This is a genomic window from Leeia aquatica (assembly GCF_012641365.1).
Lineage (GTDB): Bacteria > Pseudomonadota > Gammaproteobacteria > Burkholderiales > Leeiaceae > Leeia > Leeia aquatica.
In genome coordinates this window covers 455,612-512,587 of sequence record NZ_JABAIM010000002.1, presented here as the reverse complement: position 1 = coordinate 512,587, position 56,976 = coordinate 455,612, and the positions used below count along the sequence as shown (strand labels likewise).

Genomic DNA, 56,976 nt, shown 5'->3' with positions numbered 1-56,976 from the left:
ATCGAGAAGGATGAGATGCGCATTGATGAGCTGATTGATGGCTTGGTGGACCCCAATGCCGAAGCCCTCAATGAGGAGCTGGCCGAGCTCGCCATGCAGGAAGCGGCGGACGCGGTGGACGTGAACGAAGACGAAGAAGACGAAGAGGGTGGCGAAGACAGCACACCGGGCGTGGACCTGGAAAAGCTGAAGGCCGACGCCATGGTCCACTTTGTCGAGATTCGTGAACAGTACGCCCGTATGGTGGCAGCACTGGGCAAGAGTGGTTTTGGCTCGGCGGACTTCGTCACCGCTCAGCAAGCTATCTCGGAAAAGCTTACCCTGATCCGCTTCTCCGCCAAGCAGGTGGACGCGCTGTGCGACAGCCTGCGCAAGCTGGTGGACGAGATTCGCAATCAGGAGCGCGAAATTCAGGACATCGTGGTGCTGAAAGCGCAAATGCCGCGCCCGCACTTCATCAAGCTGTTCCCCGGCAATGAGAACAACCCGCAGTGGGTGCACGATGAAATCGGCGCAGGCAAGCCGCACAGTGATGCGCTGTCCCGCTTCAAGCACGCTATTTTTGAACGCCAGGGCAAGCTGTCCGACATTCAAAAGCGGGTGCTGATCCCGATCAAGGACCTGAAAGAGATCAACCGCCAGATGTCCACCGGCGAAGCCCGCTCCCGCCGCGCCAAGCGCGAGATGATCGAGGCCAACCTGCGTCTGGTGATCTCCATTGCCAAGAAGTACACTAACCGTGGCCTGCAATTCCTGGATCTGATTCAGGAAGGCAACATCGGTCTGATGAAGGCGGTGGACAAGTTCGAATACCGCCGTGGCTACAAGTTCTCTACCTACGCCACCTGGTGGATCCGTCAGGCCATTACCCGCTCGATTGCCGATCAGGCCCGCACCATCCGTATCCCGGTGCACATGATCGAAACCATCAACAAGATGAACCGCATCCAGCGGCAAATCCTGCAGGAAACCGGCCTGGAGCCGACGCCGGAAGAGCTGGCCGCCCGCATGGAAATGCCGGAAGAGAAGATTCGCAAGATCCTGAAGATTTCCAAGGAGCCCATCTCCATGGAAACCCCGATCGGTGACGACGATGACTCCCACCTGGGCGACTTCATTGAAGATGCCGTCACCATGGCGCCGGTCGAGGCTGCGGTCTACGCCAGCCTGAAGGACGCCACCAAGGAAGTGCTGGACACCCTCACCCCGCGTGAGGCCAAGGTGCTCCGCATGCGCTTCGGCATCGAAATGAACACCGACCACACGCTGGAAGAAGTCGGCAAACAGTTTGATGTTACCCGCGAGCGTATCCGCCAGATCGAAGCCAAAGCCCTGCGCAAACTGCGCCACCCGACCCGCTCGGAACGCCTGCGCAGCTTCCTTGACGGCGAAGGTAACCCGCAGTAAGCTGGCGTCCCTTTCCAGCCGGTGCCCCGCACCGGCTGCGGGCCTCTAGCTCATGCCTGGTTAGAGCAGCGGACTCATAATCCGTTGGTGCCGGGTTCGACTCCCGGGGGGCCCACCAGTATCTGAAAATAGCCTGCAGTGATGCAGGCTGTTTTTCATTCTTTCCGCAATTCTTGAAAATTTTCGCAATCACTACTTTGTCGGGTGCAGGGCCGACTCTCAGTTATTCAACATATGCAAAATGGCCTGATGGCTTGCTGTTGTGTCGGCATGCAATGGCGCAGGGTGCCTTGTGTGCTGCATGTGGGCGCAATAAAGTGATGACAGCTTGACCTGTGCATAACTGGACCTGTAGTTGTTTTAATATATAATCGGACGCTTTGCCCTTGCTGGAACTTTTCCATGAAAGCGCTGTCGACCGCACCCCTTTTGCTGTTTGCAACCATAGCCATGGCGGCGGACATTCCTGGCATCTTGCAGGGCCAGTTTGGCGTTGGCAATGCAGGGGCTGCCCGCTACACCCTGCCCATTGATGTTCCAGTGGGGGTGGCAGGCATGAAGCCGGACCTCGCGCTTGTATACAACAGTCAGGCTGGCAATGGCCCGGTTGGAACAGGCTGGGGGCTGGCAGGCCTTTCCAGTATTACACGCTGCCCCAAAACCATGGCGCAAGACAATGTGCGCGGCAGTGTGAACTTTGATGCCAATGACCGGTTTTGCCTGGATGGCAATCGCTTGATGCTGGTGGCGGGGAGCTACGGGGCGGACGGCAGTGAATACCGGACTGAGTTGGAAAGCTTCAGCAAGGTGGTGGCGCATGGTTCCTTCGGGAGTGGGCCAGCATGGTTCGAGGTCTGGGGCAAGGATGGTCGGCGTCATGAGTATGGCAAAAGCCCGGATAGCCGCCTGGAGATGCAAGGGCTGACTGCGGCTGGTCTGGTCTGGTCCATCAGCAGAACCGAGGACCGCAAGGGTAACTACCTTACTTACAGCTACCTGAAAGACGATACGAAAGGCAGCCAACTGCCAGACCGTATCAGCTATGGAGGTAATGCCACACAAAATACTGCCGCTGATTTGAGCGTCAGCTTCGCTTATGAAAATCGTGCAGATGTTTCGACGGTATGGCAAGCCGGAAAGTCATTTGCGCAAGACAAACGCTTGATCAGCATCAGCAGCAATAGTGGTGTGTACAAGCTGACCTACAATAGCGACATGCCTGCCACAGCACCGTATTTCAGCGCCCTGAAAAAGGTGCAGCGCTGCCTGCCTAATGGTGACTGTCTGCCTGCAGTTACCATGTCACTCAGCTCTACTGATAAAGCCTACAGCCCTATGGCACCTCTTGGGTGGAGCAATGCTCAAGGGGCCAAGAACTTTACCAGCAATCCCGAGACCTACCCGTTGATCAGTGGTGACTGGGATGGCGATGGCCGCACCGATTTTGCCAGAAGTGAGCCTGTCGGGCTGACATTCTACCGCGCCACCGGCAATGGCTTTGAAAGCTTTTGTGCACCCATGACCGCCTGGGGGAATAATGCCGGGCTGACATCCAGTGATGTCTATCCCTTAATTACGGGCGACTGGAACGGGGATGGCAAAACAGACTGGGCTCGGGTGACGCAAACAGGCCTTTCATTTTATGTTTCAACCGGGTCTGGTTTTAATGCTTACGATGTTCAACCCTATGGAGTAAGTCAAGGGTTTAGCTCTTACGATAAATACCCCATCATCACGGGCGACTGGAATGGGGATGGAAGGACAGACTGGGCAAGGCAAGATCAAACCAGTATGCGATTCTTTGTCAGCAATGGTACGGGATTCTCTGTTTATGTTGTATATGAGGGCTTTGCGACTGCCAACGGTTATTACTCAGTTACTCCTTATCCACTTGTGACGGGTGACTGGAATGGCGATGGAAAAACAGATTGGGGTCGAGTACACGCTAACGGTATGCTCTTCTATGTATCAAATGGCCAGGGCTTTTCATATTATGGGGGCATGAGTACTTGGAGTGTTAATGCAGGTTATACAAACTCGGTGACGAACCCCATTATTACGGGTGACTGGAATGGCGATGGCTTAACGGATGTCGCACGCCAAGGCAGTTCAAGTATGGAGTTTTTGGTAAGCAATGGTGTTGGCTTTTCTTCGTTTACCAATGTTAATAGCTGGGGAACACAATCTGGTTTTAATTCCTCGGTGACGTATCCTATTATCACGGGGGACTGGAACGGGGACGGCAAGACCGATTGGGCACGTGTCCAACAGGCTGAAATGACCTTTTTCATGTCTAATGGGCAAGGGTTTGTGCGCCATTTTGGTGAAGGGCGTTGGAGTGTGGCCAATGGCTTTACATCCAGCACCACCTATCCCTTATTAACTGGGGACTGGAATGGCGACGGTCGGGATGATTGGGCGCGGGTGCAAGATGCCACTTTCAGTTTCTTTACCTCAGAAGGGCCGCAGCCGCGGGTTACTGTTTTCGACAACACGGGCAGCCGTATTGGGTTGACCTATGCGCCCTACACCGGTAGTACCTGCGTGCAGGAACCTGCCAGTTATCCGCTAAAGAATATCTGCACCTCATTCCCGGTTGTCACCGAGTCGCGGCAACAGCCTGGCATCACCAGCAACTACCGCTATGGTGGCATGAAGGCCGAGCAGGGTACTGGGCGGGGGAACTTCGGTTTCCGCTGGGTGGAAGCCACCAACAGCAGCACCGGTATTACAGCACGGCAGGAATTCGGCCAGAGCTGGCCACTGATTGGCGCACCGCTGCTGAGCCGTAGTAGCAAGGCAGGTTCTGGCAATGCCGGCATACTGTCGGAAACCCAGTACAGCTACACCACGATTGCACTCGGTAATGGTCGCCAGTTTGTAGCGCCAGCCAGCCAGTCGCTTCTGCGCTGGGATTTGAATGGTGCCAGCTTACCAGGTGTGACTACCAGCAACAGCTATGACTGTGATGCGGTCAGCACCTGCTATGGCAACTTACTGCAGACCAACGAGCAAACCAGTGATGGCTTCAGTAAAACCGTCACCACCATCTACCTCAATCAGCCTGATACCTGGCTGATTGGCCGTCCGCTGCGTAGCCAAGTGCAGCGCACTGTACCCGATTCGCCAGTGGTAACCCCGCCCAGCGGGGATACCCGGGTGTTCCTGGTGGCTGAATACCAGAACAAACGGCTGGATAGCGGTAACAACACCGGGCAAGGCTACAGCAAAGGCGGCATCTTGCGCTGGGCACGGGCCGATCAGAACTATCAGGTCAGCGGTAACTGGCAAGAGATCGATCTCGGCGGAGCGGCAGACCAACCCGCCAGTGGTGACCCGGATGCCGGTCTAAAATGCCTGCGTGATCGTAGTCAGGCAGGCTGCCCGGAGCTGGCCAAAGACCTGCGCACCTTGATGAGTGAGCAAGGGGCCTTTGGCTTACAACTGAGCTACCTGCGCCCCCGGCAGATGGCGGTAGACCTCAACAACACCCCGCGCATGCGTTATGACATCAGCAGCCGCAGCTTGAACTATCAAGGGTGCGGTAAGCCCACCTACCGCAGTGTCGGCAGTGTGACTTATCAGTTCATGGAACGCACCGACCGCTACCGGCTTTTGCCGGTAGCAGGCGAGCTGCGCATGTCTGTGGTTGACATCCGCACGGATGAAGTCAGCAGCCCCGCCCAAGGTTTCGACATCAGCAAGGTGCTGGAATTTGCCCAAGGTAGCCAGCTCAAGCAAGGCGCCACCCTGTTTGCCGACCCCCTGCAAGGCCAGGCTCTGGTCGATAAGGACAGCCGCTATGTCGGTGCATGGCCTGCGTTGGCCCTGACCCAGAACACCGATCTGTACTTCCGCAGTACCGGGCAGGTGATGCATAGCACCTCGGTGGGCGCCTTGGCCCGTTGTGAGGATGGTCAGTTGACCTTTATCGCAGGCTTCGGACGCGATGGTGACCGCAATCGCTTCAGCCATGCGGCATTTGCCCGCTTTACTCCAGGCGTGACCGGCAGCAGCACCTTCTCCACCAAGGAAGACCAGCAGTGGAATGCCTGCCCGAACGTGGCAAATTACAACGGCGGGAATCGGATTACGATCAGCGGGGCGACCAACTCGGGCAGTTGTCAGTTTGTAGAGTTGTTGGCAAACAATTATCGCAACGTAATGCAAGCTGTATGCACGCAAGGAGAATTGGGAGCGGTCCAGCAGTGTAGTGGCGAAAACAGCAAGGGGCGTCCTACCGGTTGTACCGTTACAGAGTATGCCTGCATTAGCTCTACCACACGAAGATCATGCGGTACAGGTAAAGACAAGGATTGCAGTGATGTCACCACAGTGACAAAGACTCCCCCTAACTATGTTGTGCAGTGGTAAGCCCCATGAAAAACACTATGCATAAGATGCCGATAATCCGTACCCTGCCACTGCTGCTAGCTACGCTGTGGTCCGCCGCTGACGCCGCCAGCCTCACCCGAACTGTGAGCTACAGCTATGACGCACAAGGGGCGCTCAAGCAGGAAGTCGTTGAGCCGGATAATCCCGCGCTGCGCCTGCAGACAGACTACACGCTAGATGGTTGGGGCAATGTGACCAATACCACGGTCTCCGGCCAGGGCGTCACCAGCCGTACCCGCAAGACCACCTACGACACCCAAGGCCGTCTGCCGGTCAGCACCGAGAACGCCAAAGGACAGCAGACCAGTCTGGTCTTGGATCCGGTGTGGGGGCAGATTAAAACCTCCACCGATGGCAATCAGTTAAGCGTCAGCTATGAGTACGATGGGCTGGGCCGCAAGATCAAGTCCACCAGTGTCGATGGGATCGTCACCAGCTGGACCTATGCCTTCTGCAGCGAGCTGGCCGGGTGCAGCTACAAGCTCTCCCGCCACACCAATGGCCAGCCGGATGTGACGGACTATATTGACGGCCTGGGGCGCACCCTGCGCTCCAGCGTTGTCGGCTTCGATGGCCGTACCTCCCTGGTGGACACCGAATACGACGAACTCGGCCGCGTCAAACGCAAGAGCGACCCCTACTACCCGGGAGACACGCCGCGCTGGACGGTGTACGAATACGACGCCCTCAGCCGGGTCACCAAAGAAACCCGGCCGGATGCAGGCTACAACCAGTACAGCTACAACGGCCTCGACACCACGCTAACCAACGCCAAGCTGCAGACCAACGTCAAGACCGTCAACAGCCAGGGTCAATTGGTCAAAGTGGTCGATGCCGCCGGCAAGAGCCTGCGCTACGACTACGACCCCTTCGGCAATCTGGTACAGACCATAGATAGTCAGGGCAACCGCATCGCACTGGAATACGACCTGCGCGGCCGCAAGACCCGCATGAGCGACCCCGACCTCGGTGCCTGGAACTACAGCTACAACGTCTACGGCGAACTCACCGGCCAGACCGACGCCCGAGGCAACAGCACCACCCTCAGCTACGACAGCCTCGGCCGCCTGATTGCCCGCACCGAAGCCGACTTCAACTCCGCCTGGGAATACGACACCGCCAGCAAAGGCATCGGCAAGCTCGCCAAAGCCACCGCCACCAATGGCTACGTCCGCGAATACCAATACGACGCCTACGGCCGCGAACAAGAAGTCCGCTACACCATCGACCAGCCCACCCCCTACGTCAAGCAAACCCGCTACGACAGCCTGGGCCGGGTCAGCGGCTACAGCTACCCCACCGGCGTACAGGTCGACTACCTCTACAACGCCCAAGGCTACGCCTACCAGCTCAAGAACAGCCAGAGCGGCCGCGTCTACTGGACCGCCAACACCCTGAGCGCCAGCGGCAAAGTCCTGCAAGACACCCTCGGCAACGGCGTCACCACCCAACGCCAGTACGACGAACTCGACCGCCTCAAGCAAACCGAAGCCAGCCTCTCCGGCGACCTCCGCTTCCGCGAAGTCTACAGCTGGGACAAAGTCGGCAACCTGCTCGAGCGCAACAGCCAATACGCCAACGGCAACCTCGCCACCGACCGCTTCACCTACGACGCCCTCAACCGGCTCACCCTCAGCAGCGGCGACGCCCCGGTCAGCACCCAGGAAGTCCAGTACGACGAACTCGGCAACATCCTCTACAAAACCGCCGTCGGCAGCTACAGCTACCCCGCCCCCGGCACAGCCCGCCCGCACGCCGTCAGCAGCATTAACAACGGCAGCAGCATCCGCAGCTTCAACTACGACGCCAACGGCAACCTGCTGAACGACGGCCAGCGCACCCTAAGCTGGACCAGCTTCAACCTGCCCGCCACCATCCAGGGCTATGGCCAAAGCGAAACCTACAGCTACGACGCCGAACACGAACGGGTTAAGCAAGTATCCAGCGTCTGGGGCACCCAGATCTACATCAACCCCGCTGCCGGAGCCGGCCTGTTCTACGAAAAGACCAGCAAGGACGGCAAGACCGAACACCACCACTACCTCACCGCCAACGGAGATGTGGTTGGAGACTACCTCACCCGCGACAACCCCGGCGTGGGCGAACTCCCCGCAGAAGAGCGCTACTGGCTGAAAGACCACCTCGGCAGCAACCGCGCCGTACTCAACGCCAGCGGCGGCCTGCTGGAAAGCCTCGGCTTCGACGCCTGGGGCAAACGCCGCTTTGCATCGGGCAACGCCAACGGCCAGACCGACCCCAACCTGCCGCCGAACAACCTGATCGGCATCACCACCGACCGCGGCTACACCGGGCACGAACACCTGGACGAACTGGGTCTGATCCACATGAACGGGCGGATTTATGATCCGACGATTGCTCGGTTTATGAGCGGGGATCCCAATCTTACTTTCTCTGAAGAACTTCAAGGCTATAACCGCTATGCCTATGTCACCAACAACCCGCTGACCTACACCGACCCGGATGGCTATGACCGTTGGGGTGATGGTGGCTGGGGGGGCGGGCCTGGCGGCGGCAATACGAACCCTGATGGTTCTGCTGCGGGGTCGAAAGACACCCGGGGTTGGGGGAGTGAGCCGCGTGAGCATGGTGATAAGTCAACGCGAGCATATGATACTCAGCCAAGTGTCGAGCGCCATATCGAGGCGTATGCACGTGAGATATACAAGAATGCGATGCTGCTTACGAGCAAGACGCCTCTGCAGGCTGGGATGACCCCAGCAGAGTGGGAGTATAGAGTTGCCTCATACATGCAACTACTTGGCTACGATATTCAATACAATCCAAATAAACCGAGGCGTTTGACGAATGAGCTGGTCAACATGGTAGACAAGTTGACTGGGCGCTATCAAATGATTGATGGGGAGTATACTCTCCTGAGTGTTACTAATATTGGGGCGATATTTATTGCTCGAAGTGGATTGTTTCTTAGTAAAGTTGCGCAAGAAGAATTAGCTGCTGCAAATGCGGCAGGTAAAAAATTTCCATGCCGCTGTTTTGTTGCAGGAACATTGGTACAGACGCCGGGTGGGCTGCGTGAGATACAGGATATCGCACTGGGCGACCAGGTTCTGTCGCGCAATGATGAAACAGGAGAAGTGGCATATAAGGCGATTAGTCACATTTATCGCCGGTATGGCCGGCCTATCCTTAATCTGGAACTGCAGGACCAAGCTAGCAATCAGCTGGAAAAGCTAGGGGTGACCGACGAGCATCCATTCTTTGTAGTAGGAAAGGGCTGGACCCCAGCTGAACAGCTTGCTGTAGGTGACAGGCTTCACAGTGAGCGGCAAGGTTCATTGGTTGTTGTGAAGGCCATCACCAAAGATGCTTTCAAGCAGAGCACATTCAATTTCACTGTAGATGGTTATCACACATACTTCGTTGGGAAATTCTCGACTTGGGTGCACAATAATGATTGTGTAACTAATGTTGATGAAAAAAGGAAAAATGCTACAGGGAAGAGCGATGCACATGGTGATCCTAATGCATTATCAAAAGCTGAAAAGCAAATTGAGGCATTAAGGGAGAAGCTGAATGAGCCAGGCCTTGGTCGTAGAGATAGAATTAAAATTGAACAAAAGATAAAAAATATTCGTGAAACCGCAGAGTCTAGAAGGAAAGGTGAAACGCATTGGACGAAAGGTTGATGAAATGATTATTGTTTATCCTTTAATTGGCGTGGATGATATTAAGTTCGGAATGTGTGTCAATGAAATAGAGGGGTTGGGGTATTTGGAGGATATGGCGGGGGTGGATGATATTACAAATTGGCGGACTTTTCAAAAGGAGGACGGAAAAAAATGCTACGTAAGGAATGATGCTGTGGTTTGTGTCTATTGTTTTGGGGACGCTCTTGTTGATGATTTTCAGCTAATTGGAAGGAAAAGCGAGGATTTTAATAAGAAATTTGGGGCTCCAGATGAAGTTGGTGATTTGGTTTGTGTTTATGATGATACATACCAAACCCCATATGAATATTATTCGCTAGGCTTGCAGGTATGGTTTGAAAATGATGTGTCGGTTGCAGTCTTTTGTAATGAAGAATATGCTGATGAATTGTAGGGTTTTAGACTTGGCATTGACCGTTTTAATCAGTAATAAGGTGAATATTGCCTGGCACTAGCTCAACGTTGAGCACAATAACCATAGATATGCGTATAGGTGCCGTTTATGTGAGACCGGCACTGGCTACCCTGTAATGGGTTGCTGATGTCATCCCTCACCCATGCTACCGGGTATCGTTAAGACGACCAAGATAAGCCGATCCAGCAATTTAGAGAGCTCGTGAAAGCTGACTACTTGCTGTGTATCAGTGAATGCCGCTACGCAAGCATTGTAGACATCCAGCACCCGCGCGGCTTGCCACCCTCCCGTATAGCAGGGATTTGCGGAGCAAATTGATAGTCATGTTAATGATATGACTGAATCTTTGCGAGGACTCATAATCCGTTGGTGCCGGGTTCGACTCCCGGGGGGCCCACCAGTACCTGAAAACAGCCTGCAGTGATGCAGGCTGTTTTGCTTTGCTGGCATCTCCTGTGAGATCAAGCGTTTCTTTTTTGAATGAGCAGACACGCGGCTAGACAGGGTTGCCATGGTGGCGTGTGCTCGTGTACAAGGTGATGCTTACGGGTTTTAAAGCAATCAAACATGTCTACTCTTCCGGCTTTGATCATCATCGACATGCAGCAGGGTATGAGCTGGCCTGCGCCGGATGTGCGCAATAACCTTGGTGCGGAGGCGGTGATTGCCGCGCTGTTGGCGGAGTGGCGCCAGCGTGGGGCGCCGATTGTGCATGTGCGTCACATTTCGCGTACACCGGGTTCACCATTCTGGCCGGGGCAGCTGGGGGTGGAGTTTCAGCCGGCTTTGCAGCCTTTGCCGCATGAGCATGTGGTGGAGAAGAATGTGCCGGATGCTTTTGTGCATAGCGGGCTGGAGCGCTGGCTGCATGTACGCGGTATCGACCGTATCGTGATTGTCGGGGTCAGTACCAATAACTCGGTGGAGTCGACCGCGCGCAGTGGTGGCAATCTGGGTTTCAAGACCTTTGTGATTGCGGATGCCTGCTTTGCGTTCAAAGGGCAGGATCATGACGGCGTCCCGCGCACTGCGCAGGAGGTGCATGCCATGGCCTTGGCGAACCTGCATGGTGAGTACGCTACCGTGTTGACCTCTGCTGAGTGGTTAAGCCTCAGTCACCAAGCACACTGAATGATCGCTGCGGATTGAGGCATGTGACACCCGGCATCGCTGTGCATGAGTTCGAAGCATGCACCTCCTTGGTGTCATTTTTTGCTACCCTGTACGTGCTGTGTCTCGTTGTCTTGTCATACTGAAATGGGCGTGACATGATGGGCTCACCTATCGCATGGCCCTGAGTCTGGGGCTTGCGGTGCCAACAACAGGGAGATCAGGCATGTCCGTACAATACCAACGACCTTCAGCGGCATTTATCGGCGCATCATGGCTCGCGCTGTTTGCCGGTGTGCTGACCTACTGCTATGGGCTGTGGAATGCCGATGAAAAGGCAATGATGCTGAACGAACGTGGGTATTACTTTACGGTGCTGATGTATGGTCTGTTTTCCGCCGTATCGCTGCAAAAGAGCGTGCGCGACCGGCTGGAGGATATTCCGGTGACGGGCCTGTACCTCGGGCTGTGCTGGGTATCACTGGGGATGGCCTTGCTGTTGCTGGGCGTGGGTTTGTGGAATGCTTCATTGGCACCGAGCGAGAAGGGTTTTTACGCCATTGCCTATGTGCTGAGCCTGTTTGCTGCGATTGCGGTGCAGAAAAATACACGTGACATGAAGGCGGCGGATGAGGCCGGTGCCTGATGCCTTAACTGCGTATATGCATGAAAAAGGGGCAGCCTGTGCTGCCCCTTTTTCATGGGTGTGATGTGACCTCAGGCTTTGCCGGTGCTGCCAAAGCCGCCTTCACCGCGTTCGCTGGCGGTGAAGTCATCCACGATGTTGAAGCCCACTTGCAAGACCGGCACCACTACCAGCTGGGCGATACGCTCCAGCGGGGAGAGGGTGAACGGGGTGCTGCCCCGGTTCCACAGTGAGACGAAGATCTGCCCCTGATAATCCGAGTCAATCAGCCCGACCAGATTGCCGAGTACGATGCCATGCTTGTGGCCGAGGCCGGAGCGCGGCAGGATCATGGCCGCCAGGCCCGGATCGGCCAGGTGCAGGGCGATGCCGGTGGGCACCAGTTCAGTCTGGCCGGGGGCGAGGATCAGGGTATGTTCGATGCAGGCGCGTAGGTCCAGCCCGGCGGCGCCGGGGGTAGCATAGGCAGGGAGCTGCTCGCGCAGGCGGTTGTCCAGAATCTTCAGGTCAATCTGTGGTGTGCTCATGTTTCGATCAGTGTGGGTGGTCATGGATCAGGCGCGGCATTCGGTCAGGTAGCGACGCAGGGTTTCTTCCAGCCCCAAGTAGAGGGCGTCACACACCAGCGCGTGGCCGATGGAGACTTCCTGCAGGCCAGGGATATGCCTCTGGAAGTAGCGCAGGTTATCCAGGTTCAGGTCATGCCCGGCGTTCAGGCCCAGGCCCAGCTGCTGCACACGCTCAGCGGTGGCCAGATAGGGTGCCAGCGCGGCAGCGGGGTCGCTGCTGAACTGGCGGGCATAGGCCTCGGTATACAGCTCTACCCGGTCGGCACCGCAGGCCAGTGCGCCATCGGCCATTGCTGGTTGCGGGTCGATGAACAGGGAGGTGCGGATGCCGTGCTGCTTGAACTCCGCCACCACCTCCTTCAGAAAGCCCTGATGCTGGATGGTATCCCACCCCGCGTTGGAGGTCAGCGCATCGGGCGCATCCGGCACCAGCGTCACTTGTGCCGGGCAGACGGCCAGCACGGCGTCGATGAAGGCGCGGGTCGGGTTGCCTTCCACGTTCAGCTCGGTGCGCAGGTGCTGCTTCATCAGCGGCAAGTCATCATAGCGGGCATGGCGTTGGTCCGGGCGAGGGTGCAGGGTAATGCCTTCGGCGCCAAAGCGCTCGCAGTCCAGCGCCACCTGCAGCAGGTCTGGCTGGTTATGGCCGCGCGAGTTGCGGATCAGGGCGACCTTGTTCAGGTTGACGGAAAGGCGGGTACTCACGGTCGGTTCCTCAGGGTTCAGGCTTTACGGTCAAGGGTGCGGGCCGCAGGCGCAGGGCTGCCGCCAGCATGGTAGAGGCGGGCGGCATGGGCGATCAGTTGCCGGGCCTGGTCCAGTTTGTCGGTACGCGGCAGCGGGGTACGGCCGTGATCATCCAGCAGCACCAGTTCATTGTCGTCACTGTTAAAAGCATTCTGTACCAGATTGGCAGCCAGTAGCGGCAGGCGCTTGCGCTTGCGCTTCTGCTCGGCGTAGTCCAGCAGGTTCTGACTCTCGGCGGCAAAGCCCACGCAGAACGGCGGGCGCGGCAGGCTGGCAACGCTGGCCAGGATGTCGACCGTCGGCGCCAGTTCGATCTGCATGATCTGTGCGTCTTTTTTCAGCTTTTGCTCATGCTGCTGCAGCGGGTGATAGTCCGCCACAGCGGCGACAGCAATGAACAAGTCCTGCACGCTGATATGCGCGTTTACCGCCTGCTGCATCTGCTGCGCGCTTTCCACATCAATGCGTTTGACACCGTAAGGGGTGGGCTGGCTGACGAGGCCAGCCACCAGAATCACCTCGGCTCCAGCTTCCTGTGCTGCGCGGGCGACGGCAAAGCCCATCTTTCCTGAGCTCTGATTGGTGATGCCGCGCACCGCGTCGATGCGTTCAAAGGTGGGGCCGGCGGTGACCAATACCTTGCAGCCCTTCAGCGGCTTGGGCTGGAAGTGGCCTTCCAGCATCGCCATCAGCGCCTCAGGCTCCAGCATGCGGCCCATGCCATTCTCTCCACAAGCCTGTTCGCCAGCATCCGGGCCAAACAGCGTGATACCGTCGGCTTTCAACTGCCGCACATTGCGCTGGGTAGCCGGGTTTTCCCACATCTGGCGGTTCATGGCCGGGGCCAGCAAGAGCGGGCAATCTCGCGCCAGGCACAGGGTGGACAGCAGGTCGTCGGCAGTGCCGTGTACCAGCTTGGCCATGAAGTCGGCACTGGCCGGGGCGATCAGGATGGCATCGGCTTCCCGCGACAGGTCGATGTGCGCCATGCCATTGGGTACCCGGTTATCCCACAGGTCGGTAAACACATGCCGACCGCTGAGGGCCTGAAAAGTATGCGGGGTGACAAAACGGCTGCCCCCTTCGGTGAGCACCACACGCACGCCGACACCGGCCTTGACCAGCAAGCGGGTCAGCTCTGCGGCCTTGTACGCGGCTACGCCACCGGTCACACCCAGGACCAGATGCTTGATCGGAAACGCCATGCAGGAACTCCAATAAAACAAGCGCTGCCCGGCTGGGCAGGTCAAAGGCACATTATCGCACCAGCGACTCCCCTTGCGCAGTGGCCTGCGGAAATATTGCAGACTGGCGGGATTGGTCCTTGACGCGCTACCGACCGGGTCGCAGGATGGAAGATCGGCCTTGGAGAGATGGTTTGGATACGCAGGTATTGCTGTGGGTACTGTTTGCCGCCTTGATGCACGCCAGCTGGAATGCGATGGTCAAATCGGCGGGGAACAAGCTGATGATGACCACCCTGGTGGCGGGTGCCTCCGGCGTGTTGTCCGGCGTCGGCCTGCTGTTCCTGCCGATGATGGCGGCAGCGGCCTGGCCGCATGTGCTGCTGTCGATCGTGCTGCAAGTGTTTTACTTTGCCTTGCTGGCAGCTGCTTACCATCATGCCGACATGAGCCAGACCTACCCGATCATGCGCGGCAGTGCGCCAATGCTGGTGGCGCTGGTGTCTCGTCCCCTGACTGGGGAGAGCCTGGGCGCAACCGGCTGGCTGGCGGTGCTGCTGATCTGTGGCGGGGTGTTTGGTCTGCTGGGCTCCTGGCGGGTGTTGCGCCAGCAGGGCAAGGGGGCGCGCTATGCCCTGCTCAATGCCGTGGTGATTGCGATCTACACCCTCAATGATGGCATGGGGGTACGGGCATCCGGCCATGCACTGGTGTACACGCTGTGGATTTTCTTTGTCGCTGCGGTACCGATCCTGCTCTGGGCCTGGTATGCACAGCGGGAGCCTTTGCTGTTGCAGATGCGGCAGCAGGGTGGGCGGGCATTGGTGGGGGGCGCGTTTACGCTGGGCTCCTATGGGGTGGCGTTGTGGGCGATGACACGGGCACCGGTCGCCATGGTGTCAGCCTTGCGCGAGACCTCCATCCTGTTTGCCTGTTTGATCTCGGCATGGGTGCTCAAAGAGCCGATGTCGCGGCGGCGCTGGCTGGCAGTGGGTCTGATCGGTGCCGGGGCGGTGACCATGCGTCTGGCGTAAGAGGAGGGCAGGGTGCGGATTACCGATTGGCCGGCGGACGAGCGTCCGCGCGAAAAACTGCTACAGCGCGGGGCGGAGAGTTTGTCGGATGCCGAGTTGCTGGCGATCTTCCTGCGGGTAGGGGTGACCGGCGTGTCCGCCGTGGACCTGGCGCGGCAGCTGCTGCAACGCTTTGGCTCACTGAATGCCTTGTTCGCTGCGTCGCAGGACGAGGTGTCCAGCGTACGCGGTCTGGGCGCGGCCAAGTATGCGCAACTGCAGGCGGTGCTGGAGATGGCGCGGCGTGCGCTGCTGGAAGACATGCAGCAGCAGCCGGTGCTGGGCAGTGTGAAGACGGTGAAGCAATACCTGGGCTTGCGACTGGGGCGCCTGCCACGCGAGGTGGTGCTGGGTCTGTTTCTGGATAGCCAGCACCGGCTGATCCAGTCGGCCGAGCTGGCGCGGGGTACCCTGGACCAGTGCGTGATTTACCCGCGTGAAGTCGCCCAGCAGGCGCTGGCATGCCATGCTGCCTCCTTGATTCTGGCGCACAATCACCCATCAGGCCGGCCTGATGCGAGTCCGGCTGACCATCAGCTGACCCGCAAGCTGCAACGCGCACTGCACTTGCTGGACATCCGTTTGCTGGATCATGTGATTGTGGCGGGAAACCAGAGTCTCTCCTTCGCCGAGCAGGGTTGGCTGTTGTCAAATGACACCCTTCATAGCGAAGAAAACGCACGCGGGGCTTGAGTTAGTTTGGCGTGCATGGTATAAATCACGCTTTTCCGAAATCCGCTATACGAAACTGGAGTCAGGGCCATGGCGCGAGTATGTCAGGTCACCGGCAAAGCGCCGATGACGGGGAACAACGTTTCCCATGCCAACAACAAAACCAAACGTCGTTTTCTGCCGAACCTGCAATATCGTCGGTTCTGGGTGGAAAGTGAGAACCGCTGGGTTCGTCTGCGCGTGAGCAACGCCGGTCTGCGTCTGATCGACAAGAAGGGTATCGATGTCGTTCTGGCTGATCTGCGTGCAGCAGGTGCGCTGTAATCCACGGTAACAGGGGCCTCATGGAGGCCCCAGCGATGAAAGGTTTGAATCATGCGTGAAAAGATCAAGCTGGAATCCACTGCGGGTACCGGCCACTTCTACACCACCACCAAGAACAAGCGTACCATGCCGGAAAAGATGGAGATCAAGAAGTTTGATCCCGTTGTCCGCAAGCACGTGATCTACAAGGAAATCAAGCTGAAGTAAGCTTCGGCGATTTTCACTGAAAAGCCCGCTCCCTGAGTGGGCTTTTTGTTTTGGTGCTTCTGCCCTCTGGGGTCAGCGATGGAACTATCAGGTCAGTGTCAATGTGGGGCTAGCCGTTACCGGGTGATGGGTGAGCCTTTGCTGGTGTTTGCCTGCCACTGCAAGGAGTGCCAGCGGCAGTCTGCCAGCGCATTTGGCATGGGTTTGTGGTGTCGGGTGCAGACGCGTGAGGTCAGCGGCGAACTCGCTACCTGGACCCGTCAGACGCCCAGTGGGCGCACCATGGACTGCTTGTTCTGCCCGCAGTGTGGCTCGCGGCTGTTCCATCAGCTACGGGACCAGCCCGCCATTCTCAGCATCAAACCCGGTACGCTGGATGACACCCGCTGGTTGCGCCCGGGCGCGCACATCTGGACCGATAGCGCGCAATGCTGGTTTGAGCTGGATCCTGGGGTGCCTGCCAGCCCCGGCAACCCGCCAGACTTCGCACCCCTGATCGAAGCCTGGCAGCGCCAGCAGGGCCTGCGCTGACTCAGCTGGCGCGAGCAGCCAGCGCGCGGGCGACGCGGGACTGGCTGGGGCGGCCCAGTGCATCACAGATGTACTGGCCTGCTGCGCACAGCGCGGTCATGTCCACGCCGGTGTGGATCTCCAGCCCGTTGAGCAGATAGAGCAGGTCTTCGGTGGCCAGGTTGCCGGTGGCGCCTTTGGCATAAGGGCAGCCGCCCAGACCGGACACCGAAGCGTCAAATACTGATACCCCGACCTCCAGCGCGGCGTAGACATTGCTCAGGGCCTGGCCATAGGTATCGTGAAAATGTCCGGCCAATTGTGGCAGTGGCACCTTGCGGCTTACCTGTTCAAACAAGGCGCGGGCCTTGCCTGCGGTGCCAACGCCAATGGTATCCCCCAGTGAAATCTCGTAGCAGCCCATCTGGTGCAGGCTGTCTGCCACGCTGACCACCTGCGAGGCGGCAATGTCCCCCTCATAGGGACAGCCCAATACACAGGAGACATAGCCCCGTACTGGCACGCCGGCTGCACGCGCACCTTCCACCACGGCGGCGACCCGCTCCAGGCTCTCTGCAATGCTGCAGTTGATGTTTTTCTGCGAGAATGCCTCGCTGGCGGCCACGAAAACGGCGATTTCATCCACCCCGGCGGCCAGCGCGCCTTCCAGCCCTTTGAGGTTAGGCACCAGTACCGGGTAGCGGACACCAGGCTTGCGCTTTAGTCCTGCGACAATCTCTGCATGGTCCGCCATTTGCGGTACCCACTTCGGGCTGACAAAGCTGGTGGCTTCAATCGTGCTGAGGCCAGCCTCTGCCAGGCGGTGGATCAGGCCCAGCTTGGTCTCGGTTGCGACCGGTTGTTTCTCGTTCTGCAACCCGTCGCGCGGGCCAACTTCGACAATACGTACAGCGGTGGGCAAGGTCATGCCGGGATCTCCGGGTCAACGCTTGAGCAGGCTGGCCAGCTTTCCGAGGCCCGCAATATCCTGCTCGGTTTTCAACAAGGCGCCCAGCAAGGGTACCCGCCCTTGTGAGGCATGGGCTTGCAGGGTCGCCGCTTCGATCTGTTTGGCTTGCAGCAGATGCAGCCAGTCCAGCAGTTCGGAGGTGGATGGCTTTTTCTTGAGCGACGGCAGCTCACGCAGCCCCAGGAACAGGGTCAGCGCCTCATGCAGTAATTCATCGCGCAGTGTGGGGTAGTGAACCCGGACAATCTGTGCCAGCGTGTCCCGATCCGGAAAACGGATGTAATGAAAGAAGCAGCGGCGCAAAAAGGCGTCCGGCAGCTCTTTCTCGTTATTGCTGGTGATGATGACGATAGGGCGCTGGCGGGCGGTAATGGTTTGCCGCGTCTCATAGACATCAAACGCCATGCGGTCCAGCTCACGCAGCAAATCGTTGGGGAACTCGATATCCGCTTTGTCGATTTCGTCGATTAGCAGTACACAGCGATCATCGCGATCAAAGGCCTCCCACAGCTTGCCCCGCACAATGTAATGGCCAATGTCGGAGACGCGAGGATCCCCCAGCTGTGAGTCCCGCAGGCGGGAAACAGCATCATATTCATACAGGCCATGCTGCGCCTTGGTGGTGGACTTGATGTGCCAGGCCAGCAAGGGCAGCTGCAGGGCGCGGGCCATTTCTTCGGCCAGCAGGGTTTTGCCGGTGCCGGGCTCCCCCTTGATCAGCAGTGGCCGTTCCAGCGTGATGGCGGCATTGACGGCCAGCATCAGCTCCGGCGGCGCGACATAGCGGTCACTACCGGCAAAGCGCAGCTCGGACATGCTTACAGCTCCGACATCGCAGACTGGATGTCATCCAGTGTGATGTGCCAGTGAGCGAGTATGTGTTGAAATACGGCAATTTCCACTTCTGACAGGTCGTGATCGCTCTTGCTGATATCCAGCAGTATGGCAGCGGTCAGCAAGCGCTTCTTCGGGTCGGTGACGCAGTCCAGCATCTCGTCGAGCCGCGCGCTGGATACCAGCTGGACGTGACCCTCGGCATCCATTTCGTCCGACAGGTCGCCCAGGTAGTCATGGAACACCTGGGTAAAACTTTCCCGGCTGATGCCGATCACATCATAAATGTTCAGCTCGTCCAGCAGCTCGATTTCATGGGGGTGCACATCGGCATCGGTGATGATCATCATCGCCAGGATGCGTGCCATGGCTTCCGGGCTGTTCAAGGCGTAATGTTTCATTCAGGCAGTCTCCAACGGGGGGAACAGGGCTTGGAAGTCAGCAGGCAGGCGCAGGGGCTTGCGGCTGGTGTAGTCAAAGCAGACCATGGTGGTTCGTGCACGGGCCACTGGCTGTCGGCTCGCGGCATGGCTGACCTGATACGTCAACTCAAAGCCATGCGGGTGCCATTCGGTAACGGCCAGTTGAAAGCGCAGCAGGTCGCCATGGAAGGCTTCAGCCAGATATTGCACGGCGAGGTCACGCAGGATCAGCCCGGCGTCACCGATTTTCAGCTCGGTGTGGCCGAGGCTGTGCAGAAAGCGGACTCGCGCCTCATGCAGCAGCGAGACCAGTGCATCATGCCCCAAGTGCTTGCCATAGTTGACATGCTGGATGCAGACCGGCATCTCGGTCTGAAAGTCATGTCGGGTCAGGGCAGGCAAGGTCAGTTTGGGCATGGAAACCACGGGTAATCCGGATAGCTGCCAGTGTAGCATCCTGCGGGTGCTTGGCAATCTTTGCTTGCTTTTCCTGGCGGGGTAACCTGTACTGAGATATGGGCATCTCCTCGCTGGACGTGGTTTCGGCTGACCTGGATCAAGACATGAAGTCGAGGGCAGGCATAGGCTGGAATGGTCAATGTGTGAACAGGAGGTCGATATGTATCAGCGTATCTTTGTACCGGTAGATGACAGCACCACCTCTGCAGCAGCCCTGAAGGAGGCAGTGCGCTTTGCGCAGGACCAGCATGCCGTGGTGCGCCTGGTACACGTGGTGGATCTGGCACAGTTTTTCTGGGGGGGCGCAGAGTTCATTGATACCTCCGAGTTGCAGAAAAGCTTGCTGGAGGCCGGGCGCAAGGTCTTGGCCACGGCGGAAGCTGAAGTCAAGGCAGCCGGTGTGCAAGTGGACAGCGAACTGCATCAAACCTATGGCGAACGGATTTCCCGTGTGATCGTGGACGATGCCAAGGCCTGGAATGCGGATATTGTGGTGATGGGTACCCATGGCAAACGTGGCTTTGATCATTTGCTGCTGGGGAGCGTGGCCGAGGGGGTGATGCGCATGGCCGTGACGCCGATCCTGATGATCCGCGCCGAATGATCATGCGGCAGCACTGATCGGGCTGCCGCAGAAGGGAGTGGGGTTGGACTGGAACCATTTGCTGGTGCTGGATGCGGCAGGTCTGCAGGATTTCCGTGAAGGATTGGCGGATCATGCCACCACCATTGAGCGTGAAGTGGCACGGCTTAAGCGCAACCCTGCAGAACCCATGCCTTTGGTCGAGCTGTTCCGCGCCTTCCATAACATCAAAGGCGATGCGGCGCTGTGCCGGGTGGAGTGGGCGGTGGAGCTGGCGCACCCGATCGAATCCGTGCTGGCGCGCTTGCGCAGTGGCGAGCTGCTGTTCAGTGAGCTGCTGGGTGAGGCCATCCTGCTGGCGGTGGACCGAATGGAAATGGCGGTGGAAGCGCTGCTGCAGCGCAAGCCGCTGGAAAGCCTGCGGCTGGCCGCCTTGCTGCAAGCGTTGCAGCGACTGGCCGCGCAAACTGCGGGGCAGATGGACCTTGCCGCGGCCGGGCTGATTGAAGCGGTCACCGGCTTTCGGCCAACCCAGGTCAGCCTGCCGTCACGGGGTGGCTCGGTCATCCCCAAGAGTGCGGAGCGGGTGGCGGAGGACCTGCGTTTCTTCCGCAGTCTGGCTTTGCAGCTGGAGAGCCGCTCGCCTTTGCTGCGCGGGCGCACGGCCCGCAACCTGCGTCTGGCGCAGGATACCAACCGCGAGGCAGGCAACCTGATTGATCCGGTGCAGCTGGAGGCTGCGGTGTATATCCACGATATCGGCATGATGTTCCTGCCGGAATCGGTATGGCTGAAGGTGGAGCGGCTGACCGACGCGGACCGGCAGGCGCTGCACACTCACCCGGGGTTTGCCGCTGAGTGGTTGGCCCGGGTAGAAGGCTGGCAGGATGCGGCACAAATGGTGTTGCAGCATCATGAGATGCCGGATGGTGCCGGCTATCCGAACCGGCTGCCGCATGAAGCCATTTGCAATGGCGCCCGGCTGCTGGCGATTGTCGATGCCTTCGAGGCCGTGATGCAGAAGCACCGGCACCGCGGGCAAAATCGCTCGGCCTTGCGTGCCATTGCCGAGATCAATGCCTGTGACAATCAGTTTGCCCCCGAGTGGATTGGGCCGTTCAATCAGGTGATCCGGCGCGCGCTGGAAGCCTGACCCCTGTTCCTTGGTCCAGATTGTGGACCGGCTGTCGGTCATCTCCTTGAGCTTGACGGAGGCTTGCCTAGGCTGAAGGCGGGCACCCCCGCCCTCACTCAGGAGCATCCTCATGGCGACCACCCTGCGCGCAAGTGCGCCCACCAACCCGGCAGCCGATCCGCTAGGCCTGCTGGCCGAACTGGCCGGTACCTGGATCGGCAATGGCTTTAACCTGATTGCCCTGCCCAACAAGGCGGGCAATAGCATTTTCCGGCTGAAGATCAATGCCACCAAAGAATCGCTGGTGTTTACCCCGGTGGGGGCACCGATCCCGAACCGGGGTTCCCTGCAAGGGGACATCGAGATGGGCTGTTTGACCTATTTCCAGCGGGTCAACGATGCCAGCAGCAATGAGCTGCTGCATCTGGAGCCGGGGCTGTGGCTGAATGTGCCTTCCACCACCGCACCGGCGGAGCCGCCTACTGTGGTGCGTCAGGCCACCATTCCCCATGGGGATTCCATGCTGGTGGTCGGCAATGCGCTGAGCCATGCCGGGCCGCCGCAGATTCAGCCGGTCAGCACCACGCCCACCGGACCTACCCCTTTTCCGCTGGGTTATCTGGACCCTTACCAGACGGCACCGGTCCCGCCAGGCTTTCAGGTTAGCAACCCGAATGCCTCGCTGGTAGATGCCATCAAGGAGCAGAACATCGTCAGCACCACCACCCTCAGCCTGAGCAGCACCCAGCAGGGTGGGGTGGTGAATATTCCCTTTATTGTCAGCAATGCCAATGCCAACCGGGTGGATACCATTTTCTGGATTGAGACGGTGGAGCAGCCGGATGGCAAGCGCTTCATGCAGCTGCAGTACACCCAGACCGTGATCCTCCACTTTGCGGGCATCGACTGGCCGCATGTCTCAGTAGGGACGCTGCTGAAGCAGTAAGTACAAAGCACAACGCCCTGCAGGGCAGGGCGTTGTGGCATGAGTGCGACAGGGGCGTACTCAGGCGGTTTCGTCGAAGCTCTCTTCGATGCGGTGAATGGCATCCGCACGCTTGGCGGCAGTATCACCGATCGGCGGGCCCTTGAAGCGGTTACGCTCACCCAGCGCCCACCAGAACACCAGCATCACGGCGCACAGGCCCAGGGTCAGATACAACACCTTGTCGTTCGGCGGCTGTACGCCGACAAACACCAGGGTTGCGCCACCCAAAGTAGCCAGTACCGCGATCGGCTTGGACCAGCTGCCCAGGTTGAACGGGCCTTTGGTGGTCCAGGTTTTGCCTTCAGCAAAAATGCCTGCCGCAACCGGCATTACGTAGGAGATGTACAGGAACACGGCGCAGCCGGTGGACAGTACCACGAAGGCATCGCCATACAGGGTAGCCACAAACGCCAGCGCTGCGCTGACCCAGATGGCGGTCACCGGAGTGCGATAGTGGTGGTGTACCTGCTTCAGGGTATGCGACGCTGGCAGGCCGCCATCACGGGCAAAAGCGTACATCATGCGCGAGGTGGAGGTCAGGCAGGCCAGGCCGCAGATGTAGTTGACCACGAACAGGCCAATGCCCAGCGCCACCTTGAGGCCGTGCGGCACGGTATCCAGCAGCGAGCTGAGGAAGCCTGCACCTTGTGCCACACCCTTCGGAATGTCCGGCATCACCAGCACAAACGAGCAGATCATGATGTAACCGAACAGCGCTGACCACATCACCGAGCGCAAAATACCCTTAGGCACGTTTGCCGAGGCGTTATGGGTTTCTTCGGACGTATGAGCTGAGGCATCGAAGCCGGTAATGGTATAGATGGTCAGCAGCAGGCCGGAGAGGAACACCATGCCACTGTTGGCATTCTGCGGCCACCAGCTACCCTCAGTGCCAGACAGATTGGTGAAGGTGAACAGGCGCGAGAAGTCCAGCGGCGTCTTGGAGAAGGCCAGCAGCGACACGGTCAGCACCAGTGCCACTACAAAGATCAGGTAACCGGACAGGTCGGTGAGCTTGGTGGTGATCTTGATGCCCATGTGATTGAGCAGCGCCTGGCTGGCGGTCACCGCAGCAATGAAGCCGGTCTGGAACAGATTGATCTTCCAGCTGCCCAATTGCAGCACGTGCCCGGTCAGGGTTTCACTGCTGATGCCGAGAAGTGGGGCAATGAAGGTGGTGAAGAAGGGGTCATAGACACCGAAATTCACCGAGGCCACCACAAAAATCAGGCCCAGCAGGTTGAACCAGGCCGTCGCCCAGCCATAACCCTTGCCGCCCAGGATGGAGCCCCAGTGATACAGGCCACCGGAGGTGGGGTAGGAGGAGGAAATTTGCGCCATGGCGGCCGCCACCACCAGCGCAAACAGCGCGCCGACCGGCCAGCCGATACCAATAGAGGCACCGCCTCCGGCACTCAGGCCCCCCTGGAAGGCGGTAATGCCACCGGCCAGGATACAGATGATGGAAAAGGAAATGGCGAAGTTGGAAAAACCACTCATGGTGCGTGCCAGTTCTTGCGCATACCCCATGCTGTGAAGCAGCTTGACGTCGTCGTCGGCTGCGGCTGCAGCACCTGACTTGTGTTCTGTACTCATGGTCATCCTCTTGTTGCTGTTGCTTGACGTGGGCAGATGGGTCTCTTGGTGATCCTTTACTGCGGGAACGCTGCAGGGCTTGCCGCCTGCTTGGCGCTCCGGTGCAACTCGCGGGCTGATGTCTCCCTGATTTCTCCCTTGCTGCAAATGTTGAGTCTTTTGATGGCAACGGATACCGGCACGCGGCCGATTTCGCAGGGCAAGTGTGCAAGGGGTACCAACGGCTGACAATGAACATTAATTGCGTTAATGCCCGACATAAGAGTCGGCGATGATGCTGCTGAGCAACATGAATAGCCAGCCATGCTGTCGGGATTAGGGCGGCTAATGACCTCAATTAGAGGGCACGATACTTGTTGGCGGCCCATTCTTGCGCTGACTAACATGCCCTCCAACAGCCCGAACAAGGGGCGACCCCCACACCAATCAAAACCGGTGGATGCCAAAGGAAGAGTGAGCAATGCAAGCACGTGAAGTCAAAACCGCAGAAGATGCAATCCGGCTGATCGAAGCGCGTGGCCTGACCCACGTCAAGGTGGGCCTGTCGGATATCGACGGCATCATGCGCGGCAAATACCTGGCCAAGGACAAATTCATTTCTGCCCTCAAGTCCGGCTTTGGGTTCTGTAATGTGGTGTTGGGCTGGGATTTGAACGACCAGCTGTACGACAACGTCCAGTACACCGGCTGGCACACCGCCTACCCGGATGCCATGGTACGCATCCTGCCGGAAACCTGCCGCGAGCTGCCGCTGGAGCAGGTCAACGGCCAGAACATGCTGTTCTTCCTGTGCGAGTTTGTGGAAGAAGCGGCTACAGTGTGCCCGCGTAACCTGCTGCAGCGGGTGCTCAAGCGCGCTGAAGACATGGGCTATGACGCCTACTCCGCGCTGGAGTACGAATTCTTCATGTTCAAGGAAACCCCGGAGTCGGTGCGGGCCAAGAATTACCAGAACCTGACGCCGTGGACCCCGGGCTACTTTGGTTATTCCGTCCTGCGCAGCACCGTGGAAAGCGATTTCTATCACCAGCTGCTCAAGCTGAGTGAAGACATGGACATGTCGATTGAAGGGCTGCATACCGAAACCGGCCCGGGCGTGCTGGAAGCGGCCATCGGCGTGGATGAAGCCGGTGCGGCCGCCGACAAGGCCTTCCTGTTCAAGACCTTCTGCAAGGTACTGGCGCAGCGCAACGACCTGATGGCCACCTTCATGGCCAAATGGTCGCACAACTACCCGGGGCAGAGCGGTCACATCCACCTCTCGCTGCGCGATCGCAACAGTGGCAAGTCGGCCTTCTACGATCCGAGCCAGCAGTACGGCATGAGCAAGACCCAGCGCCACTTCATGGCAGGCGTGCAGCGTTACCTGCCGGAGTTCATGTCCATGTTCGCGGCCACCGTCAACAGCTACTCCCGCCTGGTACCGGGCTACTGGGCCCCGCTGGATTCCACCTGGTCGCTCGACAACCGTACCACCGCTTTGCGGCTGATTCCGGGTTCCGACAAGTCGCAGCGCATGGAAGTGCGGATCGGCTCGGCGGACGCCAACCCGTATATCGCGTTGTCTGCCGCACTGGGCGCGGGGCTGTACGGTATTGAACAACAACTGGAACCGGAACCGATGGTGGTGGGCAATGCCTATACCCAACAGTTCCCCGATCACCTCAAGCTGCCAAATACCCTGTGGGAAGCCGCGCAACGCTTCAAGGGCAGTGAAGCCGCCCGCGTGCTGTTCGGTGATGCGTTTGTGGACCACTTTGCCGCTACCCGCGAATGGGAAGAGCGCGAGTTCCGCCGCCACGTGACCGACTGGGAACTGCAGCGTTATTTTGAAATCATCTGAGCATCGCCACCCAGCCGGGTGGCCAGACTCAGCAGACCGGCAGCACGGTGTTGCCGGTCCGTTTTGTTGATCGAGGAAAGCATGACGACAGAATTCACCACCATCAATCCGGCGGACGGCAGTGTGGCCGTTCAGCGTGCCTATGCCACCGCCGCCCAGTTGCACAGTGCGCTGCAGCGTGCGGTGCAAGCCCAGGCAGCCTGGAAACAGGCCTCTGTGGCAGATCGCGCCAGCAAGGTCGGCAAGGGCGTGGATGCCTTTGTGGCCCGCAAGGATGAGATTGCCGCCGAGTTGACCCGGCAGATGGGCCGCCCGATCCGCTATACCCCGGGCGAGGTGGCCGGATTCGAGGCCCGTGCCCGCCACATGATCTCAATCGCCGATTCCGCGCTGCAGGATGTCAAGCCTGCTGCCATCGACGGGTTTAACCGCTTCATCCGCCGCGAGCCGGTCGGGGTGGTGCTGGTGATTGCGCCCTGGAACTATCCGCTGCTGACCGCAGTGAATGCCATCGTCCCGGCACTGATGGCCGGTAACGCGGTGATCCTCAAGCATTCGGCGCAGACGCCGCTGGCGGCTGAGCGCATTGTTGAAGCCTTTGCCAACGTGGGGCTGCCGGATGGCTTGCTGCAATTCGTGCATACCGATCACGCCGGTACGCAAAGCCTGATCAAGGCCAAGGAGGTCAATGCCGTCTGCTTTACCGGCTCGGTGGCCGGGGGCGAGGCGGTGGAGCAGGCGGCTGCCGGTCGCTTCATTCACGTCGGTCTGGAGCTGGGTGGAAATGACCCGGCCTATGTGCGGGCGGATGCCAATCTGGATCACGCCGTAGAAACCCTGGTAGACGGTGCTTTCTTCAATTCCGGGCAAAGCTGCTGCGGCATTCAGCGCATCTATGTCCACCAGTCGCTGTTCCAGCAGTTTGTCGACAAGGCGGTCGCCCTGACCCGCACCTATGTGCTGGGCGACCCAATGGACCCAAACACCACGCTGGGTCCGGTGGTGCGTGTATCTGCAGCCAATGCCGTTCGTGCGGTGACGGCAGATGCGCTGGCCAAGGGGGCCAAGGCGCTGATTGACCCGCGTGAATTCCCGAAAGATCAGGAAGGTACGGCGTTTGTCGCGCCGCAAGTGTTCGTCAATGTCGACCACACCATGCAGCTGATGAACGACGAGTGCTTTGGCCCGGTGGTGGGCATCATGGCCGTCAGCACGGATGACGAAGCCGTGCATCTGATGAACGACAGCCCCTACGGCCTGACGGCGTCCATCTTCACCCAGGACGAAGCCACCGCGCTGGCACTGGGCGACCGGCTGGAGACCGGCACGGTGTTCATGAACCGTTGTGACTATCTGGACCCGGCGCTGGCCTGGACCGGGGTGAAGAACACCGGTCGTGGCGCGACGCTCTCCGCGGTGGGCTATGAGCACCTGACCCGGCCGAAGTCCTTCCACCTGAAAGCCCTGTAATGATCCCGCGCACGGCTGCGGCCGTGCGCCTAGCTGGAGTTGAACACGATGACTGACATGAACGCTTACCGCGCTAACTGGAACTACCCGACCGCCGTCAAGGTGGGGGCCGGGCGCATTGCCGAGCTGGCCGACTGGTGCAAGTCGCTGGGCATGAAGAACCCCTTGCTGATTACCGACCCGGGCTTGGCCAGTTTGCCGATGATTGCCCGCTCGGTGGACATCTGCAAGCAAGGTGGCTTGGGCTGTGCGGTGTTCAGCGGCGTGAAGGGTAACCCGACCGGCCAGAACGTGATGGACGGTGTGGCGGCGTACAAGGCGGGTCAGCACGATGGCGTGATCGCCTTCGGTGGCGGCTCGGCACTGGATGCCGCCAAGGCAGTGGCGCTGATGGTGGGGCAGGACCGTCCGCTGTGGGATTTTGAGGACGTGGGTGACAACTACCTGCGCGTCAACGTGGCAGGCATGGCGCCAGTGGTGGCGGTGCCGACCACGGCGGGTACCGGCTCGGAAGTGGGCCGCGCTTCGGTGATTACCGACGATGCCGCCCACATCAAGCGCATCATTTTCCACGCCCGCATGCTGCCCGCAGTGGTGATTCTGGACCCGGAGCTGAGTACCGGTCTGCCTGCCAAGCTGACGGCGGCCACCGGCATGGATGCCCTGAGCCACAGCCTGGAAGCCTATTGCTCACCGTTCTATCACCCGATGGCCGCCGGGATCGCCATTGAAAGCATGCGTCTGGTGAAGGATTACCTGCCGCGCGCGGTCAAGGATGGCAACGATCTGGAAGCCCGCATGCAGATGCTGGTGGCCAGCAGCATGGGAGCGACGGCGTTCCAGCGCGGGCTGGGTGGCATGCACGCGCTGGCACATCCGCTGGGTGCGCTATACGACGCGCACCACGGCATGCTGAACGCCATCCTGATGCCGTATGTGCTGAAAGCTAACCAGTCGGTGATCGAAGAGCGCATCACCGCGCTGGCCCGCTATCTGGACCTGCCGAACCCTTCGTTTACCGCCTTCCTCGACTGGGTGCTGCGCCTGCGCGAGGAGCTGGGTATTCCGCACACGCTGGCGGCCTTGGGCATTGGCGAAGACCGCCTGGCCCAAGTGGGTGAAATGGCAGTGGTGGATGGCTCGAGTGGTACCAACCCGATTGCTTTCACCGCTGCGGAATATAGCGAAATTGCACGCCGCGCCGTCGTCGGCATGTTGTAAGACGGTGCCCCGGTGGTCCAGCACCGGGGCCTTGCTGTTTGATGATTTTGGATTCGCCACAGGCGAAGGAGTAAAGGCATGGCACGTATCGGGGTGGCCGGGCTGCAGCATGAGACCAATACTTTTGCAGCGAGTCGCGCCCGTTTCCGCAATTTTGTCGAGGCCGATGCCTGGCCAGGCTTGCTGTGCGGGGAAGAGATGCTTCCGGCGCTGCGCGGGGTCAATCTGCCCGCGTCCGGCATGATTGCGGCGGCACAGGCGGTAGGGCATCAGGTGGTGCCGCTCAGCTGGGCCAGCGCCAATCCATGCGGGCCGGTGACGGACGATGCCTTCGAGGCCTTGTGGTGGATTTTCGAGCGTCAGTTGCGTGCCGCAGGCCCGCTGGACGCCTTGCTGCTGGAGCTGCACGGCGCGATGGTGACCGAGTCGCAGTTCTCGGGGGATGAAGGTTGGCTGGCACGGGTGCGTGAGGTGGTCGGGCCGGAGCTGCCCATTGTGGTGGTGCTGGATTTCCACGCCAACATCACCCCGCGCATGACCGAGCTGGCTGACCTGATTCTGGTCTACCGGACCTATCCCCATGTGGACATGGCGGAGTGCGGCGAACGCGCGGTGAGTCTGTTGCCTGCGCTATTGGCGGGGCGTCGCTACGCCCATGCGTTCCGGCAACTGCCTTACCTGATTCCGATGCCGTGGCAGAGCACGCTGGCCGAGCCGATGGCCAGTCTGATGCGCGAGGCAGAAGCCTTGAGCGACCGTGTCAGCTACGCCTCACTGGCTGCCGGTTTCCCGCTGGCTGATGTGCCGGACAGCGCGCCCTCGGTGTTGGTGTACGCCGAGACGCAAGCGGCTGCCGATGCGGGCGCCGCGCAGTTGTATGACGCCTTGCAGCGTGCACGCGGACAGTTTGCCGGGCGCTTGTGGCAAGCGAATGAGGCGGTGGCGTATGCCATGAAGCAGGTGGGCACGCAGCCCATCATTCTGGCCGATACGCAGGATAATCCGGGCGGCGGAGGCGACAGCGATACCGCAGACCTGATCCATGCCTTGCTGGCAGCGGATGCGCAGGGGGCCTGCCTGGGTCTACTGTGCGATCCACAGGCGGCAGCGGCGGCGCATGCCGCAGGGGTGGGGGCGGTACTGAATATCGCCATTGGCGCGGCCGCATCTGCCGGGGGCGCAGCACCGGGCCCATGGCAGGTGGAGCAGCTCGGCAATGGTCAGTTTACGGGTACCGGGCCGTTTTATGCAGGGTGCCATATGGACTTGGGGCCCATGGCCCGCCTGCGGTGCAACGGCGTAACGGTACTGGTCAGCAGCCGCAAGCAGCAGGCTGCTGATCAGGCGATGTTCCGCCATTTGGGGGTGGAGCCTGCCCGACAGGCCATTCTGGTATTGAAGAGCTCGGTGCATTTCCGCGCGGATTTTGCCGAGCTGGCGCAAGAGATTCTGGTGGTGGCAGCCTCAGGCAGTAACGTGGCCGACCTGCACCAGCTGCAGTATCGCCATTGCCAGCGCCCGGCTGCAGGATAGCAGCTCGCCGTTCCGCAAGGTGGACGGACGACATCATGCTGATGGTGGCTTTTTGGCCGGCCTGCCTCACAAGGGATGGGCTGGCATGGTCCTTTGTCAGAGGGGAAGTCATGAAAGCGTTGCGTCTGTTGTTGCTGTGCGGTATGTCCTTGTGCATGACGGCGGTGTTGGCCCGGCCTATCCGGGTCGGCATGATTCACTGGATTGCGTTCTCACCGCTGAATGTGGCGGAAAGCAAGGGGTTCTGGAAAGAACAGGGGCTGGAGGTTCAGGTCACCAACTTTCCGGACAATCAGTCACTGAATGCGGCGCTGCAAAGCAAGAAGATTGATATTGCGCTCGACATGATCGGCAGCTGGGTTGGCCTGCACCAGCAAGGGGTGCCGATTGTCATCCTCGGTGAAACCGACTGGTCACACGGTGGTGACAAAATCATTGGGCGGAACGGGGTGGATGTCAAAGCCCTGAAAGGCAAAACCATCGGCATTTACCTCAACCAGCCGTCGGTGACTTATTTTCTCAATCAGTACCTGAAGCAAAACGGTCTGCGTCTCGCGGATGTGAAGGCGGTGGAGGCCACGCCGGAGAAGATGACGGACGAATTCATCCAGGGGCGCTTCCCGCTGATCGTCAATTATGACCCGCAGGCCTTGCGCGCGCGTCGGCAGGGTAATGGGGTCGAGGTGGCCAACAGCAGCAACTGGCCGGGTGTGATTCCAGAAGGGTTTGTGGGTAATGCGGAAACGCTGAAAGAGATCCCGGCAGATGATCTGCGCCGATTCTTCGTGGGCTGGGTGCACGCGGTGCGCTGGGTGAAAAACGATGCGGCTTGGGCGGAGTATCAAAAGATCCTCAACGGCATGACTTTTGCAGGTGAAAAACCCTATACCGCGTTTGACCTGATCGGCATGCTGAACTCGGTGCGGATTCACAATGGAAATGAGCTGCTGCGGCGTAACCGCCCGGAAGGCGGGTTGATCGGCTATTTGCGGGACCTGAAGCAATTCCTGCAGGACAACCAGCAGTTGAAGCGCCCCTTTGAGCCTGAACAGCTGGTGGATACGTCAGCGCTGCTGGCCGCACTCAAGACTGCACAGTGAGGTGGGGGTCGGCAAAAATACTTACACAGACTGTAAGCATTGGGGAGGTTCCGGAGAATAGGCTATAATAGCGGTCACAACGCTCAAGTCAAATATCCAGATCAAGTTTGCCCATGTTTTGTAATCCGTATGAAATCATCATTCAGGGTGTGACCAGTAACGGTCGCCCGTTCCGCCCCAGCGACTGGGCGGAGCGGCTGTCCGGCATCCTGTCCACCTTTGGGTGGGACCAGAAAATGTCCTACTCACCCTATGTCCGTCCAATGAACCTGGACGATATCCGTTGCGTGGCGGTAGACCGTCAACTCGAAGCCATCAACCCCCGTGTATTCGCTTTCATCATGGCCTTTGCCAAGGACAATGATCTGAAAGTGATGGATTGCCGCGCCTTGATTCATGAGTATGAAGAAAGTGGCCGTCCGTTGCCGGAAGGGGAAGCTTCCCCCCCACAAGCGGCTTAAGCCGGCCTTGTAAAACAGCCCGCAATGCGGGCTGTTTTTTTTGTGCTTGGTTTGATTGTCCTGCATATGGAACGGTGCATGTCGATCGTGCTGGCTGGTGCGACAACAGCGGGGCGATTACACTGGGTCCATCTCAACTTGATACGGAGTCAGAATATGAAACAAGTCAGCAGTCAGCATGGCATGCTGTCCCAGCACTGGGTTGGTGATGGCTTCCCGGTTCGCACCTTGTTGCTGCCCAACACTGCAGACGGGGTGCTCAATCCCTTCCTGATGCTGGACTATGCGGGGCCGACCTACTTCCCGCCCGCCACGCAGCCACGCGGTGTCGGTGAGCACCCGCACCGTGGATTTGAAACCGTAACCCTGGTGTATCAGGGTGAGGTGTCGCACCGAGACTCTTCCGGCGGTGGCGGAACCATTGGTCCGGGCGATGTGCAGTGGATGACGGCTGCGTCCGGCGTGGTGCACGATGAGTTTCACAGTGAAGCCTTCACCCGCCAGGGTGGCATGATGGAGATGGTGCAACTGTGGGTGAATCTGCCCGCAGCTCAGAAGATGCGCCAACCCGGTTACCAGACGTTGCTGGACGCCCAATTCCCACGTGTGACCTTGCCGGGTGGGCAGGGTGAGGTGCGGGTGATAGCCGGGGAATGGTCCGACGCCCATGGTGTGCTGACCGGGCCCGCGCATCACTATAGCGAGCTGAATCTGTGGGACGCACGCCTTCAGGCGGGGGCAGATCTGCTGGCACCCGTGCCGGACGGACAAGCGCTGGCCGTGGTAGTGCTGGAAGGGGAGGTGACGGTTGCCGATGTGACCGTGCAAGGCCCACAAGTGGTGGTTTTGTCTGCCGCTGGTGCCGGGGTACGCTTGCAGGCGCGCAGTGCAAGCAAGGTGGTGCTGCTGGCTGGGGTGACCTTGCAGGAGCCCATCGCCAGCCATGGACCGTTTGTGATGAATACTCAACAAGAGATCCGGCAGGCCATCATGGATTACCAGCAAGGTAAATTTGGTCAGTTACCCATAGCGGAGTATGCATCCAGCGCAGGGTAAGCATGATGACCTAATGCAGGACCATGCGGGTGGTTGATCAATTCAGCCACCCGCGCGTGCGCTTACTCACTGCCCGCCTGCTCAATCACCAGAATGCGGGCTTCGCCTTGCGGGTGGGCGACATGCTCACAGCCCACCCCAGCATGGAAAATGTCCCCAGTCTGCAGCATGAGTTGACGGACCTCACCCTCTTCTCGATAGTGCATGCAGACCACCCCATCCAACACGGCAAACACCTCTTCCCCCTCATTCACATGCCAGTGATAGGGCTGGTCAGTCCAGTGCAGGCGGACACTGATACCGTTTAACTGTGCAATATCCAGCGCCCCCCAGGCACGGCTGGCGGTGAAGTCACGGCTACGGTAGTGCGGCATGGCTAGGCTCCGTGATGAAGAAATAAACGGAGTATGCGCGGACAGCGTGCATGCAGCCAGCCCGATTCCGGTCAAAAAGCGGACCCATCATGCCGATACTGGCAGCAGGCTGGCCTATACTCAAAGCAACATTCACCAAGGAGTTTGCGATGGCCTTTCCGCAAACAATCAATACTTTGCTCAAACCGCTGCTCAGCATCATGGTGTGTCTTGGCATACTTGGCCTGTGGCCAGCCCGTGCTACGGCAGAAGAGATCGTCCGGATGGCCATAGGTGATTGGCCACCCTATACATCGGAGAGCAATGCACAAGCCAAGCTGGTCGAGAAAATTGTGGGTGAGGCGTTTCGTCTGGAAGGGGTGAAGGTCGTCAACGAATACTTCCCGTGGAAGCGCAGCTACGTGTATGTACAAACTGGACAGTATGATGCCACCTATCCTTGGAACCGGACGCCGGAACGCGAGGCGGAATTTATTATTAACAAGATTCCACTGGTCAAGGATGAGGGGGTCTTCTTCCACCTCAAGACCACGCCGTTTGACTGGCGCGACTGGACTGATCTTAAGCACTATCGGCTTGGCGTGACCCTCGGTTACAAGCAGGAGATCGAGTACAAGGAAAAAGGCCTGCAAACTGAAGTATCCCCGACGGCAGAGATCAATTTCAAGCGCTTGCTGGCAGGCAGGATCGATGCCTATCAGACCTCCAAGGTTGTCGGCTATGGCATCATCCGCGAGCTGTTCAGTCCCGAAGAGCAGAAGCGGTTTACCCATCACCCTAAAGCAGTGGAAACCAATGTCTATTACGTGATGTTCTCCCGGAAAACACCGAATGGCGAGCAAATGGCCGCCAAGCTGGACCGGGGCTTGAAGAAGTTGAAAGACAGCGGAGCCTATGTCCGGATTGTGGCGGAGTATCTGGGGAGTGGCGCGGATTGAGTGCTGGCTTGGGCTGCTTAGCCCAGGGTGTCTCAAGTTACTGGACAGCAGGTTAGTTATTTATTAATATAGCTCACTATATTATAGCGAGTTTATTTGAATGCCTGACCTGATCCTGCACCACTACGACGCCTCGCCATACTCCGAGAAAATCCGCCTGCTGTTGGGCTACAAGCAGCTCACCTGGCATTCGGTGCAGATGCCGCCGGTGTTGCCCAAGCCGGATCTGATGAAGCTGACCCACGGCTACCGTCGCGCGCCGGTGTTGCAGATCGGGGCTGATCTGTTCTGCGACTCCAGCCTGATTGCGCAAGAGCTGGAACAGCGCTTCCCCACACCCGCACTGGCCAGCGGTGCGCCCGCAGCGCAAGCTGCCTTGCTCTCGCAGCTGGTGGATGTGACCCTGTTCTGGCAAGGAATACATCTGCTCATGGGCAAGCGAGCAGCACAAATCCCGCAAGCCCTGCTGGATGATCGTATTCGCATGCACCCGCAGATGGATCTTGATCGTGATCATCTGGCGGCCAATGTGCCGCACCTGTCGTCACAGCTCACGCCAGTACTGTCCATGCTGGACCAGGCCCTGTCCGCCTCGCCCTGGCTGGGCGGGGATCTGCCTGCGATTGGGGATTTCGGGGTCTACCAGCTGTGCTGGTTCCTGCACAAAGCCGGCTGGCTGGACGAGCTGCTACCCGCAGCTCGCCACCTGCCAGACTGGATGGCGCGCATGGCCGCTTGGGGGCAAGGACAACGCAGTGAGCTGACCGCCGATGCCGCGCTGGCCATAGCCCTGGCGGCGACTCCGCAAGCGCTGCCGACAGGAGGTGACGAGGGTGAGCTGCGCATTGGCAATATGGTCAGCGTGATGCCGGAGCATTACCCGCAGGAGGCGGTGCAGGGCCAGCTGCGCTATCTGGACACGCAACGCGTCACCCTGCAACTGGAGCATACCGATACCGGCATCCTGCACATCCATTTCCCACGGCTGGGCTACCAGATTCAGTCCCAAGCCTGATTGACCTCACAATGAAGGACGCATCATGACGCAATCCACCCACCACAATCGTCAGATCTTGCTGAACCGTCGCCCGGTGGGCGCGCCGACGCTGGAAGACTTCCGGCTGGAACAGCAAGCCATTCCGCAACCGGCGGAAGGTCAGGTACTGCTGCGTACCCTGTGGCTGTCGCTCGACCCCTATATGCGGGGCCGTATGAGCGACCGTCCCTCCTATGCCGCGCCGGTGCCCTTGGGCGGGGTGATGGTGGGCGGTACGGTGGCACAGGTGGTCAGCTCGCGCCACCCCGGTTTTGCTGCTGGTGAGCTGGTGCTGTCGATGAGTGGCTGGCAGGACTACGCGCTGTCTGACGGTACCGGCCTGAACAAGCTCACCGGGCTGGCTCAACCCTCGCAAGCGCTCAATGTGCTCGGCATGCCCGGCTTCACCGCCTATATGGGCCTGCTGGACATTGGTCAGCCCAAGGCGGGGGAAACCGTGGTGGTGGCGGCGGCCAGCGGTGCGGTCGGTTCGCTGGTCGGGCAGATCGCCAAGCTGCAGGGCTGCCGGGTGGTGGGGATTGCCGGTGGCGAAACCAAATGTCGTTACGTGGAGGAGGAGCTGGGCTTTGATGCCTGCATCGACCACCGCGCGGCCGATTTTCCGGCACAACTGGCCATGGCCTGCCCGGCCGGCATCGACGTCTATTTCGAGAACGTCGGCGGTGCGGTGTTTGATGCCGTGATGCCACTGCTCAATACCGGCGCACGTATTCCGCTGTGCGGCCTGATCGCCAACTACAACGCCACCAAGTTGCCGGACGGTCCGGATCGCCTCGGTGTACTGGCCGGTACTCTGCTGACCAAGCGCATCCGTATGCAAGGCTTCATCATTTTTGATGACTACGGCCACCGCTACGGCGAATTCTTTGCTCAGATGAGCCGCTGGCTGCAAGAGGGCAAGATCAAGTCTCGCGAGGACGTGGTCGACGGGCTGGAGCAAGCCCCGCAAGCCTTGATCGGCCTGCTGGAAGGCAAGAACTTCGGCAAACTGGTGGTGAAAGTGGCGGAAGCCTGAGCCGGGTTTGACGGTATAGCCGCAGTTTGGAATACTCACCCGCTTTACCGGCGGAGTGAGTATTCATGGATATGCAAGCCCTGCATGCTTTTCTGCGGCGCGCCAAACTGGCCACTTACGCGGGCCAGGGTGACGACGCCAGTGTTGCGCCGCTGCTGCCGGATTCCCGTCAGCTGGAATATACCGAGGGTGACTGGCTGTACCGGGACATCTATGTCGGCCTCACCCGGTTCAGCGGGCAAGAAGTGGTGTATTTTCAAGGCACCGCCGTGTGGTCCATGGCCTACTCCGGGGGCGTCAGTGAGCAGGTGGAAGACTGGCGTGGGGTGTACGCGGTTTTGCGTGAAGCCCTCAACGCCAGCCCGGACCAATTACCCCTGCGGGGCCCCAGCCACTACATGCGGGATGGCTGGTCATACCGCTGCACCTTGCAAGGCAGCTTGCAGGATTTTTATGGCGACGAACTGTTAACCCAGGATAGGCAGCCGGTCTACAGCCTGCGCCTGTGTGGTGGTGTGGTGCGCTGAATGCACAGGTAGGGCCATTCTCCTGACCCGGTTGTTCCCTTCTATTGACGCGCACCGATGGGCGCAGTACATGTGTGGTATTGGTGCGCCCTCCGAGGTGATCCAGACATGTATGTACAGCGGCTTCAGTTCAGTTTACCGCCGAATCCGAGGCTGGGAAATCCAGCTTGTACCATCAGGTCATGGCTGTGCTGGCGGCGCTGTACCGTCATGGCCAGATTTGTGGGCAAGACTGGCCCGTGCATTGGGAGGGTTTGCACCTGATGGCGCAGGTGCAGACGCTGGAGGTGGATGCGCTGGATGCCGTGTACCACAGCGCCGAGGTGCGCCGAGCATTGGCGGCGCTGCCTCCGCAAGGTATGGCGGTGCAGTACCTCGGAGAGGGGGCTTCGGAAGCGATGGCCTGTTCCTGTGTGCACAGTTCGAGCTTTGCCCTGTACACTCACTTCTTGCATCTGGGCTCACCCGTACGTTGCCTGGACTGTGGCGGACAGGTTCCGCTTTATCGCTTGCTACCAGGGGCTTTGCACAGTCAGGTGCTGCTGTCGTGGCAATCCGATTACCGCGCCTGCGACAGCCTGCAGATGGGGTGCGAGCTGCTGGAGGCGGAAACGACCTACCAGCTTGCAGCGCTGGATAGTGCGCTCACCCGGCGCGGCCGAGCATTGTGTGATGCCCTGACCCAGCAAACCGGACGGCCGTTTTACTACTATCTGTACTGTCATGAGGGGTCAGACCTCGAAAGCGAATCCCGCCGACCCTGCCCATCCTGCGGGCAAGCATGGCCGCGCCAACGGCCCCGGATTGCGCCATTCGACTTTCAATGCGACCCTTGCCGCCTGCTGTCCAATATCGCATTTGAGGTCGGGTGGATGGGGCAGTGACCCGCCCTCCTGCAGTTGACGCTCCCGCCACAAACCGGCACCCTGCGGACTGAGAGGTATCCACGGAGCAGTTTGATGAAGGCGTTTGCTTTAGGAATGCTGTTGTGCACGGGGGCGGCGATGGCAGCGCCGGTCAGCTATACGCTGGACCCGACCCATACCTTCCCCAGCTTTGAAGCGGATCACATGGGGATCTCCACCTGGCGTGGCAAGTTCAACCAGAGCAAGGGCAAGGCAATGCTGGACAAGGCTGCGGGTACCGGCTCGGTGGAGGTGTCCATTGACTTGGCCAGTGTGGATTTTGGTAATGAGCTGCTGAACCGTTGGGCCCGGACCGATGCGCTGTTTGATGTGACCCGCCATCAGTACGCCATCTACCGGGGAGAACTGGCCGGTTTTCAGAAGGGCGTACCGACCCGGCTGGATGGCGAGCTGACGCTGGGGGGTACCACTCGCCCGGTCAACCTCAAGCTGTTGTCTTTCAAGTGTGTGCCGCATCCCATGTTCAAGCGGGAAGTATGCGGCGCAGACGCGCTGGGCAGCTTTGAGCGCGATCAGTTTGGTCTGACCGCGGGCAAGGAATATGGCTTTGACATGACGGTGGTGCTGCGCATTCAGGTGGAAGGGCTGGCCGACCAATAAGGCGCAGCCACGGCATGGCCCAGCCGGTTATGCCATCCGCCCTTACTGCCGGGAGAGCAGCAGCTTGATGCCCAGCAGCGCCAGTACCGCACCGGCTACGCGGTCGATGCCGGTTTTGGCGCGCAGGTATTGCTGACGGGGGGCTTCCGAGGAGAGCAGCAGCGCCACCAGGGTGTACCAGCCGCCCTCCAGCAGGAATACCGCAGGCGGCAGCATCAGCAGCAAGCCGGGCTCCGGGTGTGCGGGCAGCATGGCGGCGAAAATCACGCCGTACTGCACGGCGGCCTTGGGGTTGCTTAGCATGGTGGCTGCGGCTTGCCAGAAGGTGCGGGTCAGGGCCTGTGCGGGCAGGCCATCACCCTGCACCTGCAGCGGTGTTGCCGCACCGCGCCACACCTGCCAGGCCAGATACAGCAGGTAGATTCCCCCCGTGACCTTCAGCACGGTATACAGCACCGGTACGCTTTGCAGCAGGGCATGCAGGCCAAGCAGGGCGATCAGTGCCATGACGGTGGCGCCGCAAGCCATGCCGAGCGCCGCAATCAGCCCGGCACGGCGTGACTGCGCCACCGAGGTGCGGGCCACCAGCAAAAAGCTGGGGCCGGGACTGATGACGCCGACCAGCAGGGCGGCCAAGATGCCAAGCAAAATGGTCAGGCTGTGCATGGTACAAATCCTGTGCAGGGGGGGCGACCGGTATGGCGCCATGATTCAATCGGGTAGCCATACCTTAGGGTTGGTGCGTGGCCATTGTCAATGGTCGCACACGGGGGCCAACTGCCCATATTGGCGAGGCAGGTGTGTACCCAGCACGGCACTGAAGAGCAGGAGCACCAGCAAGGGCAGCAGGGCCGACGCCAACGCAGGCAGCGCCGGGGTGGTCAGCCAGGGTTGCAGGGCTACCAGGGCATGCAGGCCGATTGCTGCGCCTACGTTCCGCGCCAGCTGGATGGCTGCAGTGTGACGGGCAACATGCTCCGGGCGGGCACTGCTCTGGGCCAGCACCACGCTGGCCGCTGCCACCAGTCCCATGCCGCAGCCAATCATCGCTTCTGCCAGCACCCAGCCCATCCAGTGAGCGCTGGCGGGCCAGCCTGCTTGCCAGCCGATACCCAGCAGCAACAGCAGGTTACCGAGCAACAGCGGGCGGCGATAGCCCCAGTCGGCAATGCGCTTGCCGCAGCGAGCGGAGGCCAGCACCATGCCTGCGGCACCCGCCAGTACCAGCAAACCAATACGGTTGCCCGCTTGCGGGCCGCTGAAGGCGGGCAGTAGTGGCACCAGCGTGATCGAGGCATACAGCGCCACTTGTAGCAGGCTGGTGCGCAGATTGGGGTTGTGCAGGAAGGCCTGTGGCAGCGGGCTGCTCTCCGGCTGTTGGCGTACACGCCAGATCAACAAGGCAAGCCCGGCTGCACCCAGCATGCCCTCCAGTTGCAACAGCCATGAGGCGACCGGGTGCGTCATGGCACTCAGCAGCAGCATGCAGGCACCGATCAGCAGGCCGAAGCCCACCTGTGCGGCGGGATCAAGGCGTACGCCACGGCGGGCGGCTTGCGCCAGCGCCGGGTGTTGTAACGCCAGCAAGCACAGCAGGCCGAGCGGCAGGTTCAGCGCAAACGCCAGCCGCCAGCTGGTGTACTGGCTGATCAGCCAGCCTGCCAATGGCCCCAGCATGGCGGCTGCACCCCAGACCATGCTGATGCGGGTTTGTGCGAGGCCACGCTGCGCCGGATGCAACTGTGCCAGCGCGGCATAGCTCAGCACGATCAGCATGCCCGCGCCCAAGCCTTGCAGGGCGCGCGCCACGATCAGCCACAGCATGCTGTGCGTCAGCGTGCCGAGCAGCGACCCTGCAAGGAAGAGCAGCAAGGCCAGGTTCAGTGGCAAGCGTGCGCCGCACCGGTCGGCCAGCGCACCGGCCAGCGGGCCGGTCAGTGCCATGCAGGCCATGAAACCGGACACCAGCCAGGCATAAAGTTCCGGCTGGCCCAGCTGCTGCCGGATCACCGGCAGCAGGGTGCCCACGATGGTGGTATCCATGGCTGCCAGAAACAGGCAAAGCAGCAGGGCAGGCTCCAGGCGACGGGGTGGTGCAGAGGGTGACATGGGATGCTCCAACAGAGCTGCGCAGCGCAGCGGTGGAGGCATCATGTCGGACAGAAGAGGCGGGCGATTGTATGGAAACGCCAGCCGGTGTCAGTCAGTGCAGCTGGTGCAGGCTGCGATATTGTTGTGGCGTCAGTCCGGTGCTCAGCTTCCATTGGTGGTTGAAGTGGGCGGCGTCGAAGTAGCCGCAGTCCAGCGCAATGTCAGTCATGCCTTGCGTACCGGTCAGCAAGGCCTGGGTGGCGCGCTGCAGGCGGATGGCCTGGCGCAAGCGGGCGAACGGCACCCCGTAGGACTGCAATTGCCGCTGCAAGGTGCGCACGCTGCAGCCCAGGGTCTGCGCGCATGCTGCCAGCTCCAGCCCAGGTTGGTACAACAGCAGTTGTGCCAGCTCCCCGGTGGCCTGCTGCTGCAGGTCCAGTTGCTGCAGGTGGCTGCTCAGCAGCCCCGCATCGGGCAGGGCGTGCTGCCAGCAGTCGATGAAATGGGCGATCACCTGCGGGCGCAGGGGGTCGTCCGGCCCGATGTGGCTATCCCGTCGCACGCGTGATGGACGATCATCCAGCCAGGTTTTCACCCCCAGCTGCAGCCAGCGTTGCAGCTGGTTCCAGCGGGCCAGAAAGGTAGCTTCCGGCAAGCCTGTTGCAAACAGGCTGGTGAGCGGGTTGCCATCCAGCAGGCGTAGCAGGCGGAACTGCCGGGCCAGCTGGGTATCGGTCGGACGTTGCTCCAGTTCTTGAACCTGCACAAGGTACTGCCGATGATCCACCAGCCCTTGCAAGGTGCTATGCACCGCATACGCCAGGCGCTGTTGCGGGGTGTGCCATTCCGTCTGCAAGGCGAGGGGGAGGGCGTGGTAGCAATACATGGCATGCAGTTTCAGGGTAACGGGGGGAGCGTAGCCGGACTGCCCGATGGTGGCTTGTATATTTGTGCCACGGCTTAGCTCAGGTAGCCGGTACGCAAGGCCTGTGCCCATTCCAGCCGCTGGCGTTGTGCTGCCAGTGCGGCAGCCGCCTCATGTGCATACGGCACGCTGCGCAGCTCGACCCGCCATTGCCCCGCCGCCTGGCGTTCTACCAGTGCGTAACGAGCATCCGGGCTCCCGTTCTCCACCACATGAGGCCAAGGATGATCATCACGATAGGCTTGCAGCCCCACGCTGCCAGGGTTGACGACCCATTGGCCTTGTCGGGTGCGGACATTGCGCGGGATATGGGAGTGCCCGCACAGGATGAGCTCGGCAGAAACGTGCCCCAGCCGGGCTTCGATCTCCTGTGGCGATGCAGGGCGTTCGCCATTCTGCAGCAGAGTGGTGACGTCGCTGCTGGGTGAGCCGTGGCACAGCCAGACCTCATCGGTCAGCCGCTGGCTATGATGTTGGGCCGCCAGCCAGGCCAGCTCTGCCTCCCCCAATTGCTCACGGGCGTAACGATCTCCAGGACCCGAGCCGGGGTGCAAGTTGAGCAATTGCCGCTCGTGATTGCCGGCTACATGTATCCAGCCGGATTGCGACATCAAAAGTTGCGCTGTCTCCAGCGGCTGCAAAGGACCTGAAACACTGTCCCCCAGATTGACCACTGCATCACAGCCTTGTCGTCGCAGATCGGCTACTACGGCCTCCAGTGCCAGCAGGTTACCGTGAATGTCGGACAAAACTGCAATACGCATGGGAAATTACTCCTGTGTTAACTGGGGTGATAGTGCCGGGCTGACAAAGCCACCATAGACCGTGTATAGCTCCGTGTGATGATCGTCTCCCAGAATGCCGCTCTGCTCAATCTGTGCCACCACGGACTGATAATCATCAGTAGCCTCCATCGCGGCGATGTCCGCTTCTGAACGCCACAGGGTGACGGTCACGCAGGTCTGTTCATCTCGGTTGAAGAAGACACCCAGGCAGCCCGTGTGGCGGCGGAACATGGGCAGCGAAATGGTGTGGGCAAAATGCTCCAGCGCGGCACCCTGGCCTGCAGCCAGTGCCACCTTCCAGATACGGATCAGCATGACAACCTCAGAGGGATAGATCAGGGTGCTGCATGCCCATCAGCCAGGGACGAATGGTGACGGTCAGCAGCCCGCTGCGGACGGCGGGGTCCGCCAGGGCAAACTGCACCACGGTATCGTGGTGCAGTGTTGCCCTTGACACCATCATACCGCCTGCTTCCGGGTCGGTAAACGGACCACCGCACAGCAACAGGCCCTGCTGTTGCCATTGCCGGTAGTGGTCGATATGCGCTTGCAGTCCCACCTGTTCAAACAGTGGAACGCCCGCCTGCCAGGTGGGGCCCGGCTGATGGATCACCACAAAGCGGATGTCTGGCACGACATGCTCCTGTGCACGAACGGGTGTTTATCTGGCCGGGGTGATCGACACCATGTCCAGACTAGGCTGGCCTTTGAGGAAACCGCATGAGGCGAACTCGCCTTCTACTTGCACTTCTTTGCCGACCATCTGGCTTACCCGGTCCAGCGGATCGTGCAGGGTGATCACGCGGTACACCGCACCCTGTTTGGCATCCTTGGGGCAGGCTGCGGCCAGCCCTTCGATACGAATGCCCTGCCTGAGGGTCAGCGTAAAATTTTTGCTGACGACACCGCGCAGGGTGACCGTCTTTTCATAGGCGACGGTTGGAACGGTAGCGGCGTGCAGCAGGGCAGGGCAGAGTAGCAGCAGGGCTGCAGCGCGGAATGCGGTGTTCATGAGCAGAAGACTCCGGTGAGCAGGGGATGCGCCAGCTTGTCATGCGTATGCAGGGCATGTCAATCGCATGTGCCTTGACGGATGTGAACTCAACATTTGAATTTTATAGAACGATTGTTCTATAATGAATGGGTGAAATTCAGCCCACCCTGATGGGGGAATGACAGATGAACCACACGACCGCCATACCCTGTGCAAGCGCGACGTTGCAGCCCAGCCTGCAAGCCCGTCCCTTGAGCGGCTGCCGCATGCCGGCTGGTTTTCCTTCACCGGCGGAAGACTGGGCAGAGGCCGCGCTGGATCTGAACCGCCATTTTGTCACACACCCGGAATCTACCTTCTTCTTCCGGGTCAGCGGGCAGAGCATGGCGGGGCCGGACCCGGCGCGCGGTTTCCCGGAGGGCGCCATCCTGATTGTCGATCGCTCCCGTACCGCACGGCACGATGATGTGGTGGTGGCCGTGGTCGATGGCGCCTTCACCGTCAAGCGCTTGTCTCGCCGCGCCGGGCAGGTGCAATTGCTGGCGGAAAACCCGGCCTGGCCGGTGCTGACCCTGTCGGCTGAGCAGGAGCTGCTGATCTGGGGTGTGGTCACCGCCTGGGTGGTGGAGGCCTGAGCATGCTGGCGCTGGTGGATGCCAATTCCTTTTATGTGAGCTGCCAGCAGGTATTTGAGCCCCGCTTGCGTGGCAAGCCGGTGGTGGTGCTGTCCAATAACGATGGCTGCATCGTCTCCCGCTCCGCAGAGGCCAAGGCCCTGGGCGTTCCCATGGGCGCCCCCTGGCATCAGGTAAGAGCTGAAGCCCGCAAATTGGGGGTGATTGCCTTCAGCAGCCATTACCCGCTGTATGCCGACATGTCGCATCGCCTGATGAGCACGCTGGCCCGCTTTGCCCCTAAGCAAGAAATCTACAGTATTGATGAGTGTTTTCTGGATGTCAGCGGCATGGACGACTTGCCCGAACTGGGGCAAGAGATTCGCCAAACGGTGCTGCAATGGACCGGACTACCAGTAGGGGTGGGCTTTGGTCCCAGCAAGACGTTGGCCAAACTGGCTAACTTGTACGCCAAACGTGAAGCACAGAATCAGGGTGTGTTTACGCTGAACCCTGCACATGAGGCGCACCGTCGGCTCATTCAGCACTCTCCGGCAGAATGGGTATGGGGCATTGGTCGCAGGCTGGCGGCCCGGCTGAGACTGGATGGTTTGCAGACAGTGGGCGACTTGCTGGCGGCAGACAGCGCCTGGCTGCGTCGCCGCTATGGGGTGGTGGTGCAGCAGACCGTGCTGGAATTGCACGGCCAACCCTGCCAGATGCTGGTGCATCAACAGCAAGACAAGCAACAGATCATCAGTACCCGCTCATTTGGTCGCAGCGTGTTTGAGCTCGCCGAGCTGGAGCAAGCCGTCAGCAGCTATCTGGCGCGCGCCTGCCACAAGCTGCGTCAGCAGCACTCGCTGGCAGGAGGCCTTGCCGTCTACCTGCGCACCAACCCGCATCTGGAACACCCACAATACAGCAATAGCCAATACCACTGCCTGCACAATGCATCCGACGACATCCTGCAGCTCACCCGCCACGCGCTGCAGCTGGTGCGCCAGCTCTATCGCCCTGGCTACGCCTACGCCAAGGCTGGCGTCATGCTGCTGGACCTCCGCCCGCAACACGCCCACCAGCCCGACCTGCTGGCCGAGTCGCCACAGTCCCCCCGCCGCGAAGTCCTCAACCAGGTGCTGGACCAGATCAACCAGCAATGGGGCCGCAGCACCATCCACCTCGCCACCGACACTCCAAACCCCAGCTGGCACATGCGCCAAACTCACCTCTCCCCGGGCTGGACAACGCAGTGGACAGATATGCCGAAAGCATCGTGACAGGACCGGGGGGCACGACACATTAAAGGCTGCTGCAGCTACGGCCGGTGGGCATATTCGGCGCCGCAGACAGCAACTGCTGTGCCGGCTCCAGCTGCAAGCGCAGGCTGGCCAGCTGACCACTGCTGTCGCTGTGCTCCTCCAGCAACACATTGCCCGCGTTATCCCGCTGATAACGGATCTGGTTGCCGTGGTTATCACTCACCTTCACCAGCCGGTGCGCATCGTCATACTGGTAATCCAGCACCTTGCCATCGGCACGGCGAATCTGCTTGAGCTGACCCACACCATCGTAAGCAAACTCGGTGATCAGACCGGCATCATCCCGCTTGAGCAACCAGCCGCGCGGGTGATAACTCAGCAAGGTCACCTTGCCATTTGGCGCGGTGATCTTCTGCGCACGGCCATGCGCATCATAATCCCCATACTGCGTCACCAGACCGGCCGCATCGGTGACCGACAGCAGATTACCCTGTGCATCATAGGCATAAGACGTCACATCACTCACATCAGTACGCGGCCCATCCTCGGTCAACAACTGACCAAAGCTGTTATAGGTATAGGTCCAGGTACGGGCCGTACCGCTCACCGTGGCAGCAAAGCCCTTGCTGCCATTGGCATCCGTGGTCGCCTGCTCACTGCGGCTGAGCAGATTGCCCTGCGCATCATAGCCATAGCTGGTGATCAACAGCGGACCGGCCTCCTTCAAGGGCAAGGCCAGGCTGGCATGCCACTGCGTCGTGAAGGTACGGGCCAGGGCCGTACCACTGGCCTCCACCCGCTTGGTCGGCAGATTACGCGTCAGGTCATAGCTGTACACCGTCTTGCTGCCATTGAAATCGGTGAACTGCGACAGGTTACCGTTGGCATCAAAACCCTGAACCCGCTGCTTGCCCGCTTCCAGCGGATGACTCACCGACAGGATGGTATTCACCCCCAGACTATTGCCCAGCACATAATGCTGGCTCGCATTCAAAGGACTGGTCACATCCACCGCCGTCAGCTTGCCACTCGCATCCTTGCTATAGGCAAAGCGGAAGGCATCCACCCCACCGGCATGCTCGGACAAGGTCGCCAGACCCTCGGCATCGTAATCCCAACGGGCAAAGGCAGCACCGTTCTCATCGGTGATGCCGGTCAGCAGACCGGGCTGATAACCGGAAGCCGGAGAACGGGTGGTATAGCTATACTGGCGCACCTTGGTATCCGGCCAGGTCACTGAGGCCAGATTGCCCTGGTTATCGTAGGCATAGCTGATCTTCTGCCCGGCTGGATCGGTCAGCTCACTGACCTGATTCAGAGTGTTATAGGCAAAGCCCAGCTGATGACCAAAGGCATCGGCCACCGAGCTCAACCGGCCGTTGGCATCATAGCCATAGTCATAACGGATACCGGAGGCAAAGGTGCGCGACTGCAGCAGACCCGCAGTGTTGTACAACTCCACGGTGCCATCAGGCTGCACATAGCGCCAGCCATCCGCCAGCTTCTCCACCTTGTCGTTGATATCGGCATCGCTGACCCAAGAGGAACCGGAACCGGCCTTGAAGTGCAGCACCCGGCCATCGGGGCGGATGGCGCGCAATATCACACCGTCGGCAGCCAATGACAGACGGTAGTAGTGGTTGTGGGTCCAGTGGTTGCCGACACTCATGAGCAACTGACTAGCGAGAATCGTGCGTGCCAGCTGGCTATTATAGGTACGGGTGAAGCTCAGGCCAGAGATGGAAGAAGAGGCATAATCAACCTCGCGCTGCACTTTACGCCCGGTGGAGAACTGGACAGGGTTGCCACCCGCGTCGGGGACTTGAGTCGGCTTTGTAGGTACGGGGCAGGTACCGGCAGGTGGTTGTTTGGCGACGGCTATGGGGAGTTTCTCCAGGCCATGACACTCCATCCATCGCCGCTCAGCATCAGGCATTGGATACGCACCTAAAGGACATGCGCCCCCCATAATGTCTGCAGCATAAGTGCCACTAGGATCATTAGGTGGAAAATACCGACACTCATTGCCTATACGTTGGCCCCACCAATACTTTGGCACCATTACAGCCCCGATCAGACTGCAGGCATTGGCGTAAATGGTGGTGCCGCTTGATTGAAGAGATCCAGGGTAACCGATGCCTTGGTCCGCATAAAGGTATGGCCAATACCATTGCATGACATTGGGGTTTTCAGGAGTAATCTCTGCACTCGCAGAGTGAGCCAAAAACGTGAGTACCAAGCCAGAGAGCAGAGGGTTAGCTTTACGCAACATTTAGGTGACATAATATGAAGGGGATGTCGTGGATAGTAGCATTGCGCTTCACTGGCATGCAATTGACATTGCCATAGGCTGGACTACACACGTACCTGTCTACTCGGACAGGTACGTGGCAATGTTTAGTTACTCAGCAGAGTTGGCCCGCCAGGCAAACATCCAGCCTGAATAGTGCAAACCATCCTCCAGTCAGAGCCCACCGGGAAACCTGCCTGCTTGATGGACTATCGGTCAGATAGGCTGTGCACGCCTTGAATATCACATTCGGATAGCCGAGCCATACCCAGTCGGGTGGGGTGAGTGGTGCATCGCGCAGGTGGGTCTGGTGTGGGGTAAAAGGGGGTGGACTTTAAGCCCGCTTATGGGCTAAACATCCGGACGTGACCTCATATCGGGGTGCGAGTTTGAGGAAGAGTGAGAACAACCAGGGAAATATAGCAAAGCGTTGACTTGCAAAGAAATGCAGCCCACGCCTGGGAGGCGGCGGGCTTGGGGTGGGCTAAGGGGGCATGGGGGAGCGGTTTTAGGGGTAGGGCGGCTACCCCATGAGCATCGCACGCTGGCTGCTTCATGCGGCGCAATACGCTTTGCTTTGATTGCGCCCTACTTGCTGGCCTCGCGGGTGGCAGGGGTAGTGGTGGCGTTTTTGTGCAAGGTGATCAATACAAGGCAGCTCACAGCATTATCCCGGCCATCGGACATCCATCAAATCAATCTGGGTCGCAGATAGACATGAGTATTTCGTCTGTATTGTTGTGCTCAAGTCATTGTTTTTTGTGTAGATAAAAAAATCCGTACCGTCAGCACACCGAACAACGACATCGCTATCACGAATGCACTCAAGATAACTTTCAAAATATGTCTGTGAGTGCGAATTAGTATTGCTGTCTTTCAACAAGCAGAACGTAGCCCATTCCACTTGTATAGCATCCCTAATCAAGTCAATAAATTCATTGGTTTTTAGATGCCCACTCTCTAAAACTTTTTCCCAAGCGCTTTGATCGGCTATGCCCTCAAACTCATAAACATGAATGCGGCTACAAGCAACCACTTTCAGCAATTCCTTTATCATTTCTGCGACTGAAATGCCGGACAGGCCAGTTTCATCAAAAATAATTATTTCCCAATACATTATAAACCTCAAGGAAACGGTAAAGGGCCTGGAACAGGGCCGGCTTTCGGGTCTATATGGCCTGGGTTTGTAGGGGAGGCAGGGTGATGATGCGGATTTGTATGCCCGGGTCTATGTGGGCTCTGGTGATCTGTAACATCAGTCCTGCCTAAAAATTTTCCATTACTATCAAATGTTGCTCCTTGTGTATAAGGTTTTCCATCACTGCCTATCCGCGGACCAATAGTTGAGTGAGCGCCAGTTGCGTCGGGGAGTGGCAAGAATTCTCCTCCAGGTCCTCTTGGTAAGGTGCTCCTTGGAGTATTATATTTGCCAGAACTGCGTATGACTGGTGGATCCCCTTCAGAACAAGCTGTAGCGGACTTAGGGCTATTCAGTCTCCGCAATATCGCTTGAAGGCGTGCAATTTCTCCTGCAGTTGCTCCCTGACTGTTCGGGCTTTCGAATTGCGTATTGCTAAAGTTCGGGTCTCGCGCCCGAATCTGAGCTTCCAATTGGCGTGCAATTATATTATTGGGGTTAAAACGTGCCCCACCCGAAGCAGCCCTATACCTGCTCAATCCAAGCGGATCAATAGAATCAAGTGGGTTGCCCTCCACATAGCCATAAGTATTGATCCCACCCGCCAGCCCGATCGGGTCACTCTGGATGTAGCGGCCCAGCTCCGGATCGTAGTCGCGGTAGTAGTTGTATACCAGTCCGCTCACCCGGTCTTGCCATTGGCCCGGGAAGCGCAGGTTCTGGATGAACTTCTTGCCGTCGTGGTCCGGGTCTTCGTCCGGCGGGGTGGCACCAAAGGCTTCGCCTTCCCATTGCCAGACGATGCTGTTGCCTGCCGGGTCCACCACTTGCCGTGGGGTGGCGAGGTGGTCGCTGTGCAGGTACCAGGCTTTGGCCTGGCCGTTGTCTTGCCGTACGGTGGCGATCGGCAGGTCGCCGAGCCAGACGGTTTCGTCACTGATCTGCTGGGTGGCCGGGTCGGCGTAGCTGCCGATGCGGTGGCCGGCTTCGTCGTAGACGTAGTGGATGGGTTTGCTGTTGCTGCTCTGGATGACGCGCTGGCCGAGGGTGTTGTAGAGGTAGCTGGTGAGCGAGGCGCTGCCGTTCTTGACGGTGCTGAGGCGTCCGCCGTTGTCGTAGCTGTAGCTGTAGCGGCCTTTGGTGATGTTGCCTGCGGCGTCGTAGGTGAAGGCGGTGGTGCCGGCACTGCTGAGGCGGTTGCTGGTGGCCGGGTAGCTGTAGGCAGTGCTGGCGCTGCCAACAGTCTTGCTGCTGCGGTTGCTGTCGGCGTCGTACTGGTATTGTTCGGTGGTGGTGTTGCGGGTGGTCTGGGTCAGCCGGTCGAGCTTGTCGTACTGGTAGCTTTGGCCGAGCACCGGGGTGAGGCTGTCGTTCTGTTGCAGCAGGCGACCCGCGTCGTCGTACTGGTAGCTCTTGCTGTAGCGGTCGCCGTGCTTGATCAGGCTGATACGACCGTTGCTGTCGTATTGCCACTGGCTTGGCTGGCCATTGGCCCAGGTCCAGCTGCTGAGGCGCTGGCTGGGGCCTTGCCACTGGATCTGTTTGATCAGGTCCTGGCCGTTAAGCTGGATGCTGTCGAGCTGGTCGACGGTGTAGTGGTAGCCGATCTGCAGGCCACTGGGGTAGGTGATGCCGCTGAGGCGGCCTTTGTCATCGTACTGGTACTGCAGCACCCGGGTGGCGGTGACACTGCCCACCGTGGTGTAGCTGATGCTCTTGCGGGTGAGCTGGCCGCGCAGGTTGTAGCCGAGCTGGGTGGTGCCGCTGGGGTCGGTGTACTGGACCAGCCGCCCGATGCGGGTGGGGTCCGGGTCGTTGGCGGCACCATAGCTGTACTGGGTGATCACCCCGGCCTGGTTGCGCTGGGTGACTCGACCGGCGGCGTCCAGCGTGTCGTCCGTCGCCTTGTTGCGGGCATCGGTCTGGCCGCTGCGCTGGCCGTCGGCTGCATAGCGGTAGCTGGTACTGCCGGTATCCGGGCTGATCTGCTTGAGCAGGTCACCCAGGCCGTTGTACTGGTACTGGGTCTTGAGGGTACGCGGGTCGGTGACACTGGTCAGCTGGTCGGCCAGGTTGTAGCCAAGGGTGGTGACACCGTTGTTGGCATCGGTAATGGTGCTGAGCCGGTTCAGTGCATCGTAGCTGTAGCGGGTGCTGTTGTTGTTGGCATCGGTTACCAGGGTCTGGTTGCCGTTGGCATCATAGGCAAACTGGGTGATCTTGCCATTGGCGTCGATGGCCTGGGTCAGGCGGCCCATGGCGTCGTACTGGAAGCTACGGGTCTGCAGCACCGCCGCTTGCAGCGGCTGCAGCACGGTCAGGCCAATCAACAGGCCCAGCAGGGCAGGGCGGAAGGATGGGGTCATGGTATTGGACGTCATCTTGAATGGGGTGGGGGTCGGTATGCGGGCCATGGTCGGGATCCGCTATCTCAGAGGGCGCTGCAGCTGCGGCCGGTGGGCATGTTCGGTGCCGCAGACAGCAGCTGCTGTGCCGGTTCCAGCTGCAGCCGCAGGCTGGCCAGCTGGCCGCTGCTGTCACTGTGCTCCTCCAGCAACACATTGCCCGCGTTATCCCGCTGATAACGGATCTGGTTGCCGTGGTTATCACTCACCTTCATCAGCCGGTGCGCATCGTCATACTGGTAATCCAGCACCTTGCCATCGGCACGGCGAATCTGCTTGAGCTGACCCACACCATCGTAAGCAAACTCGGTGATCAGCCCCGCATCATCACGCTTGAGCAACCAGCCGCGCGGGTGATAGCTCAGCAAGGTCACCTTGCCATTTGGCGCGGTGATCTTCTGCGCACGGCCATGCGCATCATAGTCCCCATACTGCGTCACCAGACCGGCCGCATCGGTGACCGACAGCAGATTCCCCTGCGCATCATAGGCATAAGACGTCACATCACTCACATCGGTCCGCGGACCATCCTCGGTCAACAACTGACCGAAGCTGTTCCAGGTATAGGTCCAGGTACGGGCCGTACCGCTCACCGTGGCAGCAAAGCCCTTGCTGCCATTGGCATCCGTGGTCGCCTGCTCACTGCGGCTGAGCAGATTGCCCTGCGCATCATAGCCATAGCTGGTGATCAACAGCGGCCCGGCCTCCTTCAACGGCAAGGCCAGGCTGGCATGCCACTGCGTCGTGAAGGTACGGGCCAGGGCGGTACCACTGGCCTCCACCCGCTTGGTCGGCAGATTACGCGTCAAGTCATAGCTATACACCGTCTTGCTGCCATTGAAATCGGTGAACTGCGACAGGTTACCGTTGGCATCGTAGGTGTTGGTGCGAGCCTTGGTGACATCCAGCGGATGCGTTTCACTCTGGATCTCATTGATGCCAGCTGGCGATATGAACTGATACTTTTTGATGGCGTTGAGCGGGGTGGTGATATCCACGGCAGTCACTTTGCCATTGGCATCTAGCGTGTACTTGAAGCTAAACTTGTCGACACCACCTGCGTGCTCAGAGCTAATCGCCAGCGCTCTGTCGTTATAGGCCCAGTGCGCAAATTTGACGCCATTCTCATCGGTAAGATCTGTCAACAAACCGGATTTGGCGCCATCTCTGGGGATAGACATGGTATAGCCATATTGACGTACCTTGGTATCCGGCCACGTTACTTTTTGCAGGTTACCCAGATCATCATAGGTATAACTGATCCTCTGCCCAGCCGGGTCAGTCAGCTCGCTGATCTGCCCCTGGTCATTATAAGCAAGGCCTAGGTGATGTCCAAAAGCATCGGCTACTGAGCTCAAACGGCTGTTGGCATCATAGCCATAGTCATAACGGATACCTGAGGCAAAGGTGCGCGACTGCAGCAGACCGGCGGTGTTGTACAACTCCACCGTGCCATCGGGCTGCACATAGCGCCAGCCATCTGCCAGCTTCTCCACCTTGTCGTTGATGTTGTTGTCGCTGATCCAAAACGCGCCCGTCCCCGGTTTGAAGTGCAGGGTACGTCCATCGGGACGAAGTACTCTCAGGGTGACATTATCCGCAGCGAGGGTTAGACGGTAGTTGTGGTTGTGGGTCCAATAATTGCCTAGGCTGGTCAGCAGCGGGTGAACCTCGAAGTAATTCACCGACTGACTGTTATAGACACGGACGAACGTTAGCCTGGAAGGTGATGCAGAAACATAGTCTACTTCGTTCTGGAATTTTCGCCCATTTGTGTACTGAATGGGGTTCCCATCAGCACGGCACTGATTGTCAGGCTCTTTCTCCTTGGCTAAATCGGTATCCTTGAGATCTGGCACGTCGCAGGATTCCCAAGCAACATTCCATACATAATATCTTCCCCCGGTTGCTGGCGGATCACGGTACTCATGCCGGGTGCTGCGCTGCTGAATGCCATTCAATGTCCGTGCAGCAAGTGAAAATGGGACGTCTGATCCGCACATATTTCCATCAGGAAAAGACGCCAGACACTTCAGTACCTCTACATGCTGGTCGTTGTATGTTTTCTGTGCCGCTGCAAGCAGCCGATTGGCTACTGCATTGCAGCTTTCAGCTAATACACTTGAGGAAAGCAGCAAAGCTGCTGCTGTAATCGTTAACACTGTGGGTTTGCGTTGGTGCAGCGGCCCCCAAATAGTTGAAGCCTGGCGTAGCGTAGGCATGCGATTCCCGTACATTAGCTGTTGATGTTAATTGATGGCGCTTCGAGTTTTGGGGATGGTAGCACATGCGAAAAGGCTACTCAATTTGCATTTATGATGTAAGAAAATGAAGTGCCTGTACTTTTTGACAGATTGACGTGGGGGCAATAATTGAATAACTACTTGGCTCTCCAGGCAAACACCCAGCCTGAGTAGTGCGTACCATTTTCCAGCCAGACACCTTCCGGGAACTCTGCCTGTTTGATGGACTCCTGGTCAGATAGGCTGTGGACGCCTTGGATGCCGCCTTCGGGTGCGGTGAGTAATACCCAGTCTGCCTGGCCGGTAAACGGGTCAACCGGGATGCGGCGCAGGTGGCGGCGGATGGCGAGGAAGCGGCGGTCTTCCAGCAGGTCTTCCAGCCGTGCCGGGTAGCGCTTGACGCTGCCGGGAGAGCTTTCATAGTAACGCTGAATGGCTTGGCGGATGGCCAGCCCGGCACGCAACAGCTCAAGCTCTTTGCTGCGCTGCTGCTGGAAGGCCCAGTAGCGGCCGGTGGTGGCCAGCAGGGTGCCGATGAGGGCGACGGAGAGCAGGAGCAGCAGGTAGGTGAAGCCTCGCTGCTGTGGTGCCCGCCTTACCATGTATTGTACCGAGTGCCGTCGTTGGCCTGGGTGGTGGCCGCGCTGTGCAGGTCTCGCAGTTGGCCGTTACTGTCGGTGACCATCTGCCAGGCGTCGTCCCGCTTCAAAATGGGGTCCATCGGCAGGCTGCGCAGGTAGTGCAGGTCAACCAGTTCTTGCAGGCTGGCGGGGTAACGACCTTTGTCCGCATGGAACTGGTCGATGGCGTTGCGGGTGAGGGCAAGATTGCTCCGTAGTACGGTTTCTTCGCTCTTGCCGAGTGCACCAAAGTAGCGGGGGGCGACGATGGCCAGCAACAGGCCGACGATAGCCAACGCGACCAGTAGCTCAATGAGGGTGAAGCCGCGCTTACCAGTCACGATAGTGGCTCCCGTCCAGCGCTGTGCCGTTGTCTTTGGAGTAGATATCGAATACGTCTGCACCTGGTTGCGGGTTGTCGGGTGGGCTGGCGTAACTGCGTAGCCTCCAAGTATCTGCCGCAGCGAGCTGATCGTCCGCAAAGGGGTCTCGCGGCAGGCGGCGCAGCAGGTAAATCAGGCCACCTTTGGGGTCTTTGGCATCCGGAATGCCTTGCACCAATACCGAGAGGCTGGGCGGGTAGCCACTGTCGGCAGCGGATTTGGCGATGCGACCTTCATCGGTGGCTTGCTTGTAGGCATCCAGTGCGGTGCGTAGCTGATGAAGGGCCAGCTTGAGCTCCTGCTCCTTGTTGCGACGGCTGGCCAGTTCGGCCAAGGGCATGGCCAGACTGGCCAACACCGAAATGATGGCAATGGTGACCAGCAGCTCGATCAAGGTGAAGCCGCGATGCTGCTTCATGGCGTGATGGTAATCCGTAGCGGCACGGCGGGCTCCAAGGGCAGGGGCTGACCTTTGCCATCTTGCGCAGTAATCCCCCCCAGCATCAGGGTGGTGCTGCCGGGGGCGCCGGGCTTGGTTTTAAGCTTGACCAGCAGTAGCGGGCCAGCAGGCAGCTCACTTTTCCATTCTGTGGCAAGGCTCACGCGACCTTGTTGAGCATCCATACCATTGTGGAGGCCATTTTCCGCCAGCTTGGCTTGCAAGGCGGGCGGGATGTCTACGCTGATAGGCTCAAAGCGGAAGGGGTCGAAGTTGAGCTGGGTCAGGAAGCCCTTGATGGTTTGTGGTTTGGAGAGGTTGAGTTGAATCAGCAGCTCTTCTCCCACCTTGGTGAACAGTGGCGCACTGAGGGTGATGGCTGCCGGCTGTTGCAGATCGAGCTCGCTCTCCGGATTGGTATTCCCTGCAGGATTGCTGCCCGGTGGGCTACTCTCTGAGCCACTGGCTGGCGTTAGGGTGCTGCGCGACTTGAGCTGCAGCGGTTCCGCGCCCGGCTTGCTTTCCGTGCCGCTGAGGAATTGGGTGGTACTGGCTTCCGGGTTGATATTGCGCAGAATATGCGGAGTAATCAACATGACAATCTCGGTGCGGCTGCTCTCGTCCTTGTGGCTGGAGAACAGGCGACCTAGCAAAGGGAGCCGACCCAGCCCCGGCAAGCCTGTGACACTGTTACGGTCCTGATCGCTGATCAGACCCGCAAGCACCTGGGTTTCACCGTCTTGCAGGGTAAGAACGGTGCTGGTGTTGCGCGTGCCAATGCGGTACGCCAGCGTGCCGTTTGCCGTGGTGGTTTTATCGACCAGATTGCTGACTTCCAGCCCGACCTTGATTTCCACATCCTCCAAGGGGCGAACTGTGGGCTCGACATCCAGTTTCAGGCCGACGTCGATGTAGCTCACCGATTCGCTAATGGTACTGTTGGCCGTGATGTTGCTGGTAATAAGCGGTACTTTGTCACCAATGTGAATTTTGGCTTTTTCCCGATTCTTGACGCGGATGCGTGGGTTGGCCAGCAGGTTGGCTCGGCCGGCTTCTTCTTTCAGATTCAGCAGCAGCGCAGGGTTCCCTATGTTTATGCTGACCAGACTGGAGCTGCGGTTGTGCCATTCTTTCATGGTGACGGTGCCGGGCGTACCGGCGGCACCCTGAATGGAAAAACTGGCGCTACCGGGGTAACGGATACCGATTTCGTCCATCAGATTGCTGCTCACCTCCAGAATCTCGACATCCAGCATCACTTCCGGGTTGGCTTGATCTTGTGAGGTAACCAGTTTTTCGATGTATTGCAGGGCTTCCGGGGTATCCCGGATGGTCAGTGCATTGTTGCGCTCGTCGACATAGATGGCCTGGGTCTTGCTGAAGCTTTTGATCAGTGCCGCTGTATCCTTGGCGGATGCAGTATTGAGGTAGAAGGTGCGGCTGACCAAGTCCTCATACTCGCGCTGCTTTTCCGGCGTGCGCGGATAGATCAGCAGCATGTTGTCGCTCAGAACCTTGCGCTCCAGCTGGCTGGTGGTGAGCACCAGTCGGAGAACGTCTTCGATGCGTACATTCTTCAGCATCAGGGTGGTGCGCAGGTCAGAACGCACATCGCGGTCGAAGATGAAGTTCAGGTTGGCATTTCGTGCCAGTATTTCAAATACCTGACGCACGGGGACATCACGGAATTCTAGCGAGATGGGTTTGGCGAGTGCCGTTTGCAATGCGGGTGGCAGCAGGGCAGGGGGCTGCAGTTCATCCAGTTTACGCCACTGCCGCTCGATATCCCGGTTGCCGGGGTAGCGTTGGCGCAGTGGCTGCAGCCGTCCCCGCGCTTCGCTGAGTTTCTTGTCACCGATCAGGGTGGCGACATCTTGTAGTTGCTCACGCAGGGCCTGCTCGTCGTTCAGGTTGCGTAAGGTGTCCTTTGCACGAAGGTTGTCGGGGTCGATGGTCAACAGGCGTTGCAGTGTCTGACGGGCGGCATCCCAGTTACCTTGCTGACGCAAACGATCTGCCTCTACCCATTGCCTCTGGATGAAGAGCTCGCGTTGGCGACGATAATCGGCGCGATATTGGGCGTTATCCGGGTCCAGCTCGACCGCGCGGGCGAGCTGTTGCAGCCCGGCCTCGGCATTGCCTGCCTGCATCTGGCTCAGGCCATTGCTGTGCTCACTGCTACCCGCACAGCCTGCCAAGAGTAGCAGCATGCCCAACACTAGAAATCGATGAATCATCATGGTGTGCTATTCGGTATGTTCAAAGTTTGTGTCTGGTTCAACGGCAGGTACAGTAAAGTAATTGCCTGTGGTCCAATGGCGACGACCTTGTAGTGGTCTCCAATCTTGCTGCCCTCTTTGACCGTAAGACTCTCAGCCCCTTGCCCAAGGAACACGCGCCACTGGTTCCCATCGTGCAACCTGCCCAGATAAGTAAAGGGTAACGGTGGGGCTGTCGGTTCCGGTGGAGGCGCAGGCGGCGGTGGTGGTGGGGGAGGTGGCGGCGGCGGGTGCAACCAAGCATCACTCCCATACAAGATACCGTTGTCGGGCTTGCTGGCTTCCGCTTGGTAAATGGGCTGCAGGTCCAGCAAAGGCTGGCTGGCTGGCACGGCGGGCGTTGGCTTGGGTGCGCTGGCGCCTCGTTCGGCAGCTTCTACTGGTGGTACGGGTGTTTGCTCTGGTGCAAACCAGACCAGGCCTGCGGTGATCAGGGCCAGCAGAGCCAGAAT

General features: G+C 59.4%; 54 protein-coding genes, 2 tRNA genes and 1 pseudogene (2 of these 57 only partly in view). 32 read left to right on the top strand and 25 right to left on the bottom strand.

Annotation, left to right across the window (positions count from 1 at the left end; translation table 11 throughout):
* The 8 genes from rpoD to yiaA form a co-directional block, all read left to right on the top strand.
* A protein-coding gene (gene rpoD / locus HF682_RS11570) for an RNA polymerase sigma factor RpoD (protein WP_168877440.1) crosses the window boundary here: on the top strand, positions 1-1,407 show its 3' portion. The gene continues 504 nt to the left of window position 1, outside the view; the window shows 1,407 of its 1,911 coding nt (coding positions 505-1,911); its start codon lies off the left edge, out of view; the stop codon is at positions 1,405-1,407.
* A 39-nt stretch (positions 1,408-1,446) separates the two neighbouring features.
* A tRNA-Ile gene (locus tag HF682_RS11565) sits at positions 1,447-1,525 on the top strand.
* Positions 1,526-1,809: 284 nt separating this feature from the next.
* On the top strand, positions 1,810-5,781 hold the full coding sequence (locus tag HF682_RS11560; RefSeq protein WP_168877439.1) for a SpvB/TcaC N-terminal domain-containing protein: 3,972 nt from the start codon (positions 1,810-1,812) through the stop codon (positions 5,779-5,781).
* A 5-nt stretch (positions 5,782-5,786) separates the two neighbouring features.
* The gene (locus HF682_RS11555) at positions 5,787-9,470 is read left to right on the top strand and encodes a polymorphic toxin-type HINT domain-containing protein (RefSeq protein WP_168877438.1); all 3,684 of its coding nucleotides are present in this window, start codon (positions 5,787-5,789) and stop codon (positions 9,468-9,470) included.
* Positions 9,445-9,885: a hypothetical protein gene (locus tag HF682_RS11550; protein WP_168877437.1), complete on the top strand. Its 441-nt coding sequence runs from the start codon at positions 9,445-9,447 to the stop codon at positions 9,883-9,885. Before HF682_RS11555 ends, HF682_RS11550 begins: the two co-directional genes overlap by 26 nt.
* Positions 9,886-10,203: 318 nt before the next feature.
* Positions 10,204-10,306, top strand: a tRNA-Ser gene (locus HF682_RS11545).
* A gap of 167 nt (positions 10,307-10,473) precedes the next feature.
* Positions 10,474-11,037, top strand: a complete 564-nt coding sequence (locus HF682_RS11540; RefSeq protein ID WP_168877436.1) for a cysteine hydrolase family protein — start codon at positions 10,474-10,476, stop codon at positions 11,035-11,037.
* Between the two features lie 205 nt (positions 11,038-11,242).
* Positions 11,243-11,662, top strand: a complete 420-nt coding sequence (gene yiaA / locus HF682_RS11535; protein WP_168877435.1) for an inner membrane protein YiaA — start codon at positions 11,243-11,245, stop codon at positions 11,660-11,662.
* Positions 11,663-11,733: 71 nt separating this feature from the next.
* On the opposite strand, the gene dut is transcribed toward yiaA, so the two are convergent.
* The 3 genes from dut to coaBC are packed head-to-tail and all read right to left on the bottom strand — an operon-like array spanning position 11,734 to position 14,183.
* Positions 11,734-12,189, bottom strand: coding sequence for a dUTP diphosphatase (gene dut, locus HF682_RS11530; RefSeq protein ID WP_168877434.1), 456 nt, complete (start codon positions 12,187-12,189; stop codon positions 11,734-11,736).
* A 27-nt stretch (positions 12,190-12,216) separates the two neighbouring features.
* The gene (locus tag HF682_RS11525) at positions 12,217-12,936 is read right to left on the bottom strand and encodes a pyridoxine 5'-phosphate synthase (protein ID WP_168877433.1); all 720 of its coding nucleotides are present in this window, start codon (positions 12,934-12,936) and stop codon (positions 12,217-12,219) included.
* A 17-nt stretch (positions 12,937-12,953) separates the two neighbouring features.
* Positions 12,954-14,183: a bifunctional phosphopantothenoylcysteine decarboxylase/phosphopantothenate--cysteine ligase CoaBC gene (gene coaBC, locus HF682_RS11520; RefSeq protein ID WP_168877432.1), complete on the bottom strand. Its 1,230-nt coding sequence runs from the start codon at positions 14,181-14,183 to the stop codon at positions 12,954-12,956.
* A gap of 173 nt (positions 14,184-14,356) precedes the next feature.
* On the opposite strand from coaBC, the gene HF682_RS11515 reads away from it, so the two are divergent.
* The 5 genes from HF682_RS11515 (at position 14,357) to HF682_RS11495 (ending at position 16,969) form a co-directional block, all read left to right on the top strand.
* Positions 14,357-15,196 (top strand): EamA family transporter, encoded by an 840-nt coding sequence (locus HF682_RS11515; RefSeq protein ID WP_168877431.1) that lies wholly within the window; start codon positions 14,357-14,359, stop codon positions 15,194-15,196.
* 12 nt (positions 15,197-15,208) lie between these two features.
* Positions 15,209-15,928 (top strand): RadC family protein, encoded by a 720-nt coding sequence (gene radC, locus HF682_RS11510; RefSeq protein WP_168877430.1) that lies wholly within the window; start codon positions 15,209-15,211, stop codon positions 15,926-15,928.
* Between the two features lie 69 nt (positions 15,929-15,997).
* The gene (rpmB, locus tag HF682_RS11505) at positions 15,998-16,231 is read left to right on the top strand and encodes a 50S ribosomal protein L28 (protein ID WP_168877429.1); all 234 of its coding nucleotides are present in this window, start codon (positions 15,998-16,000) and stop codon (positions 16,229-16,231) included.
* Between the two features lie 51 nt (positions 16,232-16,282).
* A complete protein-coding gene (rpmG, locus tag HF682_RS11500; protein ID WP_168877428.1) occupies positions 16,283-16,438 on the top strand; it encodes a 50S ribosomal protein L33 in 156 nt (51 codons plus the stop codon).
* 78 nt (positions 16,439-16,516) lie between these two features.
* Positions 16,517-16,969 carry a GFA family protein gene (locus tag HF682_RS11495; RefSeq protein WP_168877427.1) on the top strand — a complete coding sequence of 151 codons (453 nt, stop codon included), beginning with the start codon at positions 16,517-16,519 and terminating at the stop codon, positions 16,967-16,969.
* 1 nt (position 16,970) lies between these two features.
* On the opposite strand, the gene HF682_RS11490 is transcribed toward HF682_RS11495, so the two are convergent.
* From HF682_RS11490 to HF682_RS11475, 4 genes are read right to left on the bottom strand one after another with little or no spacing between them, the layout of a single operon-like run.
* Positions 16,971-17,876, bottom strand: a complete 906-nt coding sequence (locus HF682_RS11490; RefSeq protein ID WP_168877426.1) for a hydroxymethylglutaryl-CoA lyase — start codon at positions 17,874-17,876, stop codon at positions 16,971-16,973.
* A gap of 15 nt (positions 17,877-17,891) precedes the next feature.
* On the bottom strand, positions 17,892-18,734 hold the full coding sequence (locus HF682_RS11485; RefSeq protein ID WP_168877425.1) for an AAA family ATPase: 843 nt from the start codon (positions 18,732-18,734) through the stop codon (positions 17,892-17,894).
* Positions 18,735-18,736: 2 nt separating this feature from the next.
* Positions 18,737-19,153: a hypothetical protein gene (locus HF682_RS11480; RefSeq protein WP_168877424.1), complete on the bottom strand. Its 417-nt coding sequence runs from the start codon at positions 19,151-19,153 to the stop codon at positions 18,737-18,739.
* Positions 19,154-19,591, bottom strand: a complete 438-nt coding sequence (locus HF682_RS11475) for an acyl-CoA thioesterase (protein ID WP_168877423.1) — start codon at positions 19,589-19,591, stop codon at positions 19,154-19,156. It abuts the gene before it with no gap.
* Positions 19,592-19,793: 202 nt separating this feature from the next.
* On the opposite strand from HF682_RS11475, the gene HF682_RS11470 reads away from it, so the two are divergent.
* The 3 genes from HF682_RS11470 to HF682_RS11460 all read left to right on the top strand — a co-directional run bounded on the left by HF682_RS11470 (position 19,794) and on the right by HF682_RS11460 (position 22,297).
* The gene (locus tag HF682_RS11470) at positions 19,794-20,237 is read left to right on the top strand and encodes a universal stress protein (RefSeq protein ID WP_168877422.1); all 444 of its coding nucleotides are present in this window, start codon (positions 19,794-19,796) and stop codon (positions 20,235-20,237) included.
* Positions 20,238-20,280: 43 nt separating this feature from the next.
* Positions 20,281-21,369 carry an HD domain-containing phosphohydrolase gene (locus tag HF682_RS11465; RefSeq protein WP_205882038.1) on the top strand — a complete coding sequence of 363 codons (1,089 nt, stop codon included), beginning with the start codon at positions 20,281-20,283 and terminating at the stop codon, positions 21,367-21,369.
* Positions 21,370-21,481: 112 nt separating this feature from the next.
* A complete protein-coding gene (locus tag HF682_RS11460; RefSeq protein ID WP_168877421.1) occupies positions 21,482-22,297 on the top strand; it encodes a heme-binding protein in 816 nt (271 codons plus the stop codon).
* A gap of 60 nt (positions 22,298-22,357) precedes the next feature.
* Here HF682_RS11460 and HF682_RS11455 read toward each other — a convergent pair whose 3' ends face one another.
* Complete coding sequence (locus tag HF682_RS11455) at positions 22,358-23,935, bottom strand: amino acid permease (RefSeq protein ID WP_205882037.1); 1,578 nt, start codon at positions 23,933-23,935, stop codon at positions 22,358-22,360.
* A 460-nt stretch (positions 23,936-24,395) separates the two neighbouring features.
* On the opposite strand from HF682_RS11455, the gene HF682_RS11450 reads away from it, so the two are divergent.
* The 7 genes from HF682_RS11450 to HF682_RS11420 all read left to right on the top strand — a co-directional run bounded on the left by HF682_RS11450 (position 24,396) and on the right by HF682_RS11420 (position 32,619).
* A complete protein-coding gene (locus tag HF682_RS11450; RefSeq protein WP_168877420.1) occupies positions 24,396-25,778 on the top strand; it encodes a glutamine synthetase family protein in 1,383 nt (460 codons plus the stop codon).
* An 81-nt stretch (positions 25,779-25,859) separates the two neighbouring features.
* Positions 25,860-27,248, top strand: a complete 1,389-nt coding sequence (locus HF682_RS11445) for an aldehyde dehydrogenase family protein (RefSeq protein WP_168877419.1) — start codon at positions 25,860-25,862, stop codon at positions 27,246-27,248.
* A gap of 48 nt (positions 27,249-27,296) precedes the next feature.
* Positions 27,297-28,469, top strand: a complete 1,173-nt coding sequence (locus HF682_RS11440; protein ID WP_168877418.1) for an iron-containing alcohol dehydrogenase — start codon at positions 27,297-27,299, stop codon at positions 28,467-28,469.
* Positions 28,470-28,547: 78 nt separating this feature from the next.
* On the top strand, positions 28,548-30,002 hold the full coding sequence (locus HF682_RS11435) for a M81 family metallopeptidase (RefSeq protein WP_168877417.1): 1,455 nt from the start codon (positions 28,548-28,550) through the stop codon (positions 30,000-30,002).
* 110 nt (positions 30,003-30,112) lie between these two features.
* Positions 30,113-31,102, top strand: coding sequence for an ABC transporter substrate-binding protein (locus HF682_RS11430; RefSeq protein WP_168877416.1), 990 nt, complete (start codon positions 30,113-30,115; stop codon positions 31,100-31,102).
* Between the two features lie 113 nt (positions 31,103-31,215).
* On the top strand, positions 31,216-31,563 hold the full coding sequence (locus tag HF682_RS11425; protein WP_168877415.1) for a DUF3579 domain-containing protein: 348 nt from the start codon (positions 31,216-31,218) through the stop codon (positions 31,561-31,563).
* Between the two features lie 156 nt (positions 31,564-31,719).
* Positions 31,720-32,619, top strand: coding sequence for a pirin family protein (locus HF682_RS11420; RefSeq protein WP_168877414.1), 900 nt, complete (start codon positions 31,720-31,722; stop codon positions 32,617-32,619).
* Positions 32,620-32,681: 62 nt separating this feature from the next.
* Here the strand turns inward: HF682_RS11420 and HF682_RS11415 are convergent, their stop codons facing one another.
* Positions 32,682-32,993, bottom strand: coding sequence for a cupin domain-containing protein (locus HF682_RS11415; protein ID WP_168877413.1), 312 nt, complete (start codon positions 32,991-32,993; stop codon positions 32,682-32,684).
* Positions 32,994-33,082: 89 nt separating this feature from the next.
* Here HF682_RS11415 and HF682_RS11410 point away from each other — a divergent pair, with 89 nt between their 5' ends.
* From HF682_RS11410 to HF682_RS11385, 7 genes and pseudogenes are all read left to right on the top strand, one after another.
* A complete protein-coding gene (locus tag HF682_RS11410; protein ID WP_168877412.1) occupies positions 33,083-33,931 on the top strand; it encodes a substrate-binding periplasmic protein in 849 nt (282 codons plus the stop codon).
* A gap of 100 nt (positions 33,932-34,031) precedes the next feature.
* Positions 34,032-34,946 (top strand): glutathione S-transferase family protein, encoded by a 915-nt coding sequence (locus HF682_RS11405; RefSeq protein ID WP_168877411.1) that lies wholly within the window; start codon positions 34,032-34,034, stop codon positions 34,944-34,946.
* Between the two features lie 25 nt (positions 34,947-34,971).
* Positions 34,972-36,003, top strand: coding sequence for an NADPH-dependent curcumin/dihydrocurcumin reductase (gene curA, locus HF682_RS11400; RefSeq protein ID WP_168877410.1), 1,032 nt, complete (start codon positions 34,972-34,974; stop codon positions 36,001-36,003).
* 65 nt (positions 36,004-36,068) lie between these two features.
* Positions 36,069-36,530, top strand: coding sequence for a DUF5680 domain-containing protein (locus HF682_RS11395; RefSeq protein WP_205882036.1), 462 nt, complete (start codon positions 36,069-36,071; stop codon positions 36,528-36,530).
* A gap of 137 nt (positions 36,531-36,667) precedes the next feature.
* A pseudogene (locus tag HF682_RS18150) lies at positions 36,668-36,868 on the top strand (DUF8589 domain-containing protein); the annotation flags it as partial.
* A gap of 21 nt (positions 36,869-36,889) precedes the next feature.
* Positions 36,890-37,414, top strand: coding sequence for a DUF2310 family Zn-ribbon-containing protein (locus HF682_RS11390; protein WP_505712047.1), 525 nt, complete (start codon positions 36,890-36,892; stop codon positions 37,412-37,414).
* A gap of 120 nt (positions 37,415-37,534) precedes the next feature.
* A complete protein-coding gene (locus HF682_RS11385) occupies positions 37,535-38,056 on the top strand; it encodes a YceI family protein (RefSeq protein ID WP_205882035.1) in 522 nt (173 codons plus the stop codon).
* Positions 38,057-38,098: 42 nt separating this feature from the next.
* Here HF682_RS11385 and HF682_RS11380 read toward each other — a convergent pair whose 3' ends face one another.
* The 7 genes from HF682_RS11380 to HF682_RS11350 form a co-directional block, all read right to left on the bottom strand.
* Positions 38,099-38,722, bottom strand: a complete 624-nt coding sequence (locus HF682_RS11380; protein ID WP_168877408.1) for a LysE family translocator — start codon at positions 38,720-38,722, stop codon at positions 38,099-38,101.
* Between the two features lie 87 nt (positions 38,723-38,809).
* On the bottom strand, positions 38,810-40,165 hold the full coding sequence (locus tag HF682_RS11375) for an MFS transporter (protein WP_168877407.1): 1,356 nt from the start codon (positions 40,163-40,165) through the stop codon (positions 38,810-38,812).
* Between the two features lie 94 nt (positions 40,166-40,259).
* On the bottom strand, positions 40,260-41,033 hold the full coding sequence (locus HF682_RS11370; protein ID WP_168877406.1) for a helix-turn-helix transcriptional regulator: 774 nt from the start codon (positions 41,031-41,033) through the stop codon (positions 40,260-40,262).
* Positions 41,034-41,107: 74 nt separating this feature from the next.
* Positions 41,108-41,836: a metallophosphoesterase family protein gene (locus tag HF682_RS11365; RefSeq protein WP_168877405.1), complete on the bottom strand. Its 729-nt coding sequence runs from the start codon at positions 41,834-41,836 to the stop codon at positions 41,108-41,110.
* A gap of 6 nt (positions 41,837-41,842) precedes the next feature.
* Positions 41,843-42,172 carry a hypothetical protein gene (locus HF682_RS11360; protein WP_168877404.1) on the bottom strand — a complete coding sequence of 110 codons (330 nt, stop codon included), beginning with the start codon at positions 42,170-42,172 and terminating at the stop codon, positions 41,843-41,845.
* 7 nt (positions 42,173-42,179) lie between these two features.
* Positions 42,180-42,491 (bottom strand): YciI family protein, encoded by a 312-nt coding sequence (locus tag HF682_RS11355; RefSeq protein WP_168877403.1) that lies wholly within the window; start codon positions 42,489-42,491, stop codon positions 42,180-42,182.
* A 27-nt stretch (positions 42,492-42,518) separates the two neighbouring features.
* Entirely contained in the window at positions 42,519-42,869 is a 351-nt protein-coding gene (locus HF682_RS11350) for a hypothetical protein (protein ID WP_168877402.1), read from the bottom strand.
* A gap of 167 nt (positions 42,870-43,036) precedes the next feature.
* Here HF682_RS11350 and HF682_RS11345 point away from each other — a divergent pair, with 167 nt between their 5' ends.
* Complete coding sequence (locus HF682_RS11345) at positions 43,037-43,486, top strand: LexA family protein (RefSeq protein WP_168877401.1); 450 nt, start codon at positions 43,037-43,039, stop codon at positions 43,484-43,486.
* A 2-nt stretch (positions 43,487-43,488) separates the two neighbouring features.
* Positions 43,489-44,745: a Y-family DNA polymerase gene (locus tag HF682_RS11340; protein WP_168877400.1), complete on the top strand. Its 1,257-nt coding sequence runs from the start codon at positions 43,489-43,491 to the stop codon at positions 44,743-44,745.
* A 22-nt stretch (positions 44,746-44,767) separates the two neighbouring features.
* Here HF682_RS11340 and HF682_RS11335 read toward each other — a convergent pair whose 3' ends face one another.
* From HF682_RS11335 to HF682_RS11295, 9 genes are all read right to left on the bottom strand, one after another.
* On the bottom strand, positions 44,768-46,663 hold the full coding sequence (locus HF682_RS11335) for a DUF6531 domain-containing protein (protein ID WP_168877399.1): 1,896 nt from the start codon (positions 46,661-46,663) through the stop codon (positions 44,768-44,770).
* A gap of 1,021 nt (positions 46,664-47,684) precedes the next feature.
* The gene (locus tag HF682_RS11330; RefSeq protein ID WP_168877398.1) at positions 47,685-48,134 is read right to left on the bottom strand and encodes a hypothetical protein; all 450 of its coding nucleotides are present in this window, start codon (positions 48,132-48,134) and stop codon (positions 47,685-47,687) included.
* A gap of 8 nt (positions 48,135-48,142) precedes the next feature.
* Positions 48,143-50,569, bottom strand: a complete 2,427-nt coding sequence (locus HF682_RS11325) for an RHS repeat-associated core domain-containing protein (RefSeq protein WP_168877397.1) — start codon at positions 50,567-50,569, stop codon at positions 48,143-48,145.
* A gap of 17 nt (positions 50,570-50,586) precedes the next feature.
* Positions 50,587-52,563 (bottom strand): DUF6531 domain-containing protein, encoded by a 1,977-nt coding sequence (locus HF682_RS11320; protein ID WP_240947234.1) that lies wholly within the window; start codon positions 52,561-52,563, stop codon positions 50,587-50,589.
* Positions 52,564-52,940: 377 nt separating this feature from the next.
* Positions 52,941-53,405 (bottom strand): type II secretion system protein, encoded by a 465-nt coding sequence (locus HF682_RS11315; protein ID WP_168877395.1) that lies wholly within the window; start codon positions 53,403-53,405, stop codon positions 52,941-52,943.
* Positions 53,399-53,764 carry a type II secretion system protein gene (locus HF682_RS11310; protein ID WP_168877394.1) on the bottom strand — a complete coding sequence of 122 codons (366 nt, stop codon included), beginning with the start codon at positions 53,762-53,764 and terminating at the stop codon, positions 53,399-53,401. The genes HF682_RS11315 and HF682_RS11310 overlap by 7 nt, the downstream gene beginning before the upstream one ends.
* A complete protein-coding gene (locus HF682_RS11305; protein WP_168877393.1) occupies positions 53,754-54,224 on the bottom strand; it encodes a type II secretion system protein in 471 nt (156 codons plus the stop codon). Before HF682_RS11305 ends, HF682_RS11310 begins: the two co-directional genes overlap by 11 nt.
* Positions 54,221-56,455, bottom strand: a complete 2,235-nt coding sequence (locus HF682_RS11300) for a secretin GspD/PilQ domain-containing protein (RefSeq protein WP_168877392.1) — start codon at positions 56,453-56,455, stop codon at positions 54,221-54,223. Before HF682_RS11300 ends, HF682_RS11305 begins: the two co-directional genes overlap by 4 nt.
* 26 nt (positions 56,456-56,481) lie before the next feature.
* Positions 56,482-56,976, bottom strand: partial view of a hypothetical protein gene (locus HF682_RS11295; RefSeq protein ID WP_168877391.1) — the 3' portion only. 18 nt of this gene lie beyond the right edge of the window; the window shows 495 of its 513 coding nt (coding positions 19-513); the start codon falls outside the window, past its right edge; it ends in the stop codon at positions 56,482-56,484.

Bases quoted from the DNA above. Each gene is read 5' to 3' on its own strand.
- HF682_RS11560 (WP_168877439.1), top strand. From the start codon at position 1,810: ATGAAAGCGCTGTCGACCGCACCCCTTTTGCTGTTTGCAACCATAGCC.
- HF682_RS11555 (WP_168877438.1), top strand. From the start codon at position 5,787: ATGAAAAACACTATGCATAAGATGCCGATAATCCGTACCCTGCCACTG.
- HF682_RS11540 (WP_168877436.1), top strand. From the start codon at position 10,474: ATGTCTACTCTTCCGGCTTTGATCATCATCGACATGCAGCAGGGTATG.
- yiaA (WP_168877435.1), top strand. From the start codon at position 11,243: ATGTCCGTACAATACCAACGACCTTCAGCGGCATTTATCGGCGCATCA.
- dut (WP_168877434.1), bottom strand. From the start codon at position 12,189: ATGAGCACACCACAGATTGACCTGAAGATTCTGGACAACCGCCTGCGC.
- coaBC (WP_168877432.1), bottom strand. From the start codon at position 14,183: ATGGCGTTTCCGATCAAGCATCTGGTCCTGGGTGTGACCGGTGGCGTA.
- rpmB (WP_168877429.1), top strand. From the start codon at position 15,998: ATGGCGCGAGTATGTCAGGTCACCGGCAAAGCGCCGATGACGGGGAAC.
- rpmG (WP_168877428.1), top strand. From the start codon at position 16,283: ATGCGTGAAAAGATCAAGCTGGAATCCACTGCGGGTACCGGCCACTTC.
- HF682_RS11495 (WP_168877427.1), top strand. From the start codon at position 16,517: ATGGAACTATCAGGTCAGTGTCAATGTGGGGCTAGCCGTTACCGGGTG.
- HF682_RS11490 (WP_168877426.1), bottom strand. From the start codon at position 17,876: ATGACCTTGCCCACCGCTGTACGTATTGTCGAAGTTGGCCCGCGCGAC.
- HF682_RS11485 (WP_168877425.1), bottom strand. From the start codon at position 18,734: ATGTCCGAGCTGCGCTTTGCCGGTAGTGACCGCTATGTCGCGCCGCCG.
- HF682_RS11480 (WP_168877424.1), bottom strand. From the start codon at position 19,153: ATGAAACATTACGCCTTGAACAGCCCGGAAGCCATGGCACGCATCCTG.
- HF682_RS11475 (WP_168877423.1), bottom strand. From the start codon at position 19,591: ATGCCCAAACTGACCTTGCCTGCCCTGACCCGACATGACTTTCAGACC.
- HF682_RS11470 (WP_168877422.1), top strand. From the start codon at position 19,794: ATGTATCAGCGTATCTTTGTACCGGTAGATGACAGCACCACCTCTGCA.
- HF682_RS11460 (WP_168877421.1), top strand. From the start codon at position 21,482: ATGGCGACCACCCTGCGCGCAAGTGCGCCCACCAACCCGGCAGCCGAT.
- HF682_RS11455 (WP_205882037.1), bottom strand. From the start codon at position 23,935: ATGAGTACAGAACACAAGTCAGGTGCTGCAGCCGCAGCCGACGACGAC.
- HF682_RS11450 (WP_168877420.1), top strand. From the start codon at position 24,396: ATGCAAGCACGTGAAGTCAAAACCGCAGAAGATGCAATCCGGCTGATC.
- HF682_RS11445 (WP_168877419.1), top strand. From the start codon at position 25,860: ATGACGACAGAATTCACCACCATCAATCCGGCGGACGGCAGTGTGGCC.
- HF682_RS11440 (WP_168877418.1), top strand. From the start codon at position 27,297: ATGACTGACATGAACGCTTACCGCGCTAACTGGAACTACCCGACCGCC.
- HF682_RS11435 (WP_168877417.1), top strand. From the start codon at position 28,548: ATGGCACGTATCGGGGTGGCCGGGCTGCAGCATGAGACCAATACTTTT.
- HF682_RS11430 (WP_168877416.1), top strand. From the start codon at position 30,113: ATGAAAGCGTTGCGTCTGTTGTTGCTGTGCGGTATGTCCTTGTGCATG.
- HF682_RS11425 (WP_168877415.1), top strand. From the start codon at position 31,216: ATGTTTTGTAATCCGTATGAAATCATCATTCAGGGTGTGACCAGTAAC.
- HF682_RS11420 (WP_168877414.1), top strand. From the start codon at position 31,720: ATGAAACAAGTCAGCAGTCAGCATGGCATGCTGTCCCAGCACTGGGTT.
- HF682_RS11415 (WP_168877413.1), bottom strand. From the start codon at position 32,993: ATGCCGCACTACCGTAGCCGTGACTTCACCGCCAGCCGTGCCTGGGGG.
- HF682_RS11410 (WP_168877412.1), top strand. From the start codon at position 33,083: ATGCCGATACTGGCAGCAGGCTGGCCTATACTCAAAGCAACATTCACC.
- HF682_RS11405 (WP_168877411.1), top strand. From the start codon at position 34,032: ATGCCTGACCTGATCCTGCACCACTACGACGCCTCGCCATACTCCGAG.
- curA (WP_168877410.1), top strand. From the start codon at position 34,972: ATGACGCAATCCACCCACCACAATCGTCAGATCTTGCTGAACCGTCGC.
- HF682_RS11395 (WP_205882036.1), top strand. From the start codon at position 36,069: ATGGATATGCAAGCCCTGCATGCTTTTCTGCGGCGCGCCAAACTGGCC.
- HF682_RS11390 (WP_505712047.1), top strand. From the start codon at position 36,890: ATGGCGGTGCAGTACCTCGGAGAGGGGGCTTCGGAAGCGATGGCCTGT.
- HF682_RS11385 (WP_205882035.1), top strand. From the start codon at position 37,535: ATGGCAGCGCCGGTCAGCTATACGCTGGACCCGACCCATACCTTCCCC.
- HF682_RS11380 (WP_168877408.1), bottom strand. From the start codon at position 38,722: ATGCACAGCCTGACCATTTTGCTTGGCATCTTGGCCGCCCTGCTGGTC.
- HF682_RS11375 (WP_168877407.1), bottom strand. From the start codon at position 40,165: ATGTCACCCTCTGCACCACCCCGTCGCCTGGAGCCTGCCCTGCTGCTT.
- HF682_RS11370 (WP_168877406.1), bottom strand. From the start codon at position 41,033: ATGTATTGCTACCACGCCCTCCCCCTCGCCTTGCAGACGGAATGGCAC.
- HF682_RS11365 (WP_168877405.1), bottom strand. From the start codon at position 41,836: ATGCGTATTGCAGTTTTGTCCGACATTCACGGTAACCTGCTGGCACTG.
- HF682_RS11360 (WP_168877404.1), bottom strand. From the start codon at position 42,172: ATGCTGATCCGTATCTGGAAGGTGGCACTGGCTGCAGGCCAGGGTGCC.
- HF682_RS11350 (WP_168877402.1), bottom strand. From the start codon at position 42,869: ATGAACACCGCATTCCGCGCTGCAGCCCTGCTGCTACTCTGCCCTGCC.
- HF682_RS11345 (WP_168877401.1), top strand. From the start codon at position 43,037: ATGAACCACACGACCGCCATACCCTGTGCAAGCGCGACGTTGCAGCCC.
- HF682_RS11340 (WP_168877400.1), top strand. From the start codon at position 43,489: ATGCTGGCGCTGGTGGATGCCAATTCCTTTTATGTGAGCTGCCAGCAG.
- HF682_RS11335 (WP_168877399.1), bottom strand. From the start codon at position 46,663: ATGCCTGATGCTGAGCGGCGATGGATGGAGTGTCATGGCCTGGAGAAA.
- HF682_RS11330 (WP_168877398.1), bottom strand. From the start codon at position 48,134: ATGTATTGGGAAATAATTATTTTTGATGAAACTGGCCTGTCCGGCATT.
- HF682_RS11325 (WP_168877397.1), bottom strand. From the start codon at position 50,569: ATGGCCCGCATACCGACCCCCACCCCATTCAAGATGACGTCCAATACC.
- HF682_RS11320 (WP_240947234.1), bottom strand. From the start codon at position 52,563: ATGTGCGGATCAGACGTCCCATTTTCACTTGCTGCACGGACATTGAAT.
- HF682_RS11315 (WP_168877395.1), bottom strand. From the start codon at position 53,405: ATGGTAAGGCGGGCACCACAGCAGCGAGGCTTCACCTACCTGCTGCTC.
- HF682_RS11305 (WP_168877393.1), bottom strand. From the start codon at position 54,224: ATGAAGCAGCATCGCGGCTTCACCTTGATCGAGCTGCTGGTCACCATT.
- HF682_RS11300 (WP_168877392.1), bottom strand. From the start codon at position 56,455: ATGCTGCTACTCTTGGCAGGCTGTGCGGGTAGCAGTGAGCACAGCAAT.